At 72.1% G+C, this 56,288-nt stretch carries 49 protein-coding genes (2 of these 49 cut by a window edge); 32 read left to right on the forward strand and 17 right to left on the reverse strand.

Annotated elements, in window-relative coordinates; translation table 11 throughout:
• On the reverse strand, positions 1-1,360 hold the 5' portion of the coding sequence (locus ACIP79_RS24420) for a 3-hydroxyacyl-CoA dehydrogenase family protein (protein ID WP_401226644.1). 446 nt of this gene lie to the left of the window's left edge; 1,360 of the gene's 1,806 nt are visible here — the first part of the coding sequence; its start codon is at positions 1,358-1,360; its stop codon lies beyond the left edge, outside the window.
• Between the two features lie 370 nt (positions 1,361-1,730).
• Between ACIP79_RS24420 and ACIP79_RS24425 the strand changes: the two genes are divergently transcribed.
• The gene (locus tag ACIP79_RS24425; RefSeq protein ID WP_401226646.1) at positions 1,731-2,303 is read left to right on the forward strand and encodes an adenylosuccinate lyase; all 573 of its coding nucleotides are present in this window, start codon (positions 1,731-1,733) and stop codon (positions 2,301-2,303) included.
• Between the two features lie 60 nt (positions 2,304-2,363).
• Here the strand turns inward: ACIP79_RS24425 and ACIP79_RS24430 are convergent, their stop codons facing one another.
• The 3 genes from ACIP79_RS24430 to ACIP79_RS24440 form a co-directional block, all read right to left on the reverse strand.
• Positions 2,364-2,894, reverse strand: coding sequence for a GNAT family N-acetyltransferase (locus ACIP79_RS24430; RefSeq protein WP_401226647.1), 531 nt, complete (start codon positions 2,892-2,894; stop codon positions 2,364-2,366).
• Positions 2,895-2,965: 71 nt separating this feature from the next.
• On the reverse strand, positions 2,966-4,549 hold the full coding sequence (locus ACIP79_RS24435; protein ID WP_401226648.1) for an alpha/beta hydrolase: 1,584 nt from the start codon (positions 4,547-4,549) through the stop codon (positions 2,966-2,968).
• Positions 4,550-4,718: 169 nt separating this feature from the next.
• The gene (locus ACIP79_RS24440) at positions 4,719-5,753 is read right to left on the reverse strand and encodes an Rv2578c family radical SAM protein (protein WP_401226650.1); all 1,035 of its coding nucleotides are present in this window, start codon (positions 5,751-5,753) and stop codon (positions 4,719-4,721) included.
• Between the two features lie 172 nt (positions 5,754-5,925).
• On the opposite strand from ACIP79_RS24440, the gene ACIP79_RS24445 reads away from it, so the two are divergent.
• The 4 genes from ACIP79_RS24445 (at position 5,926) to ACIP79_RS24460 (ending at position 12,451) form a co-directional block, all read left to right on the forward strand.
• On the forward strand, positions 5,926-6,369 hold the full coding sequence (locus tag ACIP79_RS24445; protein WP_387184857.1) for an SRPBCC family protein: 444 nt from the start codon (positions 5,926-5,928) through the stop codon (positions 6,367-6,369).
• A 180-nt stretch (positions 6,370-6,549) separates the two neighbouring features.
• On the forward strand, positions 6,550-8,937 hold the full coding sequence (locus tag ACIP79_RS24450) for an MFS transporter (RefSeq protein ID WP_401226652.1): 2,388 nt from the start codon (positions 6,550-6,552) through the stop codon (positions 8,935-8,937).
• 148 nt (positions 8,938-9,085) lie between these two features.
• Positions 9,086-11,542 (forward strand): SpoIIE family protein phosphatase, encoded by a 2,457-nt coding sequence (locus ACIP79_RS24455; protein WP_401226654.1) that lies wholly within the window; start codon positions 9,086-9,088, stop codon positions 11,540-11,542.
• Positions 11,543-11,725: 183 nt separating this feature from the next.
• A complete protein-coding gene (locus ACIP79_RS24460) occupies positions 11,726-12,451 on the forward strand; it encodes a class I SAM-dependent methyltransferase (protein WP_401226656.1) in 726 nt (241 codons plus the stop codon).
• Between the two features lie 52 nt (positions 12,452-12,503).
• On the opposite strand, the gene ACIP79_RS24465 is transcribed toward ACIP79_RS24460, so the two are convergent.
• Positions 12,504-12,674, reverse strand: a complete 171-nt coding sequence (locus ACIP79_RS24465) for a hypothetical protein (protein WP_401226657.1) — start codon at positions 12,672-12,674, stop codon at positions 12,504-12,506.
• A gap of 63 nt (positions 12,675-12,737) precedes the next feature.
• Here ACIP79_RS24465 and ACIP79_RS24470 point away from each other — a divergent pair, with 63 nt between their 5' ends.
• From ACIP79_RS24470 to ACIP79_RS24505, 8 genes are all read left to right on the forward strand, one after another.
• Entirely contained in the window at positions 12,738-13,571 is an 834-nt protein-coding gene (locus ACIP79_RS24470; protein WP_383685400.1) for a M55 family metallopeptidase, read from the forward strand.
• A complete protein-coding gene (locus ACIP79_RS24475; protein ID WP_401226660.1) occupies positions 13,564-14,868 on the forward strand; it encodes a M20/M25/M40 family metallo-hydrolase in 1,305 nt (434 codons plus the stop codon). The genes ACIP79_RS24470 and ACIP79_RS24475 overlap by 8 nt, the downstream gene beginning before the upstream one ends.
• Positions 14,869-14,898: 30 nt before the next feature.
• The gene (locus ACIP79_RS24480; protein ID WP_401226661.1) at positions 14,899-16,860 is read left to right on the forward strand and encodes a prolyl oligopeptidase family serine peptidase; all 1,962 of its coding nucleotides are present in this window, start codon (positions 14,899-14,901) and stop codon (positions 16,858-16,860) included.
• Positions 16,857-17,783 carry an LD-carboxypeptidase gene (locus ACIP79_RS24485; RefSeq protein WP_401226663.1) on the forward strand — a complete coding sequence of 309 codons (927 nt, stop codon included), beginning with the start codon at positions 16,857-16,859 and terminating at the stop codon, positions 17,781-17,783. The genes ACIP79_RS24480 and ACIP79_RS24485 overlap by 4 nt, the downstream gene beginning before the upstream one ends.
• 222 nt (positions 17,784-18,005) lie before the next feature.
• Entirely contained in the window at positions 18,006-19,808 is a 1,803-nt protein-coding gene (locus ACIP79_RS24490; protein WP_401226733.1) for a CocE/NonD family hydrolase, read from the forward strand.
• 58 nt (positions 19,809-19,866) lie between these two features.
• Positions 19,867-20,115: a DUF1049 domain-containing protein gene (locus ACIP79_RS24495; RefSeq protein ID WP_401226664.1), complete on the forward strand. Its 249-nt coding sequence runs from the start codon at positions 19,867-19,869 to the stop codon at positions 20,113-20,115.
• 32 nt (positions 20,116-20,147) lie between these two features.
• Positions 20,148-20,741 carry a GNAT family N-acetyltransferase gene (locus ACIP79_RS24500; RefSeq protein WP_401226665.1) on the forward strand — a complete coding sequence of 198 codons (594 nt, stop codon included), beginning with the start codon at positions 20,148-20,150 and terminating at the stop codon, positions 20,739-20,741.
• Positions 20,742-20,810: 69 nt separating this feature from the next.
• Positions 20,811-21,707 (forward strand): arginase family protein, encoded by an 897-nt coding sequence (locus ACIP79_RS24505; protein ID WP_401226667.1) that lies wholly within the window; start codon positions 20,811-20,813, stop codon positions 21,705-21,707.
• Positions 21,708-21,860: 153 nt separating this feature from the next.
• On the opposite strand, the gene ACIP79_RS24510 is transcribed toward ACIP79_RS24505, so the two are convergent.
• Positions 21,861-22,211 (reverse strand): VOC family protein, encoded by a 351-nt coding sequence (locus ACIP79_RS24510; RefSeq protein WP_401226668.1) that lies wholly within the window; start codon positions 22,209-22,211, stop codon positions 21,861-21,863.
• Between the two features lie 214 nt (positions 22,212-22,425).
• Between ACIP79_RS24510 and ACIP79_RS24515 the strand changes: the two genes are divergently transcribed.
• A complete protein-coding gene (locus ACIP79_RS24515; protein ID WP_401226669.1) occupies positions 22,426-23,940 on the forward strand; it encodes an NAD(P)/FAD-dependent oxidoreductase in 1,515 nt (504 codons plus the stop codon).
• A complete protein-coding gene (locus tag ACIP79_RS24520) occupies positions 23,937-25,784 on the forward strand; it encodes a transketolase (RefSeq protein WP_401226671.1) in 1,848 nt (615 codons plus the stop codon). The genes ACIP79_RS24515 and ACIP79_RS24520 overlap by 4 nt, the downstream gene beginning before the upstream one ends.
• Before the next feature lie 159 nt (positions 25,785-25,943).
• Here the strand turns inward: ACIP79_RS24520 and ACIP79_RS24525 are convergent, their stop codons facing one another.
• The 3 genes from ACIP79_RS24525 to ACIP79_RS24535 all read right to left on the reverse strand — a co-directional run bounded on the left by ACIP79_RS24525 (position 25,944) and on the right by ACIP79_RS24535 (position 28,630).
• Positions 25,944-26,114 carry a hydrophobic protein gene (locus tag ACIP79_RS24525; protein WP_401226673.1) on the reverse strand — a complete coding sequence of 57 codons (171 nt, stop codon included), beginning with the start codon at positions 26,112-26,114 and terminating at the stop codon, positions 25,944-25,946.
• 43 nt (positions 26,115-26,157) lie between these two features.
• Positions 26,158-26,979: a class I SAM-dependent methyltransferase gene (locus tag ACIP79_RS24530; protein WP_401226674.1), complete on the reverse strand. Its 822-nt coding sequence runs from the start codon at positions 26,977-26,979 to the stop codon at positions 26,158-26,160.
• 145 nt (positions 26,980-27,124) lie between these two features.
• Positions 27,125-28,630, reverse strand: a complete 1,506-nt coding sequence (locus tag ACIP79_RS24535; protein WP_401226676.1) for a bifunctional phosphatase PAP2/diacylglycerol kinase family protein — start codon at positions 28,628-28,630, stop codon at positions 27,125-27,127.
• Positions 28,631-28,910: 280 nt separating this feature from the next.
• Between ACIP79_RS24535 and ACIP79_RS24540 the strand changes: the two genes are divergently transcribed.
• From ACIP79_RS24540 to ACIP79_RS24565, 6 genes are all read left to right on the forward strand, one after another.
• Positions 28,911-30,530 carry an ATP-binding cassette domain-containing protein gene (locus ACIP79_RS24540; RefSeq protein WP_401226678.1) on the forward strand — a complete coding sequence of 540 codons (1,620 nt, stop codon included), beginning with the start codon at positions 28,911-28,913 and terminating at the stop codon, positions 30,528-30,530.
• A 275-nt stretch (positions 30,531-30,805) separates the two neighbouring features.
• Positions 30,806-31,039 (forward strand): DUF6158 family protein, encoded by a 234-nt coding sequence (locus ACIP79_RS24545; protein ID WP_401226680.1) that lies wholly within the window; start codon positions 30,806-30,808, stop codon positions 31,037-31,039.
• Between the two features lie 217 nt (positions 31,040-31,256).
• On the forward strand, positions 31,257-32,051 hold the full coding sequence (locus ACIP79_RS24550; RefSeq protein ID WP_401226681.1) for an RNA polymerase sigma factor SigF: 795 nt from the start codon (positions 31,257-31,259) through the stop codon (positions 32,049-32,051).
• A 248-nt stretch (positions 32,052-32,299) separates the two neighbouring features.
• Positions 32,300-32,932, forward strand: coding sequence for a hypothetical protein (locus tag ACIP79_RS24555; protein WP_401226682.1), 633 nt, complete (start codon positions 32,300-32,302; stop codon positions 32,930-32,932).
• 236 nt (positions 32,933-33,168) lie between these two features.
• Entirely contained in the window at positions 33,169-34,416 is a 1,248-nt protein-coding gene (locus ACIP79_RS24560) for an aminotransferase class I/II-fold pyridoxal phosphate-dependent enzyme (RefSeq protein ID WP_401226684.1), read from the forward strand.
• Positions 34,413-35,645, forward strand: coding sequence for an MBL fold metallo-hydrolase (locus ACIP79_RS24565; RefSeq protein WP_401226685.1), 1,233 nt, complete (start codon positions 34,413-34,415; stop codon positions 35,643-35,645). Before ACIP79_RS24560 ends, ACIP79_RS24565 begins: the two co-directional genes overlap by 4 nt.
• 75 nt (positions 35,646-35,720) lie before the next feature.
• Here the strand turns inward: ACIP79_RS24565 and ACIP79_RS24570 are convergent, their stop codons facing one another.
• Together ACIP79_RS24570 and ACIP79_RS24575 are read right to left on the reverse strand one after the other, a co-directional pair.
• Complete coding sequence (locus tag ACIP79_RS24570) at positions 35,721-36,344, reverse strand: DedA family protein (protein WP_383686430.1); 624 nt, start codon at positions 36,342-36,344, stop codon at positions 35,721-35,723.
• 160 nt (positions 36,345-36,504) lie between these two features.
• Complete coding sequence (locus ACIP79_RS24575) at positions 36,505-37,278, reverse strand: MBL fold metallo-hydrolase (protein WP_383686433.1); 774 nt, start codon at positions 37,276-37,278, stop codon at positions 36,505-36,507.
• 84 nt (positions 37,279-37,362) lie between these two features.
• Between ACIP79_RS24575 and ACIP79_RS24580 the strand changes: the two genes are divergently transcribed.
• The 4 genes from ACIP79_RS24580 to ACIP79_RS24595 all read left to right on the forward strand — a co-directional run bounded on the left by ACIP79_RS24580 (position 37,363) and on the right by ACIP79_RS24595 (position 43,047).
• Complete coding sequence (locus ACIP79_RS24580; protein ID WP_401226687.1) at positions 37,363-37,830, forward strand: hypothetical protein; 468 nt, start codon at positions 37,363-37,365, stop codon at positions 37,828-37,830.
• 117 nt (positions 37,831-37,947) lie between these two features.
• Entirely contained in the window at positions 37,948-40,038 is a 2,091-nt protein-coding gene (locus ACIP79_RS24585; RefSeq protein WP_401226689.1) for a phage holin family protein, read from the forward strand.
• A 145-nt stretch (positions 40,039-40,183) separates the two neighbouring features.
• Positions 40,184-41,245: an ATP-binding protein gene (locus ACIP79_RS24590; RefSeq protein WP_401226690.1), complete on the forward strand. Its 1,062-nt coding sequence runs from the start codon at positions 40,184-40,186 to the stop codon at positions 41,243-41,245.
• Positions 41,246-41,310: 65 nt separating this feature from the next.
• The gene (locus ACIP79_RS24595; protein ID WP_401226734.1) at positions 41,311-43,047 is read left to right on the forward strand and encodes a hypothetical protein; all 1,737 of its coding nucleotides are present in this window, start codon (positions 41,311-41,313) and stop codon (positions 43,045-43,047) included.
• 14 nt (positions 43,048-43,061) lie between these two features.
• Here the strand turns inward: ACIP79_RS24595 and ACIP79_RS24600 are convergent, their stop codons facing one another.
• Together ACIP79_RS24600 and ACIP79_RS24605 are read right to left on the reverse strand one after the other, a co-directional pair.
• Positions 43,062-45,599 carry a VWA domain-containing protein gene (locus tag ACIP79_RS24600; protein WP_401226691.1) on the reverse strand — a complete coding sequence of 846 codons (2,538 nt, stop codon included), beginning with the start codon at positions 45,597-45,599 and terminating at the stop codon, positions 43,062-43,064.
• Positions 45,589-46,374 (reverse strand): hypothetical protein, encoded by a 786-nt coding sequence (locus ACIP79_RS24605; RefSeq protein ID WP_401226692.1) that lies wholly within the window; start codon positions 46,372-46,374, stop codon positions 45,589-45,591. The genes ACIP79_RS24600 and ACIP79_RS24605 overlap by 11 nt, the downstream gene beginning before the upstream one ends.
• 156 nt (positions 46,375-46,530) lie before the next feature.
• On the opposite strand from ACIP79_RS24605, the gene ACIP79_RS24610 reads away from it, so the two are divergent.
• From ACIP79_RS24610 to ACIP79_RS24620, 3 genes are all read left to right on the forward strand, one after another.
• Positions 46,531-46,959 carry an OsmC family peroxiredoxin gene (locus tag ACIP79_RS24610; protein ID WP_401226693.1) on the forward strand — a complete coding sequence of 143 codons (429 nt, stop codon included), beginning with the start codon at positions 46,531-46,533 and terminating at the stop codon, positions 46,957-46,959.
• Between the two features lie 197 nt (positions 46,960-47,156).
• Positions 47,157-49,142 (forward strand): molecular chaperone DnaK, encoded by a 1,986-nt coding sequence (gene dnaK, locus ACIP79_RS24615; RefSeq protein ID WP_401226694.1) that lies wholly within the window; start codon positions 47,157-47,159, stop codon positions 49,140-49,142.
• A gap of 76 nt (positions 49,143-49,218) precedes the next feature.
• The gene (locus ACIP79_RS24620) at positions 49,219-50,412 is read left to right on the forward strand and encodes an esterase-like activity of phytase family protein (RefSeq protein ID WP_401226696.1); all 1,194 of its coding nucleotides are present in this window, start codon (positions 49,219-49,221) and stop codon (positions 50,410-50,412) included.
• 79 nt (positions 50,413-50,491) lie between these two features.
• Here ACIP79_RS24620 and ACIP79_RS24625 read toward each other — a convergent pair whose 3' ends face one another.
• The gene (locus ACIP79_RS24625) at positions 50,492-51,355 is read right to left on the reverse strand and encodes a helix-turn-helix domain-containing protein (RefSeq protein ID WP_383685272.1); all 864 of its coding nucleotides are present in this window, start codon (positions 51,353-51,355) and stop codon (positions 50,492-50,494) included.
• A gap of 193 nt (positions 51,356-51,548) precedes the next feature.
• Between ACIP79_RS24625 and ACIP79_RS24630 the strand changes: the two genes are divergently transcribed.
• Entirely contained in the window at positions 51,549-51,974 is a 426-nt protein-coding gene (locus ACIP79_RS24630) for a hypothetical protein (protein WP_401226697.1), read from the forward strand.
• 7 nt (positions 51,975-51,981) lie between these two features.
• Here ACIP79_RS24630 and ACIP79_RS24635 read toward each other — a convergent pair whose 3' ends face one another.
• Positions 51,982-52,842, reverse strand: a complete 861-nt coding sequence (locus ACIP79_RS24635; protein WP_401226699.1) for a helix-turn-helix domain-containing protein — start codon at positions 52,840-52,842, stop codon at positions 51,982-51,984.
• A 36-nt stretch (positions 52,843-52,878) separates the two neighbouring features.
• Here ACIP79_RS24635 and ACIP79_RS24640 point away from each other — a divergent pair, with 36 nt between their 5' ends.
• The 3 genes from ACIP79_RS24640 (at position 52,879) to ACIP79_RS24650 (ending at position 55,534) form a co-directional block, all read left to right on the forward strand.
• A complete protein-coding gene (locus ACIP79_RS24640; RefSeq protein ID WP_401226735.1) occupies positions 52,879-53,946 on the forward strand; it encodes an ADP-ribosylglycohydrolase family protein in 1,068 nt (355 codons plus the stop codon).
• 527 nt (positions 53,947-54,473) lie between these two features.
• Complete coding sequence (locus tag ACIP79_RS24645) at positions 54,474-54,779, forward strand: 4a-hydroxytetrahydrobiopterin dehydratase (protein ID WP_401226700.1); 306 nt, start codon at positions 54,474-54,476, stop codon at positions 54,777-54,779.
• Between the two features lie 5 nt (positions 54,780-54,784).
• On the forward strand, positions 54,785-55,534 hold the full coding sequence (locus ACIP79_RS24650; RefSeq protein WP_401226702.1) for a class I SAM-dependent methyltransferase: 750 nt from the start codon (positions 54,785-54,787) through the stop codon (positions 55,532-55,534).
• Here ACIP79_RS24650 and ACIP79_RS24655 read toward each other — a convergent pair.
• Together ACIP79_RS24655 and ACIP79_RS24660 are read right to left on the reverse strand one after the other, a co-directional pair.
• On the reverse strand, positions 55,512-55,982 hold the full coding sequence (locus ACIP79_RS24655; RefSeq protein WP_401226703.1) for a hypothetical protein: 471 nt from the start codon (positions 55,980-55,982) through the stop codon (positions 55,512-55,514). The two genes, ACIP79_RS24650 and ACIP79_RS24655, sit on opposite strands and share 23 nt — an antisense overlap.
• Positions 55,979-56,288, reverse strand: partial view of a hypothetical protein gene (locus ACIP79_RS24660; RefSeq protein WP_401226704.1) — the 3' portion only. 170 nt of this gene lie beyond the right edge of the window; only the last 310 of its 480 coding nucleotides appear in the window; its start codon lies off the right edge, out of view; its stop codon occupies positions 55,979-55,981. Before ACIP79_RS24660 ends, ACIP79_RS24655 begins: the two co-directional genes overlap by 4 nt.

Consider the following 56,288-nt stretch of genomic DNA (forward strand, 5'->3'; position numbering starts at 1 on the left):
CGATGACGTCCGCGGGGCGCGAGGTGGCGCGGGCGCAGGCGATCACCGGGAGCGAGGACGTGGTGGTGGCGAGGATCGCGCCGGGCTTGCAGACCTTGTCGAAGGTCGCGAACAACTGCTGCTTGATCTCCAGGTCCTCGGCGACCGCCTCCAGGGCGAGATCGACGTCCTCGAAGGCGTCGTAGGAGCCCGCCGGGGTGATCCTCTCCAGGGTCTGTGCCGCCGCCTCGGCCGTCATCCGGCCCTTGTCGACGGAGCGCGCGAGCGACTTGCCGATCCGGGCCCTGGCTTTCTGCGCCTTCTCCTCGCTGCGGGCGGCGAGGACGACCTCGTACCCGGCCTTCGCGAAGACCTCGGCGATACCGAACGCCATGGTGCCGGAGCCGGCGACCCCGACGGAGCGGACGGTGCGCCCGGGTGCCTGGGCGACACCTTCGAGGGGGGTCAGCGCGTCCCGCACGACGTCCGCGCTGCCCGAGGCCTCGTACGAGTAGAAGCCGCGCCCCGACTTCCGGCCGGTCAGGCCCGCCTCGCTGAGCTGCTTGAGGATGGGCGCGGGCGCGTGCAGCCGGTCGTGGGACTCGGCGTACATGGCTTCCAGGACCGTGCGCGCGGTGTCGACGCCGATCAGGTCGAGCAGCGCGAGCGGGCCCATCGGCAGTCCGCAGCCCAGCTTCATCGCGGCGTCGATGTCCTCGCGGGAGGCGTACTTCGCCTCGTACATCGCGGCGGCCTGGTTGAGGTAGCCGAACAGCAGGCCGTCGGCGACGAAGCCGGGGCGGTCGCCGACCGCGACGGGCTCCTTGCCGAGTTCCACCGCGAGGTCGGTGACCGCCGCGACGGCTCCCGGCGCCGTCAGCACCGAGGAGACCACCTCGACGAGCTTCATCGCCGGGGCCGGGTTGAAGAAGTGCAGGCCGAGGACGCGCTCGGGGCGGGCCGAGTCCGCGGCCAGGCGCGTCACGGACAGGGCGTTCGTGCCGGTGGCCAGGATCGTGTCCGGGCGCACGATGCCGTCCAGCGCGCGGAAGACCTGCTGCTTGATGTCGTACGACTCCGGTGTCACCTCGATGACCAGGTCGGCGTCGGCGGCGGCGGCCAGGTCGGTGAAGGTGCGGAAGCGGGACAGGATGTCGTCGCGTTCCTGCTCGGTGAGCCGCTCGCGTCGCACGGCGCGGGCGGTGGAGTTCTCGAGCGCCGTGACCGCCTGGGCGGCGGTGGCCTCGCTGATGTCGATGCCGATGACTTCGCGGCCGGCGTGCGCCAGGACCTCGGCGATACCGGTGCCCATCGTGCCGAGGCCGACGACGGCGACGGTCTTCAGCGGGGAGGGAGGGGTGTGGGACTGGGGAGTGGCCATCGCGGGACTCCAGGGAGAGGGTGACGACTGAGGAGCGCACGCGGGTGCGCCGACTGGCGCACACCGTGCGGGAGTTGTTGCGGGTGATGCCGGGCCGACGAGCGCACACGCCCGGTGCCGTCCGTGGGCGAGGTGCTGAGCCCAGCGAGCGGTGAAGCCGACCGGCTCTGTCCCGGAGCCGAGTCGCACTGAGGTACCTGAGGTACCGAACCGACTGCTCTCACGACGGCTGCGTCACCAGGCCGCCGTGAGTCGAAACGCGAGTGGGTAACTCGCTCGTCTGAGCTTAACCCGCCAGTAACGAGCGCGCCAGCCCCCGAGTTTGTGATGTACGTCCCCGCAGCTCAAGGGTTTGCCTAGGCTCGGCGCCATGGACGAAGAGTTGCGATCACTCACGGAGCGTCTACGGAGCGAGGCCGGGCCTTCGGCGACCTACGACCGTCTCGTGGCCACCCAGGACACGGGCGAGCTGGCCGCCGCGCTCACCGAGCCCGGACAGCCCCTGTGGGCAAGGGAGTTGGTCGCCTTCCGGCTCGGGGTCGCGGGGGACCGGCGGGCCTTCGAGGCGCTCGTCCTGCTGCTCAACCACCGCGACCCGCAGCGCTGCGCGTCCGCCGCGTACGCCCTGGCCAGGCTCGGCGATCCGCGCACCGCCCGCGCCGCCGCCGCACTCGCCACCAACGAACTGCGCGTCGCCTACGCCCTGCACCCCGTACGCCTGCTCGCCGAGCTCCGCGCCCCCGAGGCGGCGCCCGCCCTGATCACCACGCTGGAACGCAGACTGCGCCCGCACGATCCCTACCGGCGGGTCGCCCTCGCCTGCGTGGAGGGCCTCGGCGCCCTCGGGGACGTACGCGCGCGCCCTGTGCTGAACGAGGCGCTCGCGCATCCGGCACTCGCGGAGGCCGCGGTCGCCGCGCTGGCCCGCCTGCCGAAGGGCTAGGTGTATTGACCCGCAGGGTTGTTGACGCGGCTGATGGGTGGGTGTCCGCCCAGGGCGGTGTCAGCGGCTCCCGACGTCCGCGAGAGCGCCCGCGTAACGCACCTCGGGCACCGAGACCCCGTCGGCGTCGAAGGGCTCCTCGGTGCCGTCGGGGGTGAGACCGGCCCGCTCGTAGAACCGGCGGGCCCGGGTGTTCCGTTCCAGCACCCACAGGAGCATCCGGTCGTACCCCGCGGCGGCGGACCGTCCGGCCGACTCCCGGAGCAGCGCCCTGCCGACGCCGGTGCCGATCCGGTCGGGGTCGACGTAGACCGCGTACAGCTCGACGTCCCCGGCGCGCGCGTCGTCGTCCCGACAGGGGCCGTGGCAGGCCCATCCGACCACCTCGCCACCGAGCTCCGCGACCAGGTTCACCACGCCGGGGGCCCCGAACCGCTCCGCCCTGCGCGCGGCGTCCGCCGCCACGTCGAGCCCGTCGAGGTACGGCTGCGGCATCAGTCCCGCGTACGCGCTCCGCCAGCCGCGGATCCGGATCCTGGAGACGCGGAGGCAGTCGGCGAGAGTCATCTCGCGGACCAGGAGATCGGTCATGAGGCCAGTGTGGAGCACGGGTACGACAGCGCCCCCGACGGGTCGTCGGGGGCGGAGCCGGGCCGTGGGTCTCAGCCGCGGAAGCCGAGCAGGCCGTGCAGGGTCGAGCCGCGCGCGGTGGTGGACGCGGCCTTGGCGGTCAGCGGGTCCGGGGCGGGCAGGGTCTGGCACACCGCGTCGACCTCGCCGCCGCTGCGCGGCACCGTGCCGTCGGTCAGGTAGGCCGCCAGGTGCTTGTCGAGGCAGGTGTTCCCGCTCAGCGTGATGCCGTGGTTCCCGCCGCCCTGCTCCACCACCAGGCTGGAGCCGCGCAGCAGCTGGTGGACGGTGACCGCGCCCTCGTACGGGGTGGCCGCGTCGTCCGTGGCCTGGAAGAGCAGCGCCGGTGGAACGGAGTCGTTGGCCAGGTCCACCGGCTGGAGCGGGTCCGTCGGCCAGAAGGCGCACGGCGCGTTGTACCAGGCGTTGCTCCAGGTCATGAACGGTGCCTTCGCGTGCACCGCCCAGTTGTCCGCGCGCCACCGGTTCCAGTCGCGCGGCCAGGAAGCGTCACGGCACTGCACCGCGGTGTAGACGCTGTAGCCGTTGTCGCCGGCCGCGTCCACGGCGGCGAAGTTCTCGTACGCCTCGACCAGCGGGGCCGTGTTCCTGTCGTTCACATAGGCGGCGAACGCCTCGGCGAGGTAGGGCCAGTAGCCGTTGTAGTAGCCGCCCGGGAGGAAGGTGTCCTCCAGCTCGGCGGCGCCCACCTTCTTGTCCGCGGGCTCCCTGGCGAGCGCCGCGCGCATCGCGTACCACTTGGCCTCGATCCTGGCGGGGTCGGTGCCGAGCCCGTAGGCCTTGTCGTGCTTGGCGACCCAGGACATGAAGGCCAGATGACGGTCGTTGAAGGCGTGGTCCTGGGCGAGGTTGTCCTCGTACCAGACGCCGGTGGGGTCGACGACGGAGTCGAGGGCCAGCCGGCGTACGCGGTCGGGGTGGAGCTTGGCGTAGACGGCGCCCAGGTAGGTGCCGTACGAGTACCCGAAGTAGTTGATCTGCCGGGCGCCGAGCGCGTGCCGGATCGCGTCCAGGTCCTGGACCGCGCTCACCGTGTCGATGTAGGGCAACAGATCCGCGTACTTGGTGCCGCAAGCCTTCGCGAAGGACTCGGCGCGCGCCAGGTCGGCCTTCTCCAGCGCCGGGGTGGCCGGCACCGAGTCCGGCCGCACCGGGTCGAAGTGGCCCGGCGCGCAGTCCAGGGCGGGCCTGCTCGCACCGACACCGCGCGGGTCGAACCCGATGACGTCGTACTGCGCCGCCACCTTGTCGGGCAGCGCGGAGGCGACGAATCCGGCGAGGGTGAGCCCGCTGCCGCCGGGGCCGCCGGGGTTCACCAGCAGCGGTCCCTGGTATTTCTTCGCGGTGTGCGGGACGCGCGAGAGCGCCAGGGTGATCCGCTCGCTGTACGGGTTGGAGTGGTCCAGCGGCACCTTCAGGGACGCGCACTGGAGCGTCGGGTAGGCGCTCGTGCCGCACTTCTTCCACGTGAGCTTCGCGGTCCGGGCGGTGGGCGGTGCCGTCGGGTGACCGGCGCTCGCGTCGGCGGGAACCGACGTCACCATCCCTGCCACCACAGCGGCGGCGCCGCACAGAGCGACTGCGCGTTTCCTCATAAGGCTTCCCGGGACGGAGGGTGTTGGACCGTGCACGCCACGGCCTTCGCCGAATCGTCCCGGACCGGGGGGCCGGAGGAACTCCTTCTGGGCAGACTTGACCCGATTGGGCCGGGGGATGCGCTCGGATGCCGTCGGCGAGGTCTCGGATCAGGCCGACGGAGCGCGTTCACAGGAGGGTGAGCTGGGTCGGTCCGGGCGCGGCCGGTTCCGGGGCGGCGGTGATCCTGCGGGGCATTCCCGCACGTGAGGGACCGATCCCGTACTCCTGGGCCAGCTCGTGCACCTGGCGGGTGATCCGGCGCTGGTACCACTTCGGGGCGTAGGAGCCCTCCGCGTACAGCCGCTCGTAACGGCGTACGAGATGCGGGTGGTAGTGCGCCAGCCAGGCCATGAACCACTCGCGCGCGCCGGGCCGCAGATGCAGCACGAGCGGGGTCACGGAGGTGGCCCCGGAGGCGGCTATCGCCCTTACGGTGGCGCGCAGTTGGGCCGGGTCGTCGCCGAGGAAGGGGATCACCGGCGCCATCAGGACCCCGCAGCCGATGCCGTGGTCCGTCAGGACGCGGACGGCGTCCAGGCGGCGCTCCGGCGCGGGCGTGCCCGGCTCGACGGTGCGCCACAGCTCCGGGTCCGTGAAGCCCACGGAGACCGAGACCCCGACGTCGGTGACCTCGGAGGCCTGCTTGAGGAGTTCGAGGTCGCGCAGGATCAGGGTGCCCTTGGTGAGGATCGAGAAGGGGTTCGCGTGGTCGCGCAGGGCGGAGATGATGCCGGGCATCAGCTGGTAGCGGCCCTCCGCCCGCTGGTAGCAGTCGACGTTGGTGCCCATCGCGATGTGCTCGCCGTGCCAGCGGCGTGAGCCGAGCTGGCGGCGCAGCAGGTCCGGCGCGTTGACCTTCACCACGATCTGGGAGTCGAAGCCGAGGCCCGTGTCGAGGTCCAGATAGCTGTGGGTCTTGCGGGCGAAGCAGTACACACACGCGTGCGTGCAGCCCCGGTACGGGTTCACCGTCCACTCGAAGGGCATCCGGGAGGCCCCCGGCACCCGGTTCACGATCGACCTGGCCCGGATCTCGTGGAACGTGACGCCCCGGAACTCCGGGGTGTCGAAGGTGCGGGTCGTCACCGCGTCCGCACCGAACAGCGCGGCGTCCAGGGCGGGGTCGCCCGCGGGGTCCGCTGTGAGGTTCTCCCAGCGCATGAGGCCTCCTCGGTAGCACTGACCACAGAATAGAACACATGTTCCCTTGATCGTGCGACCTGGTATTCGGCGTCCCGCGTGGCGCCCGGCGGGGGCCCCGATTTGGGCGGCCCGGCCGGGGGGTGGTTGGCTGGCCGCACACCCCGAGAAACCAAGTGCTGGAGGAAGTGCAATGGCGCAGGTCGAGGCCACCACGGAACGGGTCATCGCGGCGGACGCGGAGACGGTGTTCGACGCTCTTGCCGACTACACCGGCACGCGCGCGAAGCTGCTGCCCGAGCACTTCAGCGAGTACGAGGTCCGCGAGGGCGGCGACGGTCAGGGCACCCTCGTCCACTGGAAGCTCCAGGCCACCAGCAAGCGGATCCGCGACTGCCTGCTGGAGGTGAGCGAGCCCACCGACGGCGAGCTCGTCGAGAAGGACCGCAACTCCTCGATGGTCACCACCTGGCGCGTCACCCCGGCCGGCGAGGGCTCCTCCCGCGTGGTCGTCTCCTCGGTCTGGAACGGGGCGGGCGGTGTCGGCGGCTTCTTCGAGAGGACCTTCGCGCCCAAGGGTCTCGGCCGGATCTACGACCTGGTGCTCGCCAACCTCGCCACCGAGGTGGAGAAGTAGCCCCCAGGGTGACTTCGCGGGGTGCGCGGCCCAAGAGCCGGTTCCCCAGGGCGGGTTGCGGACCTCACCGGTTCGAGTGGATCTCTGTGTCGCGGGGCGTTACGCCGTAACTCGTCGTGCTTGCCAGCAGTTGTCGCGTAAGCGGGAATTGTGCGGGTAGGCGCGACGAGGGAGCGGTACGTGGGCGGGATCACTCTGGTGAAGGACGAACCGGCTGCCGCACCCCCGCAGGACCGCACACCACCGGCCGTCGACACCGCCCAACTGGGGCCACGCCAGATCCGGTTGGTCTTCCTGGGGCTGATGCTCGCGCTGCTGCTCGCGGCGCTGGAGCAGATGATCGTGGCCACCGCGCTCCCGAAGATCGTCGGTGAGCTGCACGGTCTGGACAAGATGTCCTGGGCGATCACCGCCTATCTGCTCACCTCCACCGTCGGGCTGCCCATCTACGGCAAGCTGGGGGACCTCTTCGGCCGCAAGGGCGTCTTCCAGTTCGCGATCGTCGTCTTCGTGATCGGGTCCGCGCTGGCCGGCTGGTCGCGCACCATGGACGAACTGATCGCCTTCCGGGCGCTCCAGGGCGTCGGCGCGGGCGGCCTGATGATCGGCGTCCAGGCGATCATCGCGGACATCGTGCCGCCGCGTGAACGAGGCCGCTACATGGGCCTGATCGGCGCCGCGTTCGGCGTCGCCTCCGTCGCCGGCCCGCTCCTCGGGGGCTACTTCACCGACCATCTCACCTGGCGGTGGTGCTTCTACATCAACGTGCCCTTCGGCCTGCTCACCCTGGCCGTCGTCACCGTCGTGCTGAAACTGCCCAGGCCCCGCACCCGAGCGCGCCTGGACGTGCTGGGCGCGCTGCTGCTCGCCGCCGCGTCGACCTGCCTGGTCCTGCTGACCAGTTGGGGCGGCACCGAGTACGCGTGGGACTCGCGGGTCATCCTGGGGCTCGGTGCGGGCGCGCTCGCCGCGACCGTCCTCTTCCTCGTCGCCGAGCACTTCGCCGCCGAACCCCTCATCCCGCTAAGGCTGTTCAGGAACGGCGTCTTCAACGTCACGGCGCTGGTGGGCCTGGTCGTCGGTGTCGCCCTGTTCGGCGCGGCCAGCTATCTGCCGACCTTCCTCCAGATGGTGGACGGGGCCTCGGCGACCGAGTCCGGGCTCCTGATGCTCCCCATGATGGGCGGCATCGTCGGCGCGTCGATCGTCTCCGGGCAGCTCATCAGCAGGACCGGGCGCTACAAGGTCTACCCGGTCCTCGGCGGCGCCCTCTCGGTCCTCGGCATGTGGCTGCTCTCCCGGCTCGAAGCCGACACCCCCCGGCTGCACTACAGCGTCTGGATGGCGGTGCTGGGCGCCGGGATCGGCATGGTGATGCCCGTACTCATCCTCGCCGTGCAGAACTCCGTGCGCCCGGCCGACCTCGGCACCGCGACCAGCGCCAACAACTACTTCCGGCAGATCGGCGGCAGTGTCGGCGCGGCCGTCTTCGGCACCCTGTTCGCCAACCGGCTGGCCGACGAACTCGCCGACCGCGTGTCCGCGCGGCCGGGTACCGGGGTCCCCGACCCCGAGTCGCTCACACCGCAGCTCGTCCACGCGATGCCGGCGCCCCTGCGCGACGACTACATCGGGGCGTACGCGCAGGCCATGCCGCGGATCTTCCTCTACCTCGTGCCGGTGCTGGTCCTCGGCCTGCTCATCGCCTTCTTTCTCAAGGAGAAGCCCTTGATGTCCTATGACGCCCCCGCCACCGACACCTCGCCCGCACCGATCGCCCCGGTCCCACAGGCTCGCACGTCGTACGCCGCCGGTATCCCCGTCTGCGGCACCGTGCAGCACCCCGACGGCACGGTCGTACCGCGTGCCGCGCTCACCCTCATCGACATCGCGGGACAGCAGATCGGACGGGGTGCCAGCGGCGAGGACGGGCGGTACGCGCTGTCCACACCGGGATCGGGGTCCTACGTCCTGATCGCGGCGGCGGGCGGCCACCAGCCGCAGGCAGTCTCGGTGACCGTCGGCGAACGCCCCGTGGAGCTGGACGTCGTGCTCGGCGGGGCAGGACGTCTCGCCGGGAGCGTGCTGACCGCGGACGGCACACCGGTGCGCGAGGCCATCGTCACCCTCACCAACGTGCACGGCGAGGTCGTCGCCACCACCCGCAGCGGGCGTGAAGGGGGCTATGTCATCACGGAGTTGGTGGCGGGCGAGTACACCCTCGCCGCCAGTGCGCCCGCCTTCCGCCCGGCCGCGCTGCCGGTCAGCGTGCAGGCCGCCCGCGAGACCCGGCAGGACGTCGAACTCGCCGGCGGAGCCGTGCTGCGCGGCACCGTGCGGGCCGGCGGCGGGCGCCCTGTCGAGGACGCGCGCGTGACGCTCCTGGACGCCGCGGGGAACGTGGTGGACACACTCACCACCGGCGCCGACGGAACGTTCCGGTTCGTCGACCTGTCCTCCGGCGAGTACACCGTCATCGCGGCGGGCTACCCGCCGGTGGCCACCGTGCTCCAGGTCGCCGGGGGCGGCAGGACGGAACGCGATCTGCAACTGGGCCACGAGGACTAGCCGTTGAGGACCATTGAGGGGGCCCGGCGGCGCCGGTGCTACTCGTGGGTTCAATTCCGCCAATGCCACACATCGCGACGGGCCGTCGCCGTACGGTAGTGAAGGCGGTACAGATCTTGCGGAGCCGTGGGGAGAGAGGGTCTGGGCCATGGACCATGGCATCGACGCGGACGCGAATCCCAGCCGCGGAGCTGGGAACGGCGCGGGGGAGTACGCCGCCGTCGGCCGTATCCCCCTGGCCGTGGTGGTCGTGGACCGCGACGGCCTGGTCTCGCACTGGAGCACCGGCGCCAGGCGGCTGTTCGGCGCCTCCAAGGAGGACGCGGTGGGCCGCTCCGCCGTCGATCTGCTCCCGGTCTCCGGCGCGCTCCCCGAGGACGAGGACACGGCGCCCTACGGGGCGTACGCCGCGTACGACGGACTCGGCCCCGACCTGGAGTCCTCCCTCGACGGGCGGCTCTCCTACCCGGCCGCCGGGCGTGCCCGCCTCACGGTGAGCGGCCCCGCCCGGGTCGACGTGCTGTGGTGGGCGTACCCGCTGGTGGGCCCCGGCCCGGAGCGGCTGCTCGTGCTGGCCGCCGACGCGGACGCCCTGCGCCACGAGGACGACGAGACGGTCGTCGAGCGCATAGCGCCCGGGTTCGCCCTGCACACCGACTTCCCCGGCGCCGAGGAGCTGGCCCGCCAACTGCCCTCGATCCTGCCCAGCATGAGTGTCGGCGAGGGCGTCCGGATCGTCTCGCAGATCCTCGAACTGGGCTATCCCGTACTGGAGTTCAGCCAGAACGACCGGGTGCCCGTCACCCCCGACTGGGGCGTGCCCCGGCGCGCGGAGCGCAAGGCGCGCCGCGAGCGGGCGGCCCGTGCGGCGGCCACCGGTGAAGCCCTGCCGGCGGACGCGCAGGACGAGGGCGAGGATCTCGAATACGTCGCCGTACGCGAGCGCCTGGAGTTCCTGAACGAGGTCAGCGGACGCATCGGCACCTCGCTCGACCTCGCGCAGACCATCCTGGAGGTCAGCCGCGCGGTGGTGCCGCGGTTCACCGACGTCGCGGGCACGTATCTGCGCGAACAGGTCGTCGCCGGTGAGGGGTTCGACGAAGGGGTGCCCGACACGACGACCATGTGGCACCGGGTCGCGCTGGAGCACACGGACGAGCCGGGCCGCTGGGACGACGTCGTGCCGGTCGGCGAAGCCATGCCCTTCCCGGCGCACACGCCGTTCTTCCAGTGCATGACCACCGGTGAGCCCGTCCTCGTGCCGCGCATCAGCGAACAGATGGGGCACATGATCGCGGCGCAGTTCGAGAAGCGCGACATCAGGCCGCTCATCACCCACCGCTCCATGCTGGTCGTCCCCCTGAAGGCACGCAACGCCGTCCTCGGGTTCATGATTTTGCTGCGCCACCCGGAGCGGGTCGAGTTCAACGACATGGACCGCGTGACGGGCGCCGAACTGGCCGCCCGCGCCGGGCTCGTGCTCGACAACGCGCGCATGTACACGTACCAGGAGAGCGTCGCCGAGACCCTCCAGGACAGCATGCTGCCGCACATCGCGCCGCGCATGGCCGGCTGCGACATCGCCACCCGCTATCTGCCCGGCACGCTCCTCGGCCGGGTCGGCGGCGACTGGTTCGACTCGGTGAAGCTGCCCGGCTCCCGGACCGCACTCGTCGTCGGCGACGTGATGGGCCACGGCCTCAACTCGGCCGCGATGATGGGCCAGTTGCGCACCGCCGTCCAGACCATGGCAGCCCTCGACCTGCCGCCCGCCCAACTGCTGCGCAACCTCGACGACCTCGCCCAGCGGCTCGGCGACAACTACCTCGCCACCTGCCTGTACGCCGTCTACGACCCGATCGCCGGTGAGCTGCGCCTCGCCAACGCCGGTCACATCCCGCCCGTCGTGGTGCGCGCCGCGGACGGCCGCAGCGACCTCCTCGACCTGCCGACGGGCGCGCCCATCGGGGTCGGCGGGGTGCCCTTCGAGGCGGTCAGCGTGCGCGTGGAGCCGGGCGACCGGCTGGTGATGTGCACCGACGGGCTGGTCGAGGTGCGCGGCGAGGACATCGGTGTCGGCCTCGCCACGCTCTGTGAGTCGGCCGCCCACCCGGCCGCGTCCATGGACGACGCCTGCGACACCATCATCCGCGCGCTCAACACCCGCGGCGGCCGCAAGGACGACGTGGCGCTGCTGATGGCCCGGCTGAACGGCATCGAACCCGAGGACGTCGCCGAATGGCGGCTCCCGCTCGACCCGGCCGAGGCACGACGGGCCCGCGCCGTGGTCCGGGAGCAACTCCACGTCTGGGGTCTCGCCTCGCTCGCCGACCCGGCCGAGCTGATGGTCAGCGAGCTGGTCACCAACGCCGTACGCCATGCCCACAGCCGGCACGTCGAACTGCGCCTGGTGCGCGGCGAGACCCTGCTGTGCGAGGTGGACGACGACGACCACACGCTGCCGACCCTGCTCAGCGCCGGTCCCGGTGACGAGTCCGGGCGCGGTCTGGGCGTCGTGAGCACGCTGTCCCGCGAGTGGGGCACGAGCCGCACGACCGCCGGCAAGACCGTGTGGTTCGAACTGACGCTGCCGCGACGCCGCTAGGGGCTGTCCGACCGTCCGCGGTGCCGGGTGTGCGAGGCGGGACCTGAGGGGCGCACGCCGGGGTACTCATGTCGAAGGTGCGGTGAAGGAATGCGCCGCGCGCTTGTGGCGGGCACGAAGGCGCGATAAACCGATCTGACCCCGTCTCCCGACGGGTAGCCGTCGCAACCCCGGGAGTTGGGCATGAGTGTGACGAGTCGGTACAAGGAGGCCTGGGAGGGCTTCTGGCGCGAGGCCCCCGGCGAACAGGGGGCGGTGTTCTGGGACGCGGAGCCCGTGCTGACCGCCGGTGTCCATCTCGCCCGCTTCGAACCTCGCCTGGTGGACTTCGAGTTGCCCCTCATCGACCTGGGCTGCGGCAACGGCACGCAGACCCGGTTCCTCGCGGAGCGGTTCACCCGGGTCGTCGGCACCGACATCTCCGCCGCCGCCCTCGACCACGCCCGCCGCGCCGATCCGGAGGGCGCGGCCGAGTACCGGCTGCTCGACTCCGCGGAGAGGAGCGAGGTCGAGGCGCTGCACGCGGAACTCGGCGACGTCAACATCTACATGCGGGGTGTGCTCCACCAGTGCGAGGCCGACGACAGGCAGGCCCTCGTCGACGGCATCGCCACGCTTCTCGGGGAGCGTGGCCGGGCCCTGCTGGTAGAGCTCTCGGAGACCGCGCGGCCCGTCCTGATGGGCCTCGCGCAGGGCCCCGAGGGACCGCCGCCCAAACTGCGGCCGGTCCTGGCGCACGGGATAGCCCCCGGCGAGGTGGCGGACGCGGCGGTCCCCGTCTATCTGGGCGCGGCCGGTCTGACGGTGCTCGGGAGCGGTGAACTCCCGCTCATCACCACGGAGTACACGGCGGAAGGGATCCGGATCGAGCTTCCGTCGGCGTGGTACGTGGTGGGGCGGGAGAACTGAGGCGGCGACCGGTGTGGCGCCCCGCGGGACACCACACCGGCCCTTCGTCCGGCTAGAGGCTCTTCCAGAAGCCGAGGTTGTGCTCCTCGTCGAACCGCGTGGAGGCCTTGGAGCAGGCCGCGGGGGACGCATTGCCCGACGGCGCGGTGTCGCAGGCGGAGAGCGACATCACGGCGCCGGTCCTGGCGTCGTACCTCGGCCAGGCCGGGGTCCGGATCTTCAACCTGAAGCGGCCCGCACGGAGGTTCTTGGCCCGTCGGCCACGCGGCGCGTAACGTGACGCGGCATGAAGATCCTCATCAGCGCCGACATGGAAGGCGCCACCGGGGTGACCTGGCCCGCCGACGTGCTGCCCGGGACTCCGCAGTGGGAGCGGTGCCGTTCGATGTTCACCTCGGACGTGAACGCCGCCGTGCTCGGGTTCTTCGACGGCGGCGCCGACGAGGTGCTGGTAAACGAGGCCCACTGGACCATGCGGAACCTGCTCCTTGAGCAGTTGGACGACAGGGCGCAGATGCTCACCGGGCGGCACAAGTCGCTGTCCATGGTGGAGGGCGTGCAGCACGGTGACGTCGACGGCATCGCCTTCGTGGGCTATCACGCGGGCGCCGGCATGGAGGGCGTCCTCGCGCACACCTACCTGGCGAACTCCATCACCGGGGTGTGGGTGAACGACGTACGGGCCAGCGAGGGGCTGCTCAACTCCCGTGTGGTCGCCGAGTACGGCGTCCCCGTCGTGCTCGTCACCGGGGACGACCTGGCCTGCGAGGACGCGCTCGGGTACGCGCCCGAGGCACTGAAAGTCGCCGTCAAGGACCATGTGTCGCGGTACGCGGCGGTGTGCCGGACGCCGGCCAGGACCGCCGCCGACATCCGCGCGGCGGCCAAGGAGGCGGCGTCCCTGGCGGTCCGTCACCAGCCGTCCGTGGCGGGGCCGTTCACCGTGGCGCTGGAGTTCGACGCCGAGCACCTGTCGATGGCGGCGACCGTGGTGCCGGGGGTCGAGCGGGTCGGGGAGCGGAAGGTGGCGTACACCAGCGGCACCATGTACGAGGGAATTCGCACGTTCAAGGCGGTCACGACGATCGTGTCGGCCGCGGTGGAGGAGCAGTATGGCTGACGCGTCGGCACTGGACGAGGTCGTCCGGTTCACCTCGGACCTCATCCGCATCGACACCACCAACCGGGGCGGCGGCGACTGCCAGGAGCGCCCGGCCGCGGAGTACGCCGCCGCGCGGCTGGCCGAGGCGGGCCTGGAACCCACGCTCCTGGAGCGCACCAGGGGACGTACCAACGTCGTCGCCCGTATCGAGGGCACCGACCCCTCGGCCGACGCGCTGCTCGTGCACGGCCACCTGGACGTGGTGCCCGCACAGGCCGAGGACTGGAGCGTGCACCCGTTCTCCGGGGAGGTCCGCGACGGAGTGGTGTGGGGGCGCGGCGCCGTCGACATGAAGAACATGGACGCGATGATCCTGGCGGTCGTCCGGGACTGGGCGCGCACGGGCGTACGGCCCCGGCGCGACCTCGTGATCGCGTTCACCGCCGACGAGGAGGCGAGCGCCGAGGACGGCTCGGGCTTCCTCGCCGACCGGCACCCGGGCCTCTTCGAGGGCTGCACCGAGGGCGTCAGCGAGTCCGGGGCGTTCACCTTCCACGACGGCGCCGGGCGCGAGCTCTACCCCATCGCGGCGGGCGAACGCGGCACCGCCTGGCTCAAGCTCACCGCGCGCGGCCGGGCGGGACACGGGTCCAAGGTGAACCGGAGCAATGCGGTGACGCGACTGGCCGAGGCCATCGCGCGGATCGGGGCGCACGAGTGGCCGCTACGGCTCACCCCGACCGTACGCGCGGCACTCACCGAACTCGCCGCCGTGTACGGCCTCGATCCCGACTTCGAGGACGTCGACGGCCTGCTCACCAAGCTGGGCCCCGCCGCCACGCTGGTCGAGGCGACCGTGCGCAACAGCGCCAACCCGACGATGCTCAGCGCCGGTTACAAGATCAACGTGATTCCGGGGGAGGCCGTCGCGTACATCGACGGCAGGTACCTGTACGGCGCCGAGGACGAGTTCCGCGCGACCCTGGACCGGCTCACCGGACCGGACGTCGAGTGGGAGTTCCAGCATCGCGAGGTGGCGCTCCAGGCGCCGCTGGAGTCGGCGACGTACGCGCGCATGCGGGCCGCCGTCGAGGAGTTCGCTCCCGAGGGACACGTGGTGCCGTACTGCATGTCCGGCGGCACGGACGCCAAGCAGTTCTCGCGCCTGGGCATCACCGGCTACGGCTTCTCGCCGCTCAGGCTGCCGAAGGGGTTCGACTACCAGGCCCTTTTCCACGGCGTCGACGAACGTGTCCCCGTCGAGGCACTGCACTTCGGCGTGCGCGTACTCGACCGCTTCCTTCGCACGGCCTAGGGACACAGGGATATGGGGATAGTGGGGGACATGGTGCAGACCCTTGCGTACGGATCGTGGCCCTCGCCCATCGACGCGGCGCTCGCCGCCGCGCACGACGGACATCCCGAGTCCGTCGGCTTCGTCGGCGACGAGACCTGGTGGACCGAACCCCGTCCCACCGAGGGCGGGCGGCGCACGCTCGTGCGGCGGCGGGCCGACGGCACGGAGGAGTCGGTGCTGCCCGCGCCGTGGAACGTGCGCAGCCGCGTCATCGAGTACGGCGGACAGGCCTGGGCCGGGGAGATGCGCCCCGAGGGGCCGCTGGTGGTGTTCGTCGACTTCGGCGACCAACGGCTGTACCTGTACCGGGCCGGCGAGGAGCCGCGCCCGCTGACCCCGGTGTCGTCCGTCGGCGGTGGACTGCGCTGGGTGGACCCGTGGTTGTGCGCCGAGCGGGACGAAGTGTGGTGCGTCCTGGAGGAGTTCACCGGGGACGGGCCGGCCGACGTGCGCCGTGTCGTGGCCGCCGTGCCGCTGGACGGTTCGGCGGCGCGGGACCGGGGTGCCGTGCGCGAACTCAGCGACGGACGGCACCGGTTCGTCACCGGACCCCGGCTCTCGCCCGACGGCGGACGCGTCGCCTACCTCGCCTGGGACCACCCGAGGATGCCCTGGGACGGGACGGAGCTGATCGTCGCCGAGGTCGCCGACGACGGCACCTTCCAGGAGGCCCGCACGGTCGCGGGCGGACCCGAGGAGTCGATCGCGCAGGCCGAATGGGCGCACGACGGCGCCCTGTTGTACGCCGGTGACCGCACCGGATGGTGGAACCTGTACCGGGACGGTGTGCCGCTCTGCCCGCGCGAGGAGGAGTTCGCCGGGCCGCTGTGGAAGGTCGGCTACCGCTGGTTCGCGCCGCTGGAGGACGGACTGATCGCCGTCGTGCACGGCCGCGGTGCCACCGCGCTCGGCATCCTGGACCCGGAGACCGGGGAGGTCGTCGACGCGGCGGGCCCCTGGACCGAGTTCGCCCCCACCCTCGCCGCGCACGGCAGCCGCGTCCTGGGCGTCGGCGCCTCCCCGCGCAGCGCGTACGAGGTGGTCGAGCTGGACGCCCGCACCGGGCGGGCCCGGGTGACCGGCGCCGCGCACGACGACCCGGTGGATCCCGCGTACTACCCGGAACCGCAGATCCGCACCTTCACCGGACCCGACGGACGCGAGATCCACGCGCACATCTACCCGCCGCACCACCCCGGCCATGTCGCCCCCGACGACGAACTGCCGCCGTACGTCGTCCACGCGCACGGCGGTCCCACCAGCCGGGCGCCCCTCGTGCTCGACCTGGAGATCGCCTACTTCACCTCGCGCGGCATCGGCGTCGCCGAGGTCAACTACGGCGGATCCAGCGGGCACGGGCGGGAGTACCGCAACCGGCTGCGCGAACAGTGGGGAGTCGTCGACGTCGAGGACTGCGCCGCCGTCGCCCTCGCGCTGGCGGACGAGGGCACCGCCGACCGGCGGCGGCTCGCGGTACGCGGGGGCAGCGCGGGCGGCTGGACCACCGCCGCGTCCCTGACCAGTACCGACGTGTACGCCTGCGGCACCATCCTCTACCCGATCCTCGACCTCGCCGAATGGGGTTCGGGGGAGACCCACGACTTCGAGTCGCAGTACCTGGAGAGCTTGATCGGGCCGCTCGCCGAGGTGCCGGCCAGATACGCGGAGCGGTCGCCGTCCCAGCACGCCGACCGGATCAGCGCCCCCTTCCTGCTGCTCCAGGGCCTCGACGACGTGATCTGTCCGCCCGCGCAGTGCGAGCGGTTCCTCACCAGCCTGGAGAGGGAGGGCCGGCGGGTTCCGCACGCCTACATCGCCTTCGAGGGCGAGGGGCACGGCTTCCGGCGGGCCGAGACGACGGTGCGGGTCCTGGAGTCCGAACTCTCGCTGTACGCACAGGTCCTGGGGCTGAATCCGCCCGGTATCCCGACATTGGAGCTCGCCAAGTGAAGCCCTTGATCCGCCCCGCCCGACTCGTCCCGGGCGCCCGCGTCGCCGTCGTCGCGCCGAGCGGGCCCGTCGTCGAGGAGCGGCTCCAGACCGGGCTCGACATCCTGCGTGGCTGGGACCTCGACCCCGTCGTGGCGCCCCATGTCCTGGACAGGCACCCCGAGTTCCCCTACCTCGCGGGCACCGACGCCGACCGTGCGGCCGACTTCCAGGCGGCCTGGTGCGACCCGGACACGGCCGCGGTGTTCTGCGCCCGCGGCGGATACGGCTCGCAGCGCATGACCGACCTGCTCGACTGGGACGCGCTGCGGGCCGCGGGCCCCAAGGTGCTCCTCGGCTTCAGCGACATCACCGCCCTGCACGAGGCGTTCGCGGCCCGCCTGGGGCTGGTCACCCTGCACGGGCCGATGGCGTCCGCCGTCGACTTCCTCAAGAACGCGCGGGCGCAGGAGCATCTGCGAGCCACCCTCTTCGAGCCGGAGAAGGTGCTGACCATCGAGTCCACCGGCCGCGGCGTACTGGTGCCGGGGCGCGCCCGGGGAGTGACGCTCGGCGGCTGTGTGAGCCTGCTGGCCGCCGAACTGGGCACGCCACGGGCCCGGTCGGGCGCCGCGGGCGGACTGCTGCTGATCGAGGACATCGGCGAGGAGGCCTACCGCCTGGACCGCATCCTCACCCAGCTCCTGCGGGCCGGATGGCTCGACTCGGTGGCCGGGATCGCGCTCGGCTCGTGGAAGCACTGCGGGCCGTACGAGGCTCTGCGCGCCGTGTTCGCCGACCGGCTGGGCGGGCTCGGCGTGCCCGTCGTCGAGGACTTCGGCTTCGGGCACTGCGAGGGAGCGCTCACCATCCCCTTCGGCGTCATGGCCGAACTCGACGCCGAGGCGGGGACGTTGACGCTGGACGAACCCGCGCTCGCCTGACCGTACCGGTCCCTGAATCGCCGCCGAGAAACACCCGGCACGGTGATTGACCCGGACTGACGCCTGTCACAGCATGATTACCGGTCGGTAAGCAGCGGCCGCGCCCGTCGAGTCGTGCCTGTCGAGTCCTGCCCGTGGAGTCGTGCCCGAGAAATTATGGCCGGCCGGGCGGTCTTCGGCCGGACCGTGCTCACCCGCGTGCCCAGTCGGGTTGTCCTCAGTGTGGAGGTCTTCGTGTCCCGTCGTTCCCGTGTGTCCGGACCCCGTGCCTGCCTGGCCCTGGCCGTCGGCGCGGCGCTCACGGCGCCGCTCGCGCTCACCGCGCCCGTCGCCGCGGCCACCGGTCAATACACCGTCACCGCACTGAAGTTCACCGTCCAGGCCGGTGGGCGCACCTGCACGGTCGACGCCGACCTCTACCGGCCCGCGGGCGTGGACCGCGCTCACACCGCCCCCGCCGTACTCGCCACGAACGGCTTCGGCGGGAGCAAGTCGGACGGTTCGACGGACGCCGTCGGCAAGGCGTTCGCGGCCCGCGGATACGTCGGACTCGTCTACTCGGGGCTCGGCTTCGGCCACTCGGGCTGCCAGATCTCCCTCGACGACCCGCGTATCGACGGGGTGGCCGCCTCACGGCTCGTCGACTTCCTGGGCGGCACCCGCGCCGCCGACGACGGGACGAAGGCCGACTTCGTCACCCGCGACGGCAGGGGCGATCCCCGCGTCGGCATGATCGGCGGCTCGTACGGGGGCGCCGTCCAGCTGGCCACGGCCGCCGTGGACCACCGGGTCGACGCGCTGGTCCCGATGATCACCTGGAACGACCTGTCGTACTCGCTGGACCCCAACAACGCCGTCGGCACCCGTTCCGTCCCCGGCGCCTTCAAGTGGCAGTGGACCAACGGCTTCTACCTGATCGGCGAGGGCCTGCCGCTCACCCCGGCGAACCTGGACCCCTCCCGCGTCGGCTCAGGCACCTGCCTGCACTTCGTGAGCGACGCCTGCGACACGATCCGGACCCTCAACTCGGGGAGCTACCCGGCCGCGAAGACCGGTCCGCTGCTCCGCTACTCGCGCAGCGTGTCGCCCGTCTCCTATCTCCGGAAGGTGAAGGCACCGACCCTGCTGATCCAGGGACAGGCGGACAGCCTCTTCAACCTCAACGAGGCGACAGCGACGTACAAGGCCCTGAAGTCGCGGGGCACGACGACGAAGATGATCTGGCAGTCCTGGGGCCACAGCGGCGGACGCACCGACCCGGCAAGCGGTGAACTCAACCTGGTCCAGGGCAACTTGGAGACCAGCTACGTCGGCAAGCGGATCCTCGCCTGGTTCGACCGCTACCTCCGGCGCCACAAGGGTGTGGACACGGGCCCCTCCTTCGCGTACTACCGCGACTGGATCACCGACCCGAACGGCACCTACGCCACCTCCTCGCGGCTGCCCGCGCTCAGCCGGCGGCTCTACCTCTCCGGGGACGGCAAGCTCGTCGACAACCGCAGGAAGGTCGTCCGCGGCAGCCGGGAGTACGTCAACGGCCCACTGCCCACCAGCCACTCCGAGAGCTCCCTCGCCGCGATGGCCGGGCTGCCCGATCCGGCGCCGTACGACACCGAGGGCACCTACCTCGGGTGGACGACCGCGCCCCTGACCCGCTCCGTGGACGTCGTCGGCGCGCCCAGGGCCACCCTGAAGGTCCTCTCGCCGAAGACCGAGCAGGTGCAGAACTCCGGCGACGCCGCCGACAAGCTGGTCCTCTTCACCAAGCTGTACGACGTGGCGCCCGACGGCACGCAGACGCTGGTTCACCGGCTGGTGGCGCCGGTGCGGGTGCCCGACGTCACCAGGAGCTTCACCGTCTCGCTGCCGGGGATCGTGCACCGGTACGAGGCGGGGCACCGGCTCCGGTTCGTCGTCGCGGCCAGCGACGACGCGTACTTCGGGAACAGGGGGGTGAAACCGGTGACGGTCACCAGCGCGCCGGGTAACACCGGGGTCCTGGAGCTGCCGGTGGTCCGCGACTGAGTCACCCGGAGGAACGTCCCGCCGCGCGGCCCGGCACGACGCGACCCATGCTGGGCGCATGAGCCCGAAGACCTCCGAAAGCGCCGGTACGGGTGGCGGGAAGAGCGGCGGCGGACTGCTGACGCCCACCAGGGTCAGCGTGATCGCGCTGGCCCTGCTCGCTCTGATCTTCATCTTCGAGAACACCCGGAGCACCAGGATCAGGCTGCTGATCCCGGAAGTGGTCATGCCCCTGTGGGTGGCGCTGCTGAGCACGGCGGTCATCGGCGCGCTGTGCGGGGCGTACTTCATGCGGCGGAGACGATGAGAAGCGGACACACGTTCGCGTAGGCTGGCCGGATGCCTGAGAACGTCCCCGAATACCTCGCCTCAGGTCCTCGCGCGGGCATCAGGCCCTACACCTACGAGGACGCCGCGGAGTTCACCGCCCGCGCCCGGGAGAGCAAGGACCTGCACCAGCCGTGGCTGTTCCCGCCGGTCAGCGCCGACGCGTACACCGCCTACGCGCGGCGGCTGATCGAGGATCCGACGAAGGCCGGGTTCCTGGTGTGCGAGCTTTCGCACGGCGGGGAGGGCGCGGAGGGCGCCGGGGGGACCATCGCCGACGGGGCGATCGCCGGGTTCATCAACATCAACAACATCGTCGAGGGCGGCTTCCTCTCCGGTGCGCTGGGGTACGGCGCCTTCGCCCACGCGGCCGGCCGGGGGCTGATGGGCGAAGGGCTCGGGCTCGTCGTCCGGCACGCCTTCGGCGCGATGCGGCTGCACCGGCTCGAAATCAACGTGCAGCCCGGCAATGCCGCCTCCATCGCGCTCGCCCGGCGATGCGGGTTCCGGCACGAGGGCTTCTCGCCCGACTTCATCTACATGGACGGTGCCTGGCGGGACCACGAGCGGTGGGCGATCACCGTGGAGATGACCCGGAGCCCCTGACGTCGGCGGACCCCCTGACGTCGGCCGACCCCGTGACGTCGGCGGACTCCGTCGGCGAGGATGTGCGGCATGCGCAACATCGTCGTCCTGGACGCCCCTTCCAACCTCGGCCTGCGCCCGCCCGCGCCCGGCACCGTCCCCGGCTGCTACAAACTCGCCGGCGCCCTGCGCGAGCAGGGGATCGTACGGCGGCTCGGCGCGCTGGAGGGCGGGGTCGTCGTCCCGCCCCGCTACGACCGGGGGGAGTGGCAGGAGGGCGACGGGGTCTTCAACGCCGCCGCCATCGCCTCCTACACCCGCAGGCTCGCCGACCGGATCGAACACCACGTCCGCGCCGGTGACCTGCCGGTCGTCCTCGGCGGCGACTGTTCCATCCAGCTCGGCGCCTCCCTCGCGCTGCGCCGCCTCGGCCGGTTCGGGCTCGTCGCCGTCGACGGCTCGGCCGACTTCCGGCATCCCGGCAACTCGGACCGGATCGGAGCGGCGGGCGGCGAGGAACTCGCCCTCGCGACCGGCCGCGGGCAGGACGACCTCACGGACCTGGAGGGTCTGAAGCCCTACCTCAGGGACGAGGACGTACGGCTCTTCGGCATCCGGGACTACGACACCGACCGGGACGAGCTCGCCGCGCTGAAGATCCAGACGGTGAGTGTGGGGGAGCTGCGGGAGTGGGGCGCGGACGCGATCGCGCGGGCCGTCGTGGAGACGCTGGAGCTTCCGCACCTGGAGGGCTTCTGGGTGCATCTCGACGCCGACTGTCTCGACCCGTCGGTGATGCCCGCCGTGGACAGTCCCGATCCCGACGGGCTGCTTCCGGATGAACTGCTCGCGTTGTTGCGGCCGTTGGTGCGGTCGCCGCGGTGTGTCGGGCTCAATGTCACCATCTACGATCCGGATCTGGACCCGGAGGGGGTGGCGGGGGCGCTGCTCGCCGATCTCGTGGTGGGGGCGTTCGGGGAGGGGTGAGGGGTGGGGTCGGCGGTGGGTCGGTGGTGGTGGGCGGCCGGGTGGGTTTTCGCCCCCTCCGCCCCTTCCCTTCCCGTTTCTGGGGGCTGCGCCCCCAGGCCCCCCCTTTTCGCGCTTCGCGCTCGTCCTCAAGCGCCGGACGGGCTGAAAGTCTCAGCCCGACCTGCGGTCCGCGTACTCGTACACCGCTCCGTCGGGGTGCATCGCGATCAGGTTGCGGCCGACCGGGGTCGCCACCGGGCCCGCCAGGACGTGGGCGCCCGAGTCGCTGAGGACGCGGTAGGCCTCGTCGACGTCCTTGACGGCGATGGTGGCGGCGACCTTGCGGAGGACGTCCAGTTCGGCCGGGGGGCCGCTCATGAGCAGAAAGCAGCCGACCGCGGCGACCGAGACGCCGCCGCGCTCGAAACGCAGGGCCTGTCCGCCCGCGAGTCTCTCGTAGAACGGGACCGAAGCCTCCAGGTCGTCGACGCAGATACGCAGCGTGGCTCCCAGAATCTCCATGGGAAGAGCCTAGTTGGGACGGGCCGGGGACGAGATCGCTTCGGCGGGATCCGGTGCCCGGAGGCGGTGTGACGTGCGCCGTTCCGCTTTGTCTCGGATCATGGGACGGGATGCGTACGAGGCAGGGACGAAACGCCCGGCGCCCAGGTGTTTGGGTGCTCTGACCAGGGGGACGCGGAAAGTCCCGTACGAGCGACACCGCCGGAGGCGAACTGTGAGTCGACCGCGCATTGTGATCGTCGGTGCCGGCTTCGCCGGGTATCGGACGGCCCGCACCCTGGCGCGGCTGGTCCGGCACAAGGCCGACATCACCCTGCTCAACCCGACCGACTACTTTCTGTATCTGCCCCTGCTGCCCCAGGTCGCCGCCGGAGTCCTGGAGCCACGCCGCGTCACCGTCTCGCTCTCCGGCACCCTGCCAAACGTGCGTCTGGTGCTCGGCGAGGCCGCCGGCATCGACCTCGAAGCGCGTGCCGTGCACTACACGGACCCCGAGGGCGATACGGGCACGCTGACCTACGACCGGCTCGTGCTCGCCGTCGGCAGCGTCAACAAACTCCTGCCCGTGCCCGGGATCGCCGAGTACGCGCACGGTTTCCGGGGCCTGCCCGAAGCGCTCTACCTACGTGATCACGTGACCCGGCAGGTGGAACTCGCCGCCGCGTCCGACGACCCCAAGAGCAGTGCCGCGCGGTGCACCTTCGTGGTGGTCGGCGCCGGTTACACCGGCACCGAAGTCGCCGCGCAGGGACAGCTGTTCACCGACGCGCTGGTACGCAAGCAGCCACTGCGCGAGGGCGTACGGCCCCGCTGGCTGCTGCTCGACACCGCTCCCCGCGTCCTGCCCGGACTGGGTGAAGGGCTCTCCCGCACCGCCGACCGCGTGCTGCGGCAGCGGGGCGTCGACGTACGCATGGAGACCTCCGTCCAGGAGGCGAGCGAGACCGGAGTCCAGCTGAGCGACGGGGAGTTCGTCGACACCCGGACGCTGGTGTGGTGTGTCGGTGTACGGCCCGACCCGCTCGTCGAAGGCCTCGAACGGCCCCTTGAGCAGGGGCGGTTGCTCGTCGACCCGTACCTCCAGGTGCCCGGCCAGCCCGAGGTTTTCGCCTGCGGAGACGCGGCGGCGGTGCCTGACCTGGAGAAGCCGGGGGAGTACACGCCGATGACGGCGCAGCACGCCTGGCGGCAGGGCAAGGTCGCGGGGCGCAACGTCGCCGCCTCGCTCGGTATCGGCGAACGGCACGCCTACCGGCACCGTGACCTGGGCTTCACCGTGGACCTCGGCGGTGTGAAGGCCGCCGCCAACCCCCTGGGCATCCCGCTCTCCGGCCCGATCGCCGGGGCCGTCACCCGCGGTTACCACCTCGGCGCGATGCCCGGGAACCGGCTGCGCGTCGCGGCCGACTGGGCCCTGGACGCCGTACTGCCGCGCCAGGCCGTGCAGTTGGGCCTGGTCCGCTCCTGGTCGGTGCCGCTGGAGACGTCCTCGCCGGAGCTGGCCCGGGTGGGGGGTGCGCCGGAGAGGCCCGTCGGCGGCCACGCGTCCGCGAAGTCCGCCGGGTCCGCGAAGTCCGCTGGTTCCGCGGCGTCCGCCGGCCCCGGCAAGGGGGCCACCAGCGCGTCCTCGAAGCCCACCAGTGCGTCCGCGAAACCCGGCGGCGGGCCGGACGAGTCCGCCGAAACCCACAAGGAGCCCGACAGCAACCGCCCGGAAGGAACTTCATGAACACCGGCCAACTCACCGAGCTCGCACAGCAGTTGCGTGTCGACAGCGTCCGCGCCTCCGATGCCGCGGGTTCCGGGCACCCCACGTCCTCGATGTCCGCGGCGGACCTGATGGCGGTCCTGCTGGCCAACCATCTGCGCTACGACTTCGACCGCCCCCGGCATCCCGGCAACGACCGCTTCATCCTCTCCAAGGGGCACGCCTCACCCCTGCTGTACTCCGCCTACAAGGCCGCCGGGGCCCTCGACGACGCCGAGCTGCTCACCTTCCGCAAGCTGGGCAGCCGGCTCGAAGGGCACCCGACGCCCCAGCGGCTGCCGTGGGTCGAGACCGCCACCGGCTCGCTGGGGCAGGGACTGCCCGTCGGGGTCGGCGTGGCGCTCGCCGGGAAGCGGCTGGACCGTACGGGCTACCGGGTCTGGGTCCTGTGCGGGGACAGCGAACTCGCCGAGGGATCGGTGTGGGAGGCCGCCGAGCACGCCGGATACGAGCACCTCGACAACCTCACCGTGATCGTCGACGTGAACCGGCTGGGCCAGCGCGGACCCACCCGGCACGGACACGACCTGGATGCCTACGCGCGCCGGTTCCAGGCCTTCGGCTGGCACACCGTGGAGGTCGACGGGCACGACGTCGACGCCGTCGACCGCGCGTACGGCGAGGCCGCCTCCACCGGCGGACAGCCGACCGCGATCCTCGCCCGCACCCTCAAGGGCAAGGGCGTCGCGTCGGTCGAGGACCGCGAGGGCCTGCACGGCAAGCCGCTGCCGGACGCCGAGGAGGCGATCGCGGAACTCGGCGGCGTACGTGACCTGCGTGTCGAGGTCGGGCAGCCGCCCGCCACCCGGACGCTGCACGCCGTACGGGCCGGTCATCTCGACCTGCCGCGCTTCGAGACCGGCGACAAGGTGGCCACCCGCGACGCGTACGGGCAGGCGCTCGCCGCACTCGGCACCTCGCGCGGCGACATCGTCGCCCTGGACGGCGAGGTGGGCGACTCCACGCGCGCCGAATTCTTCGCCAAGGAGCACCCCGAGCGGTACTTCGAGTGCTATATCGCCGAGCAGCAGCTCGTCGCGACGGCCGTCGGGATGGCGGCGCGCGACTGGGTGCCGTACGCCTCCACGTTCGCCGCCTTCCTCACCCGGGCGTACGACTTCGTGCGGATGGCCGCCGTGAGCGGGGCCGGCATCAACCTCGTCGGCTCCCACGCGGGTGTCTCCATCGGTCAGGACGGGCCCTCCCAGATGGGTCTGGAGGACCTGGCGATGTTCCGTGCGGTGTATGGCTCGACCGTGCTGTATCCGTGCGACGGCAACCAGACGGCACGGCTGCTCGCGGCGATGGCCGACCTGGACGGCATCCGCTACCTGCGCACCTCGCGCGGGGACGCCCCCGTCATCTACGGCCCCGACGAGGACTTCCCGGTCGGCGGGAGCAAGGTGCTGCGCGAGTCGGGCGAGGACCGGCTGACCGTGGTCGCGGCGGGCGTCACCGTGCACGAGGCACTGGCCGCCGCCGAGTCGCTGGAGAGCGAGGGCATCCGGGTGCGGGTGATCGACCTCTACTCGGTCAAGCCCGTCGACCGGGAGACCCTGCGTGAGGCCGCCGAACAGACCGGTTGTCTCCTCACCGTCGAGGACCACCGCGAGGAGGGCGGTCTCGGCGACGCGGTCCTCGACGCCTTCGTCGACGGTCGTCCGGTGCCGCGTCTGGTGCGCCTCGCCGTCCGTACGATGCCGGGCTCGGCGTCTCCCGCCGAGCAGCTGCACGCCGCGGGCATCGACGCCGAGTCGATCGCGGCGGCGGCCCGGCTGCTGGTCGAGACGGCTGTCGTGCGCTGACACCCGCCGCGGAGCTGACACCCCGCCGCTGACCCCCGTGTGCGGATTCCGCACGGACCAAGGGTTCCGCACGGACGAAGGCCCGAGGTCCCGTAACGGGACCTCGGGCCTTCGGCACCTCTCCTCACGCTCGCGGATGTCACGCTCGCGGATGTCGCTTCACCACCGGTACCAGCGACCCCGAGAGCCCGAGGCGCCCGTGCCGCGCATCAGGAAGCCCAGCAGCCAGATCGCGAGCACGATCAGGGCGATCCACCAGAAAATCTTCACCGCGAATCCGACACCGAAGAGAATCAGGGCCAGCAGCAGTACCAGCAGGATGGGAACCATGGTTTCGACCTCCTGGTGGGCCGGGTTTCCCGAAATGTCCGAATCAGGCGTCTTTGCGGCAGAGAATTTCTCCGTGCAGGACGGAGAACCAGCCGTCCTCCCGCCGCGCCCAGTCCCGCCAGGCCGCCGACACGGCTCGCAGCTGCTCCGTCGTCGCGTGACCGCCCTCCGTGGCGCGGTCCGCGTACGCCGAGGCCAGCGTGCGGTCCGCCCACAGGCCGCCCCACCACTCCCGCTCGTCCTCGGTGGAGAAGGTCCAGGTGCTCGACGTGGCCGTGACGTCCCGGATGCCGGCCGTCAGTGCCCAGGACTTGAGACGCCGCCCGGCGGCGGGCTCGCCCCCGTTGGCGCGGGCCACGCGCAGATACAGGTCCTGCCAGTCGGCCATGCCCGCCACCTCGGGATACCAGGTCATCGCCTCGTAGTCCCCGTCGCGGACGGCGATGAACCCGCCGGGCCTGGTCACCCGGTGCATCTCGCGCAGCGCCTGGACCGGGTCGCCCACGTGCTGGAGCACCTGATGGGCGTGGACCACGCAGAACGTGTCGTCCGGATACTCCAGCGCGTGCACGTCGGCGACCGCGAACTCGACGTTCTCCAGGCCGCGTTCGGCGGCGGTGGCGCGGGCCTGGTCGAGGATTCCCGGCGCGTGGTCCACGGCGGTGACCTGTCCGTCGGGGACCAGCTCCGCCAGGTCGGCGGTGATGGTCCCCGGCCCGCAGCCGATGTCCAGGATTTTCATGTGCGGCTTCAGTGAGCCGAGGAGGTACGCCGCCGAGTTGGCGGCGGTGCGCCAGACGTGCGAGCGCAGCACGGACTCGTGGTGGCCGTGCGTGTAGACGGCGGTCTCCTGCGACTTCGACATGACGGGCGCCCTTCTCGTCTCCTCAGCGGGTACGCGTCACCGTACGCCTCCATGTCGAATGGTGAGACCTGTGTCTTGCTATGCGGACGGCGTCAGCGGACAGCGGACAGTGCGGGTCGGTGTCGGTTCGGTGGGGGGTGCACTGTCAGGGCCTCGGCTCGGGGCGCGGGCTGTACACCGTCAGGGCCTCCGGGAGCTTCTGGAGTGTCACCTCGCCCGCCACCTCCGTGACTTCACCGTCGTACGCGAGGAGCGTGCCGCGGGCGACGCCTTCCACCCGCAGTCGGCGTACGCGTACGGCCGCGTGGGCGGGGGAGCGGGTCAGCGGGCCGGCGAGGGCGGCGGCCAGCAGGCGGACGGCGGGGCGGCGTCCGCCGTGCACGACCCGTACGTCCAGTTGCCCGTCCGCGAGGTCGAAGCGGCGGGCGGGGGCGAGGCCCACCCGGTGGTAGGTGCCGTTTCCGGCGAAGAGCAGCCACAGCGGGTGGGAGCCGCCGCCCATCTCGGTGCTCAGCGGATGGCCGTCCGCGCGCAGGACGCGCAGGGCGCCGAGCACCCCGGCCGGCCAGCCGCCGATGCGCCCGGCCCAGCGCTTGCGCTCCTTCACCAGTTCCGGATAGACGCCCAGGCTGCATGTGTTGAGGAAGACGCCCTCCGTGCCGCCCGACGAGAAGCGCCCGACGTCGACGCGGGTGGCGTCGCCCCGCTGGACGGCCAGGCTCAGGTCGCGCGTGCCCTCCACGCCGAGGTCGTGGGCGAAGTGGTTGAGGGTGCCGCCGGGCAGGACGGCGAGCGGGAGGCCGTGGCGCAGGGCGATCCGGGCCGCGGTGTTCACGGTGCCGTCTCCGCCGCACACCCCGAGCACTCGGGCGTAGGTCGCCGCCTTCTCCAACTCGGTCTCGACGTCGGCCGGTTCGCACTCCACGGTCTCCGCGAGCGGCAGCGCGTCGTGCAGGGCCCGGATCCGGTCGGAGGTTCCCGCGCCCTTGTTCGCCACCATGACCAGGCCCTCGCCCTCGGGCAGGGCGGGCGCGTCCGCGTCGGGGCGGTCCGGCCGGAGCCGCTGGTCGCGCGTCGGCACCATGGCTCGTACGGCGTACGCGGCACCGGCGCCCAGCACCGCACCCGCGAGGACGTCGCTCGGGAAGTGGACGCCCGTGTACACGCGGGACACGACGACCGCGGCGGCGAGCGGGGCCACGACCGCGCCCCAGCCGCGGGACTCCATGGCCACGCCCGTCGCGAAGGCCGCGGCGGAGGCGGCGTGGCCCGACGGGAACGACGTGGTGATCGGCTGGCGCTTGAGCTGCCTGATCACCGGGACCGGGTCGAGGACGGGCCGGGGACGGCGCACCGAGCGCTTGCCGACGGTGTTGATGGTGACCGACGCGAGCGCCAGCGAGGCGAGACCGCGGGCGGCGGCGGCGCGGGACCTCGGGGTGCGGGCCGCCGCGATCGCCGCGGCCGTGGCGAACCACAGCACGCCGTGGTTCGCGGTGCGGGTCAGTCTCGGCAGGACGTGGTCGGCGCCCGGCCAGTGCCGGGTCGCGATCGCCTCGAACAGGTGGTAGTCGGAGTCGAGAAACCGGTCCCGGAGGATGCGGGGGCCCGGGGGGCGGAGCGTGAGGTCCACGTCTGGGATCGGGGTCATGGAGCTTCGTGTACCCAAGGATCCGCCTTTCGCCCTCGGCGCCGGGTGCCTCGCGCCGTTCCGGATCGGCCCCGGTCTCGGGTGCGTCGCGTCGTTTCGGATCGGCCCCGGTCTCGGGTGCCTCGCGCGGTTTCGGACCGGGCCCCGGCCAGGGGTGCGTCGCGCCGTTCGGTTCCGGGCCCCCGGGTCTCCGTTCGGATCCGGGCCCGGGGCCCGGAAAGCCCTGGCCCGTCCGATACCCGTTTGCCCGTCGCCTCCCGCCCCCGGAGAATGCCTCCCCATGGGACACCTCGAAGCCGCACACCTTGAGTACTACCTTCCCGACGGGAGGGCGCTGCTCGGCGATGTGTCGTTCCGGGTGGGGGAAGGGGCCGTCGTCGCCCTGGTGGGGCCCAACGGCGCCGGGAAGACGACACTGCTGCGGCTGATCTCGGGGGAGCTGAAACCGCACGGCGGGACCGTCACCGTGGGCGGCGGGCTCGGCGTGATGCGCCAGTTCGTGGGATCGGTCCGGGACGAGACGACCGTACGGGACCTGCTCGTGTCCGTGTCGCCGCCGGGGATCCAGCAGGCCGCCAAGGCCGTCGACGCGGCCGAGCACGCGATGATGACCGTCGACGACGAGGCCGCTCAGCTCCGGTACGCGCAGGCGCTGTCCGACTGGGCCGAGGTGCGCGGATACGAGTCGGAGACCCTGTGGGACATGTGCACCGTCGCCGCGCTCGGCATCCCGTACGAGAAGGCGCAGTGGCGGCAGGTGCGGACGCTGTCCGGCGGTGAGCAGAAGCGGCTGGTCCTGGAGGCCCTGCTGCGCGGCACCGACGAGGTGCTGCTCCTGGACGAGCCGGACAACTACCTCGACGTGCCCGGGAAGCGCTGGCTGGAGGAGCGGCTCAAGGAGACCCGCAAGACCGTCCTCTTCGTCTCGCACGACCGTGAACTGCTGGCCCGCGCCGCCGAGAAGATCGTCAGTGTCGAGCCCAGCCCCGCCGGAGCGGACGCCTGGGTGCACGGCGGCGGGTTCGCGACCTACCACGAGGCGCGGCGGGAGCGTTTCGCCCGCTTCGAGGAACTGCGCAGGCGCTGGGACGAGAAGCACGCCCAGTTGAAGAAGCTTGTGCTGAACCTGCGTCAGGCGGCTTCCATCAGCCATGAGTTGGCGTCCCGCTACCAGGCCGCACAGACCCGGCTGCGCAAGTTCGAGGAGGCCGGGCCGCCTCCGGAGCCGCCGCGCGAGCAGGACATCAGGATGCGGCTGCACGGCGGTCGCACCGGCGTAAGGGCCATCACCTGCAAGGGACTTGAGCTCACCGGCCTGATGAACCCCTTCGACCTGGAGGTGTTCTACGGCGAACGGGTCGCGGTCCTCGGCTCCAACGGCTCGGGGAAGTCGCACTTCCTGCGGCTGCTCGCCGGTGACACCGTCGCGCACACCGGGGAGTGGAAGCTCGGCGCCCGCGTCGTGGCGGGCCACTTCGCGCAGACGCACGCCCACCCCGAACTGGAGGGGCGCACGCTGCTCGACATCCTGTGGAGCGAGCACGCCCAGGACCGCGGCGCCGCCATGTCCCGGCTGCGCCGCTACGAGCTGACCGCGCAGTCCGAGCAGCGTTTCGAGAAGCTCTCCGGCGGCCAGCAGGCCCGTTTCCAGATCCTCCTGCTCGAACTGGCCGGTTCCACGGCCCTGCTCCTCGACGAGCCGACCGACAACCTCGACCTCGACTCCGCCGAGGCCCTCCAGGAGGGTCTGGAGGCGTACGAGGGGACGGTCCTCGCGGTCACCCACGACCGCTGGTTCGCCCGCTCCTTCGACCGCTACCTCGTCTTCGGCTCCGACGGCCGGGTGCGGGAGACGCAGGAGCCGGTCTGGGACGAGCGGCGCGTGGAGCGGGCGCGATAGCACGCGGATTCCGGACGGGCCCGCTCGCGCCGGGCCGGCACGCGGATTCCGGACGGCCTCGCCCGCGCCGGGGCAGCACGCGGATCGCGGACGGCCCCGCCCGCGCCGGGATTCCGCGGTCCGTCCGGAGGTCCCGCGTCCCCGAAGTTCGTAGAGTGGAGGGGGACGGCGGGAACCCGCCGTCCCGGACGCCGGTCGGGGCACGTTCGCCGGGCGGGGTCCGCGGACCGTGCCGAAGGCCACGACAAGAGGGCCACGACGAGCGGGGTGCCACCATGACCGGAGTCGACCCGGGCGCTCTGGACGACCAGCAGCTGATGAAAGAGCTGGAGACGATCCACCGCACCCGCCACGACACACTGCTGCACGGTTCGAACGACGCCCTGCGGACCCACAACGACCGCATGGCACGGTTGGAGGGCGAGTACCTCCGGCGCCATCCGCGGCGCCGGATCGCCGCCGGGCGGACCCGCGAGGGAGCCCGGGAGCGGGGCCCCGCCGGGGAGTGAAACCGCGGCGCAACCCGGCGGATCCCCCGCTGAGTTGACCGCCCGAACCCGTGTGTTTGCCCCGGGCTCGCCGGGGCAGGCGCAAGCACAGTGCTTCGGACAGGAGGCACGTCCGTGGGAGCGATGCGTCACGCGCCCCGGGTGTGCCGGTCCGTCGACCTGCGCGCTCCCACGGTGACTGTCCCATCAGGCACCCGTGAGGGAGTTGCGACGCATCATGCGAACTCAAGCGAGCACCAGGCGCCATCCGCACAACGACGCCCCCGACACCGCGGAGTCGTTCCGCGAACTGGCCGCTCTCCCTCCGGGCAGCCGGCGTGACGCGCTCCGCGGGGAGATCGTCGAAGCGTGGCTGCCGATGGCCGAACGGCTCGCGGGACGGTTCCGCAACCGGGGCGAGAGCGCCGAGGACCTGCGACAGGTCGCCGCGCTCGGTCTGGTCAAGGCCGTCAACCGTTTCGACCCCGAGCTCGGCAACGCCTTCGAGAGCTACGCCGTGCCGACCATCACCGGCGAGATCAAGCGGCACTTCCGCGACCACATGTGGAGCCTGCACGTGCCCCGCCGCGTCCAGGACCTGCGCAACCGTGTGCGGTTCGCGAGCCAGGACCTGTCGCAGACCATCACGGGCCGCAGGCCCACCGTCGCCGAGATCGCCGAGCACACCCAGCTCAGCGAGGAGGACGTACGGGCCGGTCTGGAGGCGCTGGAGAGCTTCACCGCGCTCTCCCTGGACGCCGAACTCCCGGGCAGCGAGGACGGCTACTCGCTCAGCGACGCCCTCGGCTCCGCCGACCCCGCCCTGGACACCGTCATCGACCGCGAGGCGGTCAAGCCCCGGCTGCGGGCCCTGTCCGAGCGTGAACGCGCCATCCTGTACATGCGGTTCTTCGACGACATGACGCAGAGCAGCATCGCCGAGGAACTCGGCATCTCCCAGATGCACGTCTCCCGGCTGATCAGCCGCTGCTGCGACCGGCTGCGCAATCAGGTGATGCGGGACGCCGACTAAGGCGCGCTCTCGGGTTCCTGCGCTCCTGAGCTCCCAGGGTCCGGGCTCGTTGTCTGCGGTCTGCGGCGGGAGTCGGATTTTCGGTGCCCGATCGAGGCGCGTGGGGGGACCGTACCGTCACCCGCCCGGCGGTGCGGGTAGCGCGAATGGTGCCCGGTGGCGGGCGCCCACCGCCCCGGCGGGCTGTGATGGGCTCCGGGGGCACGACGGCCGTGCCCCTTCAGCGCCCCGCCGAAGGAGCCCAGCTCATGCGCCGTACCGCCCGTGTCCTGTCCGCCACCGCCCTGGCCGGTGCCGCTCTGGGCGCCGCTGCCTCGGCCGCGTCCGCGGACCCGGCCGCGGAGGTCAACCCGGGCTCCGTGATGCCCGGCGGCAGCGTCACCGTCTCCGTCACCTGCGACGCCATCGGGGGTGCTCCGCCCGACTTCATCGAGGCCGCCTCGGAGGGTTTCGAGGACGGCAAGGTCCAGCTGCGCCGGGTCGTGGGCGACGGAGAGGGCGTGGCGGGCGCCGCGTACAGCGGTACGGCCCGCATCCCGCCCGGCGGCGGCCGGGGCGAGCATCCCGAGAACCCTCTCGAAGGCGACGACCCGGTGGGCCCCGAGTCCGAGTGGGACGTCGACGGCACCTGCCCGGTGGCACCCGGCGGACACGAGAAACAGTGGTCCGCCTCGTACGCCGTGACCCGTGAGGAATCCGCCGCCCGCGACACGGTGGAACCTGAGCACCTCGCCCCGGTCCAGCGCGGCGTCCACGCCGGTGAGGGTGGCGCCTTCACCGACTCCCTCCCGGCCCTGATCGCCGGCGGCACCCTGATCGCAGGAGCGCTGGGCGCGGCCGTGTACCGCCTGCGGACCAAGGACGCCTCGGCCGACCGCTGACCCCCGCTGGGACCGGCGGGACCCAGCCGCACCCGGCAGGACACCGATGCCATGGGACCGGTCGATCGTGGGTACGGAGAGGCTGAGGGGGCGGACGGGACGGGACCGGTGAATCCGTACGGTGCTGTGCCGCCCCGCGCGGAACAGCACAGCACCCGGACAGCGCCGCACCACGGCAGCACAGCACCACGGAATGCACGGACTGCACGGAACGCACGAAACGCACGGAGGCACCCATGCGGCGGACGGATCCGGAGGGGCACGGGCCCGTCCGTTACGGGCCGCCCCTTCCCGACCAGGGTCTGCCCGTGCTGCCGGAGCTGCGTGCCGTGCTCGCCGCCGCCGCGGACCGGGCCGACGCCGAGCCCCCTGGCGGCGGACCGGCGCTCCTGGACGCGGCCCGCGGCTACTGGACACGGCGTGGGCTGCCCGCCACCCCCGACCGCGTGGCCGCGGCTCCCGGCGCCCCCGCGCTGCTCCTCGCGCTGACCGGCGCCCTCGGCGGCGACGTCCTGGTACCGAGGCCCTGCGCCGCCTGGTGGACGCCACAGGCGCACCTGCTGGGTAGATCCGTGTTCCATGTGGCGACTCCCGCGGAGTGCGGCGGGGTGCCGGACCCCTACGCCCTCCTGGAGACCGTACGAAGAGTGCGTGCCGAGGGCGGTGACCCACGACTGCTCGTCCTGTCCGTCGCCGACGACCCGACCGGCACTGTCGCGCCCCCGGAGGTGGTCCACGAGACCGTCGAGGCGGCGGCGGGCGAGGGACTCCATGTCGTCAGCGACGAGACCTGGCGCGACACCCTGCACCAGCCGCGGGACACCGTCCTGCTCAGCCCCGCCGAGATGCTCCCCGGCGAGGTCACCGTCCTCACCGACCTCGCCGGCCCCTTCCTGCCGCAGGGCTGGCCCGCCGCCGTCGCCCGCTTTCCCGACAACGACTTCGGCGCCCGGCTGCGCGCCCGCGTCCTCGACGTGCTCACCGTGCTCGGCGCCCGGGTCGCCGAGCCCGTCGCCGCGGCGGCCGCGTACGCGCTCGGCGAGCCCGAGGCGGTCACCGCTCGGCTCGCAGCCTCCGTACGCCTGCACGCGCGCGTGGCCGCCGCCGTGCACCACGCGGTGGTCGGTGCGGGCGCCCTGGCGCTGCCACCGCGGGCCGGCAGACACCTGTACGTCGATCTCGGACCGCTGCGCACCGCGCTCGGCGCGCACGGGGTGGGCGACGCGCAGGATCTGGAGGACTTCCTCACCGCCCGGCTCGGGCTGCCCGCGCCCGGCGGCCACCGGTTCGGCGACGAACTCGCCGCGCTACGGGTACGACTGCCCACCGGGCCGCTGCTCGGCGCGACCGACGAGGAGCGTGCGCGATGCCTCACCGCTCCCTCGGCATCGGAACCGCCGCATGTGCAACGCGCGTTGACCCTGTTGGAGTCGGCCTTCGACGATCTCCGAGATGACGCTCAGCGACGGGAGCCTCCTCGATGACGCAGCAGTCCGAGTCGACCACGACCAGCTCTACGACCTCCACGACCACGCGGGATGGGGACGAGCCGGCGTCCACCGCGGACCGGGATCTGGCGACCGGGTCCGGGCCGGGGTCCAGATCCGGGCCGGGGTCCGGGTCCGGGTCCGGACCCGGGAATGCCGCCACCGCCACCGCCGCCGCCTCCGCCTCGGCGGACCCCGGAGCCGCCGCTCTGCCACCTCTCTCACCTCCGTCACCCCTCGCCTCCCCCGCCCCTCCCGTCCCCCTCGCCGACCCCCGACCGCTCGGCGAACGGCGTGTCTGGCCGCGGTCGTTCGCGGACCGGCTGACGGCGCCGCTGCCGGGGCTGCGCTCCTTCGCGCGGTTCGCCCGTGAGGGCGCGCTGCGGCCGGACCCCGCCGGCCTCGCCGACATCCCGGCACTGCCGTTCGAGCCAGGGCCACTGCCGCGGGTGGACGCGCGCACCGTCGCTGTCTCCTGGGCGGGGCACGCGAGTTGGGTGATCAGGATCGGCGGGCTCACCGTCCTCACCGACCCGGTGTGGTCCCGCAGGATCCTCGGCACGCCGGCCCGGATCACGCCGGTCGGCGTGGCCTGGAGCGCCCTGCCGCGCGTCGACGCGGTCGTCATCAGCCACAACCACTACGACCACCTGGACGCGCCGACCCTGCGCCGACTCCCGCGCGACACACCGGTGTTCGCGCCTGCCGGGCTCGCACCCTGGTTCAGACGCCGCCGGTTCACCCGGGTCACCGAGCTCGACTGGTGGGAGGCGGCCGAACTGGACGGCGTCCGCTTCGACTTCGTCCCCGCCCACCACTGGTCCAAGCGCAGCCTCACCGACACCTGTCGCACGCTCTGGGGCGGCTGGGTCCTGACCGCCTCGGACGGACAGCGCGTGTACTTCGCGGGCGACACGGGGTACGGCCACTGGTTCGCCCAGATCGGCCGACGTCACCCCGGCATCGACCTCGCGCTGCTGCCCATCGGCGCGTACGACCCGCGGTGGTGGCTGAGCGACGTGCACTGCGACCCGGAGGAGGCGGTCCGCGCGTCCGTCGACCTCGGCGCCCGCCGGATGGCACCCATGCACTGGGGCACCTTCGTCCTCTCCGCCGAGCCGGTCCTCGAACCGCTGACCCGGGTCCGGGCGGCCTGGGAGAAGGCGGGCCTCGACCGGGAGGACCTGTGGGACCTGCCGGTCGGGGGTTCCCGGGTTCTGGTGTGACGCGGGGCGCCGGAGGGTGACGTCGTCCTGCCCGGATGTCGTCCTGCCCGTACGCCGTCCCGCCGGGGAGTCGTCCTACTGCGGCGCGGTCCTGCGTACCCGCTTCCACAGGCCGGGCAGCAGGCTGATCACCACCGTCAGCACCACCGCCGCCACGACCCCCTCCCATGGCTCGCTGAAGAGGGAACCGCCCGCGACGCCGATGAGTTGGTAGGTCGCCGCCCAGGCGAGACAGGCCGGGACGTCACCGCGGGCGAAGGTGCGCAGCGGCATCTTCGCCAGCAGGCAGGCGAGCATCACCGGGATGCGGCCGGCCGGGACGAGCCGGGAGAGGACGAGTACGGCTATGCCGTGGTCGCCCAGCTTCTCCTGGGCCTGCGCGAGCCGCTCCTCGGGGGCACGGGAGCGCAGGGCCTCCAGCCAGCGTGAGCCGTTCTTGGAGTGCATCCCGCGCCGCCCCAGCCAGTACAGGGCGACATCGCCGAGGAACGCGGCCAGCGCCGCGACACCGAAGACCAGCAGCATCGAGAACGGCGCCGTCTGGTGAAAGGCGACCACGGCCGCCGAACTGACCAGCGCGCCCGTCGGCACCACCGGCACCAGCGCGCCGATCAGCACCAGCAGGAAGAGCGTGGGATACCCGATCGCCTGCTGCGCGGTCTCCGGCGACGTGGTCGACGCCGCGGCCAGGAAACTCACCGGCCCACCTCCGGCGCGGGGCACGCGCGGAAGGTCGCGCCCACAGCCGCCGGACACGCACCCTCACGCCCGCCCGCGAGCTCCGTACGCGCACCAGCCCCTATGACCGTCGGCACCGCACGCGACCCCGCGTCCACCAAGACCCCCGCGGACAGAGCCGTCACCGTGCGACCTCCGGACGTACGCTCTCGCCGTGGCCGAGCAGGTGTACCGCGACCTTGGGGGCGCGCTCAGCGGCCAGGCGCACGAACTCCGCACCCGGCGCGTGGAATTCATGGGGGCGCACGGCATCCATTCCGATCGGCCAGTACGTGCCGTAGTGCACCGGCACAGCGCTTCGGGGCATCAGCCGGGCGAGCGCCTCGGCCGCGCGCCCCGCGTCCAGATGCTCTTCCCCGAGATACGGACCCCATCCGCCCACCGGCAGAAGAGCCACGTCGACCGGTCCGACCTCCTCGGCCATCGAGTCGAACAGCCCGGTGTCCCCGGCGAAGTACGTGCGAGCCTCGCCCTCGACCACGAAACCCAGGGCGGGCACCCGGTGCGGTCCGACCGGCAGCCGCCGCCCGTCATGGCGGGCCGAGACGGTCCGTACGACCAGGTCACCGACGTCCGTCCGGTCGCCGGGCGCCACCTCGGTGATCCGCAGGCGGTCCAGCCTGCGCAGCGCGGGCACCGCGCGCCGGGCACCGCGTGGCACCAGCAGCCGGGTCCCCGGCGCGAGCCGCGCCAGCGAGGGCGGATGCAGATGGTCGGAGTGCAGATGCGAGACGAGCACCACGTCGGCCACCGCGGCGGCGGGAGGGGGCGGCGCCCCGCGCCTTCGCCTGAGGTGCGCGAGCCGGCGCGCGAACAGCGGGTCCGTGAGCACGCGCGTGCCGGAGTCCTCCAGCGTGCAGGTGGCATGCCCCCACCAGGTGATCTCCACCGGCACTTCTTTGCCTCCTTCGTGCGACTCCCCCCGAGCCTACGGGCAGGAGTAGGGTCGGCGACGAAACCCGGAGGTGAGGGGGACGCCATGGGAGAAGCGCGCGGTGCCACCGGCACGCACGCCCTCAGGTTCCCGCCCGGCCGGGCGGGGCCCCTCTCGCTGCGCGTGACGGCGATCGCGAGCCTGACGCCCCTTGAGGAACTGGACGCCGACCCGTTCCTGGTCGACTCCCGCAGCCAGCACGCGATGTGCGCCCGCTGGGCCGCCGAGCACGGCTACGTCGTCACACGGGAACTTCTCGTACGAGGCCTGCGCCCCGATCACCGCACCCTGTGGGCCGACGTCGAGGCGGGCCTCGTGGACCTGTTCGTGGCGCCCAGCCACCGGGTCCTGGAGCGCGCCCTCGCCTCGGTCGACGAGTTCACCGCCGAGTGCGTGCGCCGCGGCGTACGGGTCGAGACCGTCGGCAGCGCGGAACCCTCCTACGACGCCCAGATGAAGGCGAGCGTGCACCGCCGTCTCTCGATGCCGACGGCCGGGTACGACGGCCGCTGAGCGTCTGACCTGCGATCCGGCCCGGGATCCGGTGACGAACGGGGCCCGTCGGCCGTTGTGACAGGGTGGGAGCAGGTCTCGCGAACCGGGCGGGCCGGGACGTGAGGCGGGCAGGGCGTGGGTGGCGGGCGTTGGCGCAGGATCCTCAGCGGGCTGTGGCGGAGTATCGCGGTGTGGGCCGTGTCCACCGTCACGATGCTCGTCCTCGCCGGTGCGCTGCCCGACTTCCAGCTCCAGTCGGACACCGGTGACAGCGCCACCCGGATCGCCGTCACCGCGGGCGTCGGCGCCGGCGTCTTCGGTCTGCTGTCGTCGATGGTGTGGCCGCTCCTCGTCAGGGCGCTGCTGCTGGTCCCCGCGCTCGTGCTCGGGCTGCTGGTCTTCTTCCTCAACGGGTCCCTGCTGCTGATCGCCCTGTGGATAAACCCCTCCGGGCGGGGCGAGGCGGCGCCGGAGACGGCGGTGGTCGTCGCCGCGGTGATGTCCGCGGTCGCCTCGGCCACCGGCGGTGCCCTCGCCGTCCGGGACGACGACGCCTACCGGCGCAGGCTGTACCGCCTCGCGGACCGGCGCCGCAGACGCGCCGACGGGCGGTCCGGCCCCGCGACGCCCGCCGCCGTCTTCCTCCAGCTCGACGGGGTCGGCCACGACGTACTGCGGGAGGCGGTGGGCAGGGGACTCATGCCGACCCTCGCCCAGTGGCTCGGCGCCGGCGGTCCCGCGGGCGCCCGTGTCACCCACCGGCTCACCGCCTGGCGCACCGACTGGTCCAGCCAGACGGGCGCCAGCCAGCTCGGCATCCTGCACGGCAGCAACCACGACATCCCGGCCTTCAGGTGGTACGAGAAGGAGCGCCACGAGGTCATGGTCTGCAACCGGCCGAGCAGCGCCGCCGAACTCCAGCGCCGTGCCGTCGAGTTCACCGGCGACGGGGGACTGCTCACCGCGGACGGCGCCAGCCGCGGCAACCTCTTCAGCGGCGGCGCCGACCAACTGGCCCTCGTCCTGTCCGTGTCCGCGCGCAGAGGCCGGGAGAACCGCTCCCGGGCGGGCTACTTCGCGTACTTCATCGACCCGGCGAACGCCGTCCGTACGGTCCTGTCCTTCGGCGCCGAGGTCCTCCGGGAGATCACCTCGTCCACCCGCGGACGGCTGCGGAAGCTGCGGCCACGCGTCAAGCGCGGTGGGCTCTACCCCTTCATCCGCGCCTTCGCGACGGTCGTCGAGCGCGACGTCGTCGTCACCGCGGTGATCGGCGACATGCTCGCGGGCCGCAACGCCGTCTACGCCGACCTGGTGGGCTACGACGAGGTGGCGCACCACTCGGGGCCGCGCGGCCGGGACGCCGACAAGGTCCTCGCGCGGCTCGACCGTTCGATCGCGCTGATAGCGAAGGTCGCCGACCACGCGCCGCGGCCGTACCGGATCGTGCTGCTCTCCGACCACGGCCAGAGCCCCGGCGAAACGTTCCTGACCCGTTACGGGCTCACCCTCGGCAACCTGGTCCGGGCCGGCTGCGGGCTGCCCGTGCCGCGCAGGGCACGGCGCACCCACAGCGGTGCCGAGGCGCGGGCGGCGGTGCGGGCCGCGCTGCGCAGGCCCGTCGAGGAGGGCGGCGCCCAGCACCCGCCCTCGCAGCACCGCTCGGAGCCCGTCGTGCTGGCCTCCGGGAACCTCGGCCTGATCTCCTTCCCCGACGTGCCGCACCGGATGAGCCGCGAGGAGATCGACCGGCGCCACCCCGCGCTGCTGTCCACGCTCGCCAACCATCCCGGCGTCGGCTTCCTCCTCGTACGCAGTGAGGAGTACGGCGGTCTCGTCATCGGCGCGCACGGGGCGGAGGTCCCGCTGGACGAGCTCGACGACGAACACCCGGGCCCGCTCGCCGACTTCGGCCCCGGCGCCGCCGACGTCGTGCGACGGACCCACTCCTTCCCGCACGCCGCCGACATCATGGTCAACTCCTGGTACGACCCCGCGGAGGGTGAAGTGCTCGCCTTCGAGGAGCAGATCGGCTCGCACGGCGGACTCGGCGGCGCCCAGGGGCGGCCCTTCCTGCTGTCGCCGGTCGCGCTCTCCGCGCCGGTCGAGGACGGCGCGGAACTGGTCGGCGCGGAGCAGGTGCACCACGTACTGCGGCGCTGGCTGCGCGAGTGCGACGGGCCGCAGGTACCGCTGCCGGCGCGGCCGAACGAGCGGGCCGCGTAGGCGGGGCGGTGTCGGCGGGGCCGCGCAGGCACGGGCCTGGTGGGCGCGCGGAAAATGGGCTGCGTGAACGGACCGGCGCGCACAGACTGTCCGTATCGGACATCGCGCACCCGCGCGCCCCACGGACACCTCCAGGAGCCGCTGCGTGCAGGCAGCCGTCACCGTCACTCCCGCCCGGATACCGGAACTGCTGCTCGGTCTCGCGACCGTCCGGCCGGTCTTCATCTGGGGCGCCCCCGGCATCGGGAAGTCGTCCCTGGTGCGGGAGTTCGCCGAGTCACTGGGCCTTGAGTGCGTGAGCCTGCTCGGCACACAGCTCGCGCCGGAGGACCTCATCGGGGTCCCGCAGATCCGGGACGGGCGCTCGGTGTTCTGCCCGCCGGAGGCGATCGCCCGCGACGAGCCGTACTGCCTGTTCCTGGACGAGCTGAACGCGGCGACGCCGGACGTGCAGAAGGCGTTCTACTCGCTGATCCTGGACCGCCGTATCGGCAACTACGAGCTGCCGGCCGGCTCGATCGTCATCGGCGCAGGCAACCGTGCGACGGACAACGCCCTGGCCAGGCCGATCGCCTCCGCGCTGATCAACCGGCTCGCCCATGTGCACCTGGAGGCGTCCCCGAAGGACTGGCTGGTGTGGGCCGCCGCCAACGACATCCACCCGTGGATCCTCGACCACCTCACCGACCGCCCCGACCACCTCTGGTCCAAGCCGCCCAAGACTGAGGAGCCCTTCTCCACACCCCGCTCCTGGCACATGCTCTCCGACGCCCTGCGCTCCTTCGGGCCCGGCGTCGACGAGGACACCCTGAAGGTGATCGCGCACGGCACGCTGACGCCCGCGCACGCGGTCGCCTTCTGCGGCTACGTCAAGATCGTGCGCAGCCGGTTCGGCATCGAGGCCATCATCAAGGGCGAAGCCCGCTGGCCCAAGCGGGTCGAGGACCGCGACCTGCTCTACTACCTCGCCGAGTCCTTCCGCGGCCGTCTCGTCAAGGAGCTGCCCGCCAGGAAGGAACACGCCTCGGAGCACGGGCGGCAGACCGCCTTCCGCGCCAAGTCGCTGCTCGTGCAGCTCGCCGAGATCTCCGTCGAGGTCGCCCAGAGCGTCATCGCCGCCGACGCCGACGGCAATCCCGTACTGCCCGCGTGGTTCCTGGTCGAGGCGGCGCGGGACATGCCGAGGCTGGTGGAGGCGCGGCGGTGAGCGGCAGGCGCGGGCAGGGGGAGAAGGAGAAGCCGGATCCGGCCGCCGAGGCCTTCGCGGAGGGGATGCGGCTGGTGCGGGCCAACCGTGCCCTGGCCGCCATCGGATTCAGCACCTGCCGGCAGAAGGACTGCCCCGCGAGTCCCCGTGACGGCCTGGTCCGCGTCGACTCCAGCGGGGTGCTGCACGTCCACCCCACCCGCCGCGCCGACCCCGCCGCCTGGGCCTGGGCAGCCGCGCACGGCATCATCCACCTCGGCTTCGGCCATGTCCCGGCGGCGTCCGGCGAGCGGGTCCAGCCCGACCGCTTCGACCTCGCCGCCCGCTGCGCCGTCGTCAACCGCTTCCTGCTCGGCTTCCCGGTCGGGCTGACCCCCGAGGACCTGCCCGCCTCCTACCCCGACGGCGACGAGGAGCAACTCGCCGCGCGCTGGCGCCGCGACGGGATCCCGGCGGCGTACGAGGGGTGCGGTACGGCCGGGGGAGAGCCGGACCAGCTCCTGGTGACCTGGCACACCTGGAGCGGCGGCACCGTGCCCGACTGGCAGCTCGCCTTCGCGCACGCGCTGACCCGCACCATGGCCGCGGCGATGGACATGGCGGGCGGCCGTCGCGCCTCCATGCGCGGCGGACCCACCCGCCTTCAGCCCTGGGAGAAGGCGCTGAGCTGGTTCGTGTCCTCCTACCCCCTCCTCGGCGGCATCGCGGCCGGCATCACCGTCGTCGCCGACGCCGAACTCGCCCACGCCCACGGCATCTCCATCGCCGCCGTCGACACGGAGGCGGCCGAGATCTACATCAACCCGCTGCGCGAGTTCGACGACGAGGAATGGCGGTTCGTCCTCGCCCACGAGATGCTGCACGCCGCCCTGCGGCACAGCGACCGCTGCGGCACCCGCGACCCGTACCTCTTCAACATCGCCGCGGACTACGTCATCAATGGCTGGCTGTCCGAGATGCACGTCGGCTCGATGCCCGAAGGGCTGCTGTACGACCGGGAGTTGAGGGACCTGTCGGCGGAGGAGGTGTACGACCGGATCGCGACGGACCTGCGCCGGATGCGGCGCCTGTCCACGCTGCGCGGCAAGGGCGTCGGCGACATGCTCGGCGGCCCGCTCGGCTCGCCCCGCGACTACGTGGACCTCGACGAGTTCTACCGCCGTGGTCTCGGCCAGGGTCTCGACCTGCACCAGCGTCAGGAGCGCGGCTTCCTGCCCGGCGGCCTGGTCGAGGAGATCCGCGCGCTCAGTCACCCACCGCTCGCCTGGGACGCCCAACTGGCCCGCTGGTTCGACGAGTTCGTGCCCCGCCCAGAACCGCTGCGGACGTACGCCCGTCCCTCGCGCCGTCAGGCGGCGACCCCGGACATCCCCCGCGCGGGCCGCTACTTCCCGCCCGAGGAGATGGCGCGCTGCACCTTCGGCGTGGTCCTGGACACCTCCGCCTCCATGGACCGCACCCTGCTGGGCAAGGCGCTCGGCGCCATCGCCTCCTACGCCGAGGCCCGCGACGTACCGGCCGCCCGTGTCGTCTTCTGCGACGCCGCCCCGCACGACGCCGGCTATCTCCCGGTGACGGAGATCGCCGGCCGCGTACGGGTGCGCGGCCGCGGCGGTACGGTCCTGCAGCCCGGCATCGACCTGCTGCACCGCTCGGACGACTTCCCGCCCGGCGCGCCCGTCCTGGTCATCACGGACGGCTGGTGCGACGTCCTGCGGGTGCGCCGCGAGCACGCCTACCTGATTCCGCAGGGCGCGCGACTGCCTTTCACGGCCCGGGGGCCGGTGTTCCGGGTGAGCTGACGCCGGGCGCGGGCTCAGTGCTGCGGCCAGAACCCGGAGCGCATCCTGCCGAAGTCGTTCATCGTCCGGACGGCGGGCGCGAAGCCGGGGCTGTGCGACGCGTCGCTGAAGGAGACCATGGTGCCCAGCGTCTCCGCGAGCGTCATGAACTTGCGCAGCGTCACCTGGTCGTCCTTGAACTCCTTGGCCGGCAGGTGGCTGTGCGCCGCCTCCAGCGCCTGGAGATGACGCAGCAGCCGGTCCCGCGCCGCCTCCCGGTCGCGGTCGTACAGGTCGTCCAGCGCGTAGAAGGTGACCTCGCTGGTCCACAGGCCGACCGCATGCACCGTCACGGTCTCCTCGGAGAGGGTGAGCGCCGCGGCCAGGTCGATCTCGTGCCGGCGGCCCTCACCGGCCACGGTGTCCACGTACTGCACGGTCGCCGTACCGAGGTCGGACAGTTCACGGCCCGGCGGCACCCTCACCTCCAGGACCACCCAGTACGTCTCCTCGAACGCCAGGTCGGGCGCGAAGATCCGGACGCCCTTCTCCTCGGTGATGATGTCGGGCAGCGCCTCGGCGCCGTAGTTCTCCCGCGCCAGCCCGGCCGCCCGCTTCGCCGCACGGTGCACCGCGGCACGCGCCCTGGGGTCGGTGATCAGGTCGTGCCCGTACAGGTGCCGGATCTCCACCCCGGGGTCGATGTCGAGGCGGAGCTGGATGTCGATGGCGGCGAGGTGGTCACGTCTGCTCAGATCGCCGAGCAGGTCGGCTCCGACCTGCTCGGGACGGGTGACGAAGGTCGAGTTGCCGCCGGAGAGCCCGGCGAGCGCGGCCAGTTCGGGCATCCGGGCGTCCGAGCCGAAACCGAAGCAGGACAGGGTGAGGTCGCCGCGCATCCTGGCCGCGATGTTCGTGCGGATCCTGATCCAGTCCAGCTCGCCGGACGTCGGGTCGCCGTCCGAGAACAGGTACAGACAGTTGACGGTGCGCCCGTTACGGGAGTTGCGGCTGATCTCGTCGATCCCGTACTGCACGCCGAGGTTGATGTCGGTGGCGCCCTGCGGGGTCAGACCGGCGACCACCGCGGAGAAGCGGTCCTCGGGCAGGTCCTTCTTGGCGACGGCGGGCAGGACGGTGCGCACGTTGTGGTCGAAGGTGATGATCCCGAGGCAGTCCTCGGGCCGCAGTTCGCGGTAGATGGTCTGCAGGGCGGACTTCACCGTGTCGAGCTTCTCGCCCGCCATCGAGCCGCTGATGTCGACGACGAACACGAAGTTGACCGGCAGCGGTTCGCCGCCGGGGGCGTCACCGGGCCGCGCCGCACCGGCCTTGAGCGTGATCTCCACGAAGTGGGTGGTCGCCTCGTCGGCCTTGAACTCGCCTGGCACGGCGGCGAGTCCATGACTCACCGCGACGGCTTCCCCGGGACCCGGCCCCGGCACCTGATCGGTACGGGCCGCCACGAAGTCGTCGAACCTGATCTGGTCCTGCCCGATGATGACGCCCTGCTCGATCAGGTCCTTCGCACCGAGGACCGAGCGGGTGCCGAAGGCGTTGTTGCGCCGGATGAAGAGACCGTCGTGGGGGAGGGGCCGGGTGGTGTCGCGGGGGCCGGGGCCGCCGGGGGGTGAGGAGGAACGGTGGCTGCGTCGGCTCGAGAGGTAGAGGGCCTCCGAGTCACCGTCGTACGAGTCACCGCTGTACGAGTCGATGGAAGCCGAGAGACGGGACAGCCGCTCCCTGAGCAGCTCGCGCGCCGGCTCGGATTCCGGTGTCCTGTCCGCGGCCAGCTCAACGCCGTAGTAGGTCGCATGCTGCTGGGTCCCTACGGTGTGTGCGAACCCTCCCGCGGCCTGGTTGCCCAGGGTCACCTGACCCCCGAGGAACCTCGGCGACAGATCAGCTTCCTCCCACCGCCCCGAGTGGATCACCCGACCCTCCCGCAGCCACCGCCACAGCAACCCGTCCGGGGTCCCGTCGTCCGGAGCGGTGATCTCGGGGTGGACGATCACGGTCGGCGTCGGGCGGTGGACCGTCCCCCCTTCGTCGAGGGCACTGATGCTCACCGTCGAGACCCGCAGCCCGTGGAGCGACGCGAAGGCCCGGCATTCCCTCTCACGCCGTTCGTACGAGGTGCGGTGGTCCGCGCCGAGCGGCACGCCCGGAGGGATCAGATCGACCAGCAGGAGTGCGGCCGGCCCCACGTACCACCGAGGCGGGGGCGGCGGTGGGGGCGTGGCGGCCGAAGCGGCGGGATCGCACAGGCGTAACTCCGAGCCGTCCCGCAGGAAGTTCCAGAGCCTGGTGCCCGGCTCGCCGTCGGGCGTGGCCGGCGCCTCACCCGGATGGACCACAAGGACGGCGTCGGGACGCGCCGCCAGCAGCGCGTCGGCCTCGGCAGCGCTCCGCGCCACCGGCTCCAGCGGCGTCAGCCCCAGCTCGGCGGCCCGCCGGCCGGCCTCGGCCGTCAGCCGGCCGAAGGCGCTGTCGTCTCCGTCGGCGATCGCGGGCGGCCCGACGTACAGGACGGCCGGACGGCCGGTGGCCACGATGATGTCGTCATTCGGCATGCGCGTTCTCCGTCGTACGGGTGGGGAGTGGGCATCGCGCCTCCAACTCGCTGCGGGTGCGCACTCCGCCGTCGAACATTCCCTCGGCCCTCAACCGGCGCAGCCAGGCGTCGAGTTCGGCGCTGAGACCGGTGTTCTCCTCGGCCAGCCGGGCGGCCCGGTCCCGCCGCGCCGGTTCGTTGGCCAGCAGCAGGAGCGTGATCTTCAGGGCGAGGCCGTGCGGATTGCGGGCGTCGAGCTTCAGCGCCTCCTCGACGTACCCGGAGGCGACGGGGAAGTTGGAGCGGGTCAGTGCGATGCGGGCCTTCCAGTACCAGAACTCCTCCGTCTCGCGGTCCGCGCCGGAGGCCTCGAGGGCGCGCTCCGCCTGGTCCGGCTCATTGAGGGCCACATGCCTGCGTACGGTGGTGAGGGACCGTTCGACCCTCGTGTCCCCGGCGCCGTTCCGACGCGGACGTGCGCGCGGGCCCGTGGCCACGCGTGCCGCGATGAACACCACGGCGAGCAGGAACAGCAGCAGCATGCCGACGAGGACGAGGAACTGCTGAATGCCCTCGCTCTCGGCGAGCGTGGCGAAGATCCCGAGGATGGCGACGCTGAAGGCGAGCACGATGACGGCGCCGAAGAAGGCGGTCGCCTGGGCCGAGGTGAGCGTCCGGAACATCCTGTTGCGGATGATGTCGCGCACGAAGTCCCGGTAGAGCAGATAGAGGACGCCGAGTGCGATGCCGCCAAATCCCGCGATTCCCCCGAGGACTTGGAAGAGTTCGACCATGCCTGGACTGTAGGGCCTCTTCGCGGCTTTCGGCAGGGAAAATCACAGGTACGGTCCGGCAGGTCGCGGCCCCATCAGGCGCGTGGAGGGCCCCAAGGTGTGATCGGATGGGACACACGGAACCCGGTAGCGGGACCACACCCGAAAGGAACCATCGTGGCAACCACGCGCTCTGCACACACCGTCTGGGAAGGCAACCTGCTCGAGGGCAGCGGCGTCGTCACCTTCGACTCCTCCGGCGCCATCGACGAGCAGCCCGTGACGTGGGCGTCGCGTTCGCAGGACGCGAACGGCAAGACAAGCCCCGAGGAACTGATCGCGGCCGCCCACTCCAGCTGCTTCTCCATGGCGTTCTCGCACGCCCTCGCGGGCGCCGGAACGCCGCCCACCAAGCTCGTCACCTCCGCCGAAGTCAACTTCCAGCCGGGCGAGGGCATCACCGGCATCCACCTCACGGTGGAGGGCACGGTGCCGGGCATCGACGCGGAGGCCTTCGCCGCCGCGGCCGAGGACGCCAAGAAGAACTGCCCGGTCAGCCAGGCGCTCAGCGGCACGACGATCACGCTGTCGGCGAAGCTGGCCTGACGGTCCGCACGTTCTGAGAGCGGTACGGCGCCGCGGTCCCCAAGGGGCCGCGGCGCCGTCATGTCCGGGCCCGCCAGGGCTCGTCGCGGGCCCGGACGGGCACATGTCCGGACTCGCGCGGAGCGTCCGCCCCATTGACAGATGCGCACTCAAGTTTTGTGCTGGAGGGCGGCAGAACCGGGCGGAAGGGGACGGACATGGCACGTGCGGTCGGGATCGATCTCGGTACGACGAACTCCGTGGTCGCTGTTCTGGAGGGCGGCGACCCCACGGTCGTGGCCAACGCGGAGGGCGCGCGCACCACACCCTCCGTGGTGGCCTTCGCCAAGAACGGCGAGGTGCTCGTCGGCGAGGTCGCCAAACGGCAGGCCGTGACGAACGTGGAGCGCACCGCGCGTTCCGCGAAGCGGCACATGGGGGACACGAGCTGGCGCTTCCCCGAGACGGGCGCCATCGACGGCACCCGGTACCGCGCGCAGGAGCTGGCCGCGCGCGTGCTCCAGAAGCTGAAACGGGACGCCGAGGCGTACCTCGGCGAGGACGTCACGGACGCCGTGATCACGGTGCCCGCCTACTTCGACGACGCGCAGCGCCAGGCCACCAAGGAGGCCGGTGAGATCGCGGGCCTCAAGGTCCTGCGGATCATCAACGAACCGACGGCCGCCGCCCTCGCGTACGGGCTCGACCGCGGGGAGGAGCAGACCGTTCTCGTCTTCGACCTGGGCGGCGGGACCTTCGACGTCTCCCTGCTGGAGATAGGAGACGGTGTCATCGAGGTCAAGGCGACCAACGGCGACACCAAACTGGGCGGCGACGACTGGGACCAGCGGGTCGTCGAGCACCTCGCCCAGCGGTTCAAGTCCGCGCACGGCGTCGACCTCGGGCACGACAAGATGGCGCTGCAACGGCTGCGCGAGGGTGCCGAGAAGGCCAAGATCGAACTGTCCAGCTCCTCCGAGACCACCGTCAACCTGCCCTACATCACCGCCACCGCCGACGGGCCGCTGCACCTGGACGAGAAACTGACGCGTGCTCAGTTCCAGGAGATCACCGCCGATCTGCTCGACCGCTGCAAGAACCCCTTCCACCAGGCGGTGAAGGACGCCGGGGTGCCGCTGTCCGTGGTCGACCGGGTCATCCTGGTCGGCGGCTCGACCCGGATGCCCGCCGTCACCGACCTGGTGCGGGAACTCACCGGCAAGGACCCGCACAAGGGCGTCAACCCGGACGAGGTCGTCGCCGTGGGCGCCGCGCTCCAGGCGGGTGTCATCCGCGGTGACGTCAAGGACGTCCTGCTGCTCGACGTCACCCCGCTGTCCCTGGGGATCGAGACCAAGGGAGGGATCATGACCAAGCTCATCGAGCGCAACACCACGATCCCGACCCGGCGTTCGGAGATCTTCACGACCGCCGTGGACAACCAGCCCTCGGTCGGCATCCAGGTCTACCAGGGCGAACGCGAGATCGCCGCGTACAACAAGAAGCTCGGCGTCTTCGACCTCACCGGGCTGCCGCCCGCGCCGCGCGGGGTGCCGCAGGTCGAGGTGGCCTTCGACATCGACGCCAACGGCATCATGCACGTCTCCGCGAAGGACCTCGCCACCGGGCGCGAGCAGAAGATGACCGTCACCGGCGGCTCCGCGCTTCCCAAGGACGACATCGACCGCATGATGCGCGAGGCCGAGCAGTACGCGGACGAGGACCGCGGCCGCCGCGAGGCCGCCGAGACCCGCAACCAGGCCGAGCAACTCGTCTACCAGACCGAGCGGTTCATGCAGGAGAACGCGGAGCGCATCCCGCCCGAGACGAAGCCGGAGGTCGAGGAGGCGGTCGTGGAGCTGAAGGCACTGCTGGAGGATCCGGCCGACACCGGCGCGCTCCGGGCCGGCGTCGAGAAACTCGCCACGGTGAGCCAGCGCATGGGGCAGGCCATGTACGCGCAGGCCCAGCAGACCCAGCAGGCACAGCAGACCCAGGAGCAACCGCCGCGGGAAGCGGCCACCGAGCAGGCCCCGAACGACGAGGAGGGCGTGGTGGACGCGGAGATCGTGGACGAGGAGAAGGAAAGGGGCGGAGAGGCGGGCAGCGGTGGAGATACGGGCGCGGACAGGGGCGGCGATACGGATGGGGGCAGGGGCGGCGAGACGGGCCGGGGCAGGGACGCGAAGGGTGGCACGGGTTGAAGCCCGGGTGCCCTGTGTCGCCCCGTGTCGCCCTGTGTTCGGCCGCACGTCATCCGCGGTCCCTAACGTGCGGGCCATGAAGAGACTTTCGATCACGGTCAGCGCCGTCGCGCTGACCGTCGGACTCGCGTCCCCCGCCGTGGCCCAGCGTCACTCCGAGGACTTCGGCCAGGCGAAGCTGACCGGCTTCGCCTCGCTCCCGGCCGAGACGTTCGTCCCGAACAGCGAGCCGTCCGGTTCGGCCATCGGCGCCGGACCGTTCAACGGCATCACCGGCCCGTTCGCGGACCAGCCGGTGCAGGGCTTCAGCGGTGCCGTGAACCGTCACGACGGCAGCTACGACGTGCTGTCCGACAACGGCTACGGCAACAAGGCCAACAGCGCCGACTTCCTGCTCCGCGTGCACCGTGTGAAGCCGGACACCAGGACCGGCGAGGTCAGGGTCCTGGGCGACTTCAACCTCAGCGACCCGTACCACAAGGTGCCGTTCGCGCTCACCCGGGCCGACCGGGTGCTGACCGGAGCGGACTTCGACGTCGAGTCCATCGTGCGGACCTCCGACGGCACGTACTGGCTGGGCGACGAGTTCGGCCCCTTCCTGCTGCACTTCTCCTCGACCGGCAAGCTCCTCGAAGCCCCGATCGCGCTCGCCGGAGTGCGGGCACCGGAGAACCCGTACCTGAACGGCGCGCAGCCCACCATCGCCGGCAGCAAGGGCTTCGAGGGCATGGTCCGTTCCGTCGACGGCCGGCACCTCTACCCGCTCCTGGAGGTCACGGTCAACGGCGACACCCCCGGCGACCTGCGTTTCAGCGAGTTCGACCTGAAGTCCCGCAAGTACACCGGGAAGCGTCTCACGTACCGCCTGGAATCTCCCTCGAACGCCATCGGGGACGCCATCGCGGTCGACCGGAACCGCTTCCTCGTCATCGAGCGCGACGGCGGCCAGGGAGCCGACGCCAAGTTCAAGCGGATCTACCTCGCGGACACCCGGGACCGCGACGGCGACGGCGCCATGGACAAGACCCTCGTGGCCGACCTGATGAACATCGCGAACTCGAAGGGCCTCGGCGGCTTCGGCGCGACGTTCACCTTCCCGTTCACGACGATCGAGGACGTGGTCCTCCTCGACGACAGGACCCTCGCCGTCCTGAACGACAACAACTTCCCGTTCTCCTCCGGCCGTACGCCCGGCAAGGCGGACAACAACGAGTTCATCACCGTCCGGCTCTCGCAGAGCCTGAAGGCGGACAAGCGCGCCCTGCGCTGACGGCGTCCCGTCCCTTCCCGGCCCGCCACCGCGGACGCGACCCGAGGCAACTCGGGTCGCGGCCCCCGTCAGCGGGGTCTCAGAAGGTCTCGCGGAACTCCCGGAGAAGCTCCTTCGTGCGCTGGGCCGACGCCGCGTGCGCCGACATGTGGTCCAGCACTTCGAGGTGCAGTGCCACCTCGATGCGCGAGTCGAGGTACAGGGCGCCGGTCACGTACTCGCTGTAGACCATGTCGGGCAGCTCCGGCTCCGCGAAGCGGAACAGCGCGAAGGACGTGTACGTCCCCGGGTGCGGGCCGTTGGTGAACTCGGCGACCTGGAGGGTGATGTGGTCGTGCTCGACCGCCTCCAGGAGCCGGTCGATCTGGTCGCGCATGACCCGGCCGTCGATGCTCACCGGACGCCGCAACGCCGTCTCGTCCATGATCACCCAGAGGTGGGGGGCCTTCTCGCCGGTGAGCAGCCCCTGCCGCTTCATCCGCAGGGCCACATGCCGCTCGATGGACTCGGGGCCCGTCTGCCCGACCGTCCCCGCCTCCAGCACGGCGCGCGCGTAGTCCTCGGTCTGCAACAGCCCCGGCACGAAGTGCGGTTCGTAGCTGCGGATCAGCTCGGCGGCGCCCTCCAGGCTGACGTGCATGCTGAACCACTCGGGCAGCACGTCGTGGAACCGCTGCCACCACCCCGGCCGGTTGGCCTCCTCGGCCAGTCCCACGAAGGCGGCCACCTCGTCGGCGGCCACGCCGTAGGTCTCCAACAGCACCTGTACGTAGGGGATTTTCAGCGAAACCTCGGCCATCTCCATGCGCCGTACGGTCGCCGGGGCCACGCGCAGCACGCGCGCGGCCTCTTCCCGCTTCAGTCCCGAGGTCTCCCGCAGTTCCTGGAGCCGTCGCCCCAGAACCACCTGTCCCACGGTGGGCGCAGCCCGCCGCTCGCTCACGCCACGCCTCCCCACGCGCCGAAGTACATGCGCAGTGTGCCATGTTCCCCGGCGGCTCTCACAGGGGCGACCGGATCACCGTCGCCCCGGCGGCCCCGCGAGCCATTACCCCGGACGTAATCGACCGCGGCCCGCCCGGCCCGTCATCGTGGCCCCACCGAAGAAAAACGATCCCTACGAAGGGCGATCCGCCATGTCCGCGACCCAGCTCTCAGCCCTGGCCCGCACGAGTGAACCACGCACCGCGCTGCGCCGGTTCCTGATGGCGGACGCGCTGGTCACCGGCGTGAACGCGGTGGCCTACCTCGCCGTCTCCGGACCGCTCGCCCGGCTGCTCGGGGTCGGGTCCGGACTGCTCCTCGTCCTCGGGGCGGTCCTCGGGGTGTACGCGGCCGGGGTGGGCGGGCTCGCGTCCCGGCGGGAGCCGCCGGCCTGGGCCGTGCGGGGTGTGATGGAGATCAACTGCGCGTGGGCGGTGCTGAGTTGTGTCGCCCTGTTCGCGTGGCTCTCGCCGAGCACCGCCGGATCGGTGTGGGTGCCGGTGCAGGCGCTCACCGTGGCGGGTCTCGCGGCACTCCAGTACGCCGCGCTGAGGTCGGTTCAGCGGAACCGGAAGTGACGCGAACTCAAGAAACCTTCGCCTGAAGGTACTTGGCCGTCGCGGGGTCCGCCGGGAGGAACGTCTCGATGGCCAGCTCGGACACCGTCACGTCCATCGGGGTGTTGAACGTCGAGACGGACGAGATGAAGGACAGGATCTGCCCCTGGTGCTCGATCCGCATCGGGAGCGCGAAGTACGGCACCCCGTCGAGGGAGCCCTCGTCGTCGGCGGGATCCGGGTCCGGGCTCACCGGAAAGGCCGCCACCTCCTCGTACAGAGCGCGCAGCGGCTCCGACCGGCGCAGCGCGATCTGGCGTTCCAGCTGGGCGAGCAGATGCCCGCGCCAGGCCCGGAGGTTGCGGATGCGGGGCGCCATGCCCTCCGGGTGGAGGGTGAGTCGCATCGCGTTCAGCGGGGGCACGAGAAGGGCATCGGGAATGCCGTCGAGGAGCATGACGATGCCTTGGTTGGCGGCGAGGACGTTGTACATGGCGTCCATCACCAGTGCCGGATACGGCTCGTAGCCCTGGATCAGCCGCTCCACACCCTCGCGCAGCGCGTCCATCGCCGGATCGTCGAGCGGGGTCTCCGCGTAGCGCGGCGCGTACCCGGCGGCGAGCAGCAGCGCGTTGCGCTCCCGCACCGGGACCTCCAGATGTTCGGCCAGCCGCAGCACCATCTCCTCGCTCGGCCGGGAGCGGCCCGTCTCCACGAAGCTGATGTGCCGGGCCGAGGAACCGGCCCGCAGCGCCAACTCCAGCTGGCTCACGCGCCGCTGCTCCCGCCAGCCGCGCAACAGCGGGCCGACCCCCCTGGCGGCGGCGCCACTTGGCGGCGCGGAGGCACCCGGTGGCAGCCCGGAGATACCCGGCGCGACAATGCTCATAAGAGGACGGTAACCGAGGAGCGGCGCGTGAACGAGATGGGTGACAGGCGGCTGGGCTGGGAGGCCAAGGCGGTCTACCGGGCACGGGTACGCGGCTGTCTGCTGGGCGGGGCGGTCGGGGACGCGCTCGGCTACCCCGTCGAGTTCGACTCCCTGGAACGCATCCGCGCCGCGCACGGGGCCCGCGGGGTGGCCGGACCGGTCCCCGACGCCGACGGTGTCCTCGGACGTGTCAGCGACGACACCCAGATGACCCTGTTCACGGTCGAGGGCCTCCAGCAGGCGCACGCCCGCGAGCGGCTCAAGGGCATCGGGGGCGGCTGGTCCCGACTGGTGCGGTCGGCGTACGGGCGGTGGCTGGACACCCAGACCAAGGCCGGCCCCGCCGGCGACGTGCACGGCGGACTCGCCGCGCAGCCCTGGCTGTACGCCCGACGGGCGCCCGGCAACGCCTGCCTCTCCGGACTCCAGCACCAGGACTTCGTGCCCGACCCCGCGACCGAACTCGGCCCGCCGGGACCGGTCAACTCCGACTCCAAGGGCTGCGGCGCGGTGATGCGCTCGGCTCCCTTCGGCCTCACCAGGACCTCCGCCGAGACCGCCTTCGGCATGGCCGCCCGCTGCGCCCAGATGACCCACGGCCACCCCACCGGCTACTACGCCTCCGGCGCCCTCGCCGCGATCGTCACGCATCTGGTCGCCGGGGACTCCCTGGAGGGTGCGGTCCTGCGCTCGCTGCGGCTGCTGGCCCGTCACCCCGGCCACGAGGAGACGACGGCCGCCCTGACCGGCGCCCTCGACCTGGCCGGTGAAGGCGCCCCGAGCGCGGAGAAGCTGGAGACCCTCGGCGCCGGCTGGATCGCCGAGGAGGCCCTGGCCATCGGCGTCTACAGCGCCCTCGCCACCCCCGACGTGACCGACGCCCTCCTCCTCTCCGTCAACCACTCGGGCGACAGCGACTCCACCGGCTCCCTCTGCGGCAACCTCCTCGGCGCCCTGCACGGCGACCACGGCCTCCCGCACCCATGGCTGGAGCACGTCGAGGGACGCACCACGATCACCGCCCTGGCGGACGACTTCGCGACGGAGTGCGTGCGGGGGTGACGCGGGACGCGCCGGGCGGGGCGCGGGGCCAACGCCGGGCGGGGCCGACGCCGGGCGGGGCCGGCGGAATACGAAGCCGATGTCGGACGGAGCCGATGTCGGATGGGGCCCACGTCGGATGGGGCCCACGTCGGATGGGGCCCACGTCGGGCGGGGCTGACGCCGGTCGGGGCCGGCGGAGTATGAAGCCCATGCCGGACGAAGCCCATGCCGGACGGGGCCCACGTCGGACAGGGCTGACGCCGGGCGGGGCCGGCGGAGCATGAAGCCGATTCCGGACGGGGCCGATGCCGGTCGGGATTGACGCCGGACGAAGCCGATGCCGGACGGGGCCGTCGCCGGACGCGGCTGTCGCCAGACGCGGCCGCTGACGTACGAGCCGCTGACGTACACGTCCGGATGCCGTGGCCGCTGACGTACGCGTCCGAATGACGTACGGAGCCGTGTCGTCCCGAGCCGCGGGGACTGTGGCACGCTGAGGAACAGCCCCTCGCGCACCCTCCCGACGTACGAACGGAGCCCAGGTCATGCCCGTCGAACCGCTGTCGCAGAAAGAGATCGAGGAGCAGCTGGCGGAGCTGCCCGGCTGGTCCCTGGACGGCGACCGCCTCGCCCGCGTCTACGAGCTCGGCTCGCACTTCGCGGCGGCCGGGCTGGTCGTGCACATCGCCCAGGTGCAGGACGAACTGGACCACCACTCCGACCTCACCCTCGGCTACCACTCCGTCTCCCTCACCGTGAACACCCACAGTGTCGGCGGCGCGGTCACCGAACTCGACTTCGCGCTCGCGGGCAGGGTGGAGGAACTGGCTCCCGGGCACGGCGCGCGCTGACCCGCATGCTCGACTACGACGAGGAAGCCGACGCCTACGACGCAACGCGCGGCGGAGAACCGAGAGCCGCCGCGGCCGCCGCCGCCGTGACCGGCCTCCTCCCCGAGGACACCCGCACACTGCTCGACGTGGCCTGCGGAACCGGGACGGTGAGCCGGCGCCTCGCGACCGGGCCGCCGGGACTCAGGGTCACGGGAGTCGACGCCGCACCGCGCATGACGCGCATGGCGGCCAAGCGGATACCCGGCGCGGTGGTCCTAGGCGACAGCCGCCGACTGCCCTTCCCCGACGGCCGGTTCGACGCCGTGACCAGCGTGTGGCTGCTGCATCTGGCGGAGGGTCCCGAAGGCGTACGGGCCACCGTCGCGGAGTGCGCGAGGATGCTGCGCCCCGGCGGGGTGTACGTCACCACGGTCGACAAGAGCGCCGCCCATGACGTCGGCAGCGACATCGACGCCGTCCTCGCCCCACGCCCGCGCCGCCCGGCCCAGGACCAGGCCGGGCGCGTCGAGTCGTACGCCGTCGAGCACGGTCTCCTCCCGGCGGGCCGGGCCCGGTTCCGGGGCCACGGCCAGGGGCGCAGCCCGCGCAGCACGGTGGCGGACCTGCGCCGCGGCTGGTTCACCCGGCTCGCGCCGGACGACCCCCTCACCGCGCACCTCATCGCACGCCTTGAGCGCCTGCCCGACCAGGAAGTGCCGCGCGGCGAACCGGAGTTCACCCTGCTGGCCTTCAGGAAGCCGCCCGCCGGGTGAAGTCCATGACCCAGTTCGTCAGCCAGGTCTCCTCGCCGTCCACGGAGAAGGCCTGCTCCCAGCGCGCCGTGGTCGCGGTGATCCCCGACCACACGAACCGCACCCGTACGTCCTTGCCGTCGTGGACGTCGTCCCCGTGGAACTCGCCCCGCCCGTCGGGCCCGAACCGTCCGACGACCGGTGGGAAGAGCCGCCCGGTGCGGCTGGTGGACCAGTTCAGTGACCACGCCCGGGTTTCGGGGTCGAAGAGCCGCAGGGTGAGCCCCTTCCAGCCCTGACTCGGCACCGTCATCTCGTCGATGTTCGCGGCCCCGCCGAACAGACTCCGGCACACCTGCGTGGCCGCGAACTCCCGCCACTCGCTGCCGGGGTCGAGGAAGTCGGTCCGGCGCCGGTGGCGGATGTCCCACTCGCCGTGCAGGAAGTCGAAGTCGTACGCGGTGCTCATGAGCGGTCTCCCGTGGTGCCCTCGGGGAGGGCGTCGTGAAGGTAGGCGTCGAGGTCGGGGGCGTCCGGCGCGAGCATGTGCCGTACCCAGGCGTCGCGTTCGTGCAGGATCGGCGGCAACTCCCAGACGCAGCCGATCCAGGGGCGGTCGGGCGTGATGAAGTGGGCCGGGTCCCGGTCGGGGCAGCCCAGCACCGGCTGGCCCGCCGACGCGCCCCGGAAGTGCAGGACGTTGTCCCACACCCAGCTGTACGCGTTGAGGTAGGCGCCGTCGTCGGCGCCGCGGTGCAGCACCACGAAGGTCGCG

The sequence above is a fragment of the Streptomyces sp. NPDC088747 genome (assembly GCF_044751025.1).
Lineage (GTDB): Bacteria > Actinomycetota > Actinomycetes > Streptomycetales > Streptomycetaceae > Streptomyces.

What these genes read in the sequence shown, in the direction of transcription:
- ACIP79_RS24425 (WP_401226646.1), top strand. Translation starts at nt 1,731, where the DNA reads ATGGACGAAGAGTTGCGATCACTCACGGAGCGTCTACGGAGCGAGGCC.
- ACIP79_RS24430 (WP_401226647.1), bottom strand. Translation starts at nt 2,894, where the DNA reads ATGACCGATCTCCTGGTCCGCGAGATGACTCTCGCCGACTGCCTCCGC.
- ACIP79_RS24435 (WP_401226648.1), bottom strand. Translation starts at nt 4,549, where the DNA reads ATGAGGAAACGCGCAGTCGCTCTGTGCGGCGCCGCCGCTGTGGTGGCA.
- ACIP79_RS24440 (WP_401226650.1), bottom strand. Translation starts at nt 5,753, where the DNA reads ATGCGCTGGGAGAACCTCACAGCGGACCCCGCGGGCGACCCCGCCCTG.
- ACIP79_RS24445 (WP_387184857.1), top strand. Translation starts at nt 5,926, where the DNA reads ATGGCGCAGGTCGAGGCCACCACGGAACGGGTCATCGCGGCGGACGCG.
- ACIP79_RS24455 (WP_401226654.1), top strand. Translation starts at nt 9,086, where the DNA reads ATGGACCATGGCATCGACGCGGACGCGAATCCCAGCCGCGGAGCTGGG.
- ACIP79_RS24460 (WP_401226656.1), top strand. Translation starts at nt 11,726, where the DNA reads ATGAGTGTGACGAGTCGGTACAAGGAGGCCTGGGAGGGCTTCTGGCGC.
- ACIP79_RS24470 (WP_383685400.1), top strand. Translation starts at nt 12,738, where the DNA reads ATGAAGATCCTCATCAGCGCCGACATGGAAGGCGCCACCGGGGTGACC.
- ACIP79_RS24475 (WP_401226660.1), top strand. Translation starts at nt 13,564, where the DNA reads ATGGCTGACGCGTCGGCACTGGACGAGGTCGTCCGGTTCACCTCGGAC.
- ACIP79_RS24480 (WP_401226661.1), top strand. Translation starts at nt 14,899, where the DNA reads ATGGTGCAGACCCTTGCGTACGGATCGTGGCCCTCGCCCATCGACGCG.
- ACIP79_RS24495 (WP_401226664.1), top strand. Translation starts at nt 19,867, where the DNA reads ATGAGCCCGAAGACCTCCGAAAGCGCCGGTACGGGTGGCGGGAAGAGC.
- ACIP79_RS24500 (WP_401226665.1), top strand. Translation starts at nt 20,148, where the DNA reads ATGCCTGAGAACGTCCCCGAATACCTCGCCTCAGGTCCTCGCGCGGGC.
- ACIP79_RS24505 (WP_401226667.1), top strand. Translation starts at nt 20,811, where the DNA reads ATGCGCAACATCGTCGTCCTGGACGCCCCTTCCAACCTCGGCCTGCGC.
- ACIP79_RS24510 (WP_401226668.1), bottom strand. Translation starts at nt 22,211, where the DNA reads ATGGAGATTCTGGGAGCCACGCTGCGTATCTGCGTCGACGACCTGGAG.
- ACIP79_RS24520 (WP_401226671.1), top strand. Translation starts at nt 23,937, where the DNA reads ATGAACACCGGCCAACTCACCGAGCTCGCACAGCAGTTGCGTGTCGAC.
- ACIP79_RS24525 (WP_401226673.1), bottom strand. Translation starts at nt 26,114, where the DNA reads ATGGTTCCCATCCTGCTGGTACTGCTGCTGGCCCTGATTCTCTTCGGT.
- ACIP79_RS24530 (WP_401226674.1), bottom strand. Translation starts at nt 26,979, where the DNA reads ATGTCGAAGTCGCAGGAGACCGCCGTCTACACGCACGGCCACCACGAG.
- ACIP79_RS24535 (WP_401226676.1), bottom strand. Translation starts at nt 28,630, where the DNA reads ATGACCCCGATCCCAGACGTGGACCTCACGCTCCGCCCCCCGGGCCCC.
- ACIP79_RS24540 (WP_401226678.1), top strand. Translation starts at nt 28,911, where the DNA reads ATGGGACACCTCGAAGCCGCACACCTTGAGTACTACCTTCCCGACGGG.
- ACIP79_RS24545 (WP_401226680.1), top strand. Translation starts at nt 30,806, where the DNA reads ATGACCGGAGTCGACCCGGGCGCTCTGGACGACCAGCAGCTGATGAAA.
- ACIP79_RS24550 (WP_401226681.1), top strand. Translation starts at nt 31,257, where the DNA reads ATGCGAACTCAAGCGAGCACCAGGCGCCATCCGCACAACGACGCCCCC.
- ACIP79_RS24555 (WP_401226682.1), top strand. Translation starts at nt 32,300, where the DNA reads ATGCGCCGTACCGCCCGTGTCCTGTCCGCCACCGCCCTGGCCGGTGCC.
- ACIP79_RS24560 (WP_401226684.1), top strand. Translation starts at nt 33,169, where the DNA reads ATGCGGCGGACGGATCCGGAGGGGCACGGGCCCGTCCGTTACGGGCCG.
- ACIP79_RS24565 (WP_401226685.1), top strand. Translation starts at nt 34,413, where the DNA reads ATGACGCAGCAGTCCGAGTCGACCACGACCAGCTCTACGACCTCCACG.
- ACIP79_RS24580 (WP_401226687.1), top strand. Translation starts at nt 37,363, where the DNA reads ATGGGAGAAGCGCGCGGTGCCACCGGCACGCACGCCCTCAGGTTCCCG.
- ACIP79_RS24595 (WP_401226734.1), top strand. Translation starts at nt 41,311, where the DNA reads ATGCGGCTGGTGCGGGCCAACCGTGCCCTGGCCGCCATCGGATTCAGC.
- ACIP79_RS24600 (WP_401226691.1), bottom strand. Translation starts at nt 45,599, where the DNA reads ATGCCGAATGACGACATCATCGTGGCCACCGGCCGTCCGGCCGTCCTG.
- ACIP79_RS24605 (WP_401226692.1), bottom strand. Translation starts at nt 46,374, where the DNA reads ATGGTCGAACTCTTCCAAGTCCTCGGGGGAATCGCGGGATTTGGCGGC.
- dnaK (WP_401226694.1), top strand. Translation starts at nt 47,157, where the DNA reads ATGGCACGTGCGGTCGGGATCGATCTCGGTACGACGAACTCCGTGGTC.
- ACIP79_RS24620 (WP_401226696.1), top strand. Translation starts at nt 49,219, where the DNA reads ATGAAGAGACTTTCGATCACGGTCAGCGCCGTCGCGCTGACCGTCGGA.
- ACIP79_RS24630 (WP_401226697.1), top strand. Translation starts at nt 51,549, where the DNA reads ATGTCCGCGACCCAGCTCTCAGCCCTGGCCCGCACGAGTGAACCACGC.
- ACIP79_RS24635 (WP_401226699.1), bottom strand. Translation starts at nt 52,842, where the DNA reads ATGAGCATTGTCGCGCCGGGTATCTCCGGGCTGCCACCGGGTGCCTCC.
- ACIP79_RS24640 (WP_401226735.1), top strand. Translation starts at nt 52,879, where the DNA reads ATGGGTGACAGGCGGCTGGGCTGGGAGGCCAAGGCGGTCTACCGGGCA.
- ACIP79_RS24645 (WP_401226700.1), top strand. Translation starts at nt 54,474, where the DNA reads ATGCCCGTCGAACCGCTGTCGCAGAAAGAGATCGAGGAGCAGCTGGCG.
- ACIP79_RS24650 (WP_401226702.1), top strand. Translation starts at nt 54,785, where the DNA reads ATGCTCGACTACGACGAGGAAGCCGACGCCTACGACGCAACGCGCGGC.
- ACIP79_RS24655 (WP_401226703.1), bottom strand. Translation starts at nt 55,982, where the DNA reads ATGAGCACCGCGTACGACTTCGACTTCCTGCACGGCGAGTGGGACATC.